The sequence below is a fragment of the Pseudomonas syringae CC1557 genome (assembly GCF_000452705.1).
Taxonomy (GTDB): Bacteria; Pseudomonadota; Gammaproteobacteria; order Pseudomonadales; family Pseudomonadaceae; genus Aquipseudomonas; species Aquipseudomonas syringae_F.
In genome coordinates, this window is the sequence record NZ_CP007014.1 from 4,231,888 (window position 1) to 4,289,558 (window position 57,671).

At 58.9% G+C, this 57,671-nt stretch carries 47 protein-coding genes and 1 pseudogene (2 of these 48 only partly in view); 11 read left to right on the forward strand and 37 right to left on the reverse strand.

From position 1 onward, the window contains the following. On the reverse strand, positions 1–1,739 hold the 5' portion of the coding sequence (ppc, locus tag N018_RS18675; RefSeq protein ID WP_024644363.1) for a phosphoenolpyruvate carboxylase. The gene continues 898 nt to the left of window position 1, outside the view; only the first 1,739 of its 2,637 coding nucleotides appear in the window; its start codon is at positions 1,737–1,739; its stop codon lies beyond the left edge, outside the window. A gap of 377 nt (positions 1,740–2,116) precedes the next feature. Here ppc and N018_RS18680 point away from each other — a divergent pair, with 377 nt between their 5' ends. Both N018_RS18680 and N018_RS18685 read left to right on the forward strand, forming a co-directional pair. Continuing rightward, positions 2,117–2,530: a DUF4398 domain-containing protein gene (locus N018_RS18680; protein ID WP_024644362.1), complete on the forward strand. Its 414-nt coding sequence runs from the start codon at positions 2,117–2,119 to the stop codon at positions 2,528–2,530. A gap of 58 nt (positions 2,531–2,588) precedes the next feature. Next, entirely contained in the window at positions 2,589–3,371 is a 783-nt protein-coding gene (locus tag N018_RS18685; protein WP_024644361.1) for an OmpA family protein, read from the forward strand. Positions 3,372–3,448: 77 nt separating this feature from the next. On the opposite strand, the gene N018_RS18690 is transcribed toward N018_RS18685, so the two are convergent. The 13 genes from N018_RS18690 to N018_RS18750 form a co-directional block, all read right to left on the reverse strand. Beyond that, positions 3,449–3,769 carry a hypothetical protein gene (locus tag N018_RS18690; protein WP_024644360.1) on the reverse strand — a complete coding sequence of 107 codons (321 nt, stop codon included), beginning with the start codon at positions 3,767–3,769 and terminating at the stop codon, positions 3,449–3,451. Then, positions 3,766–4,686: an alpha/beta hydrolase gene (locus N018_RS18695; RefSeq protein ID WP_024644359.1), complete on the reverse strand. Its 921-nt coding sequence runs from the start codon at positions 4,684–4,686 to the stop codon at positions 3,766–3,768. Before N018_RS18695 ends, N018_RS18690 begins: the two co-directional genes overlap by 4 nt. A 345-nt stretch (positions 4,687–5,031) precedes the next feature. Then, positions 5,032–6,309, reverse strand: coding sequence for a flavohemoglobin expression-modulating QEGLA motif protein (locus N018_RS18700; protein ID WP_024644358.1), 1,278 nt, complete (start codon positions 6,307–6,309; stop codon positions 5,032–5,034). Between the two features lie 139 nt (positions 6,310–6,448). After that, positions 6,449–7,174 carry a TetR/AcrR family transcriptional regulator gene (locus tag N018_RS18705; protein ID WP_032632505.1) on the reverse strand — a complete coding sequence of 242 codons (726 nt, stop codon included), beginning with the start codon at positions 7,172–7,174 and terminating at the stop codon, positions 6,449–6,451. Positions 7,175–7,251: 77 nt separating this feature from the next. Next, positions 7,252–8,754: a lysine--tRNA ligase gene (gene lysS / locus N018_RS18710; protein WP_024644357.1), complete on the reverse strand. Its 1,503-nt coding sequence runs from the start codon at positions 8,752–8,754 to the stop codon at positions 7,252–7,254. 69 nt (positions 8,755–8,823) lie between these two features. After that, positions 8,824–9,919 (reverse strand): peptide chain release factor 2 gene (prfB, locus tag N018_RS18715; RefSeq protein ID WP_096059895.1). Its coding sequence is split into 2 segments (ribosomal slippage): positions 8,824–9,846 and positions 9,848–9,919, totalling 1,095 coding nucleotides; the frame shifts between segments, so codons are not numbered across the junction. Positions 9,920–10,035: 116 nt separating this feature from the next. Continuing rightward, positions 10,036–11,040, reverse strand: coding sequence for a response regulator (locus N018_RS18720; protein ID WP_024644356.1), 1,005 nt, complete (start codon positions 11,038–11,040; stop codon positions 10,036–10,038). 45 nt (positions 11,041–11,085) lie between these two features. Then, positions 11,086–12,096, reverse strand: a complete 1,011-nt coding sequence (locus N018_RS18725; protein WP_025390444.1) for a chemotaxis response regulator protein-glutamate methylesterase — start codon at positions 12,094–12,096, stop codon at positions 11,086–11,088. After that, positions 12,093–14,447: a hybrid sensor histidine kinase/response regulator gene (locus tag N018_RS18730; protein WP_025390445.1), complete on the reverse strand. Its 2,355-nt coding sequence runs from the start codon at positions 14,445–14,447 to the stop codon at positions 12,093–12,095. Before N018_RS18730 ends, N018_RS18725 begins: the two co-directional genes overlap by 4 nt. Beyond that, positions 14,444–15,133, reverse strand: a complete 690-nt coding sequence (locus tag N018_RS18735; protein ID WP_025390446.1) for a chemotaxis protein CheW — start codon at positions 15,131–15,133, stop codon at positions 14,444–14,446. The genes N018_RS18730 and N018_RS18735 overlap by 4 nt, the downstream gene beginning before the upstream one ends. Next, the gene (locus N018_RS18740; protein WP_025390447.1) at positions 15,133–16,416 is read right to left on the reverse strand and encodes a CheR family methyltransferase; all 1,284 of its coding nucleotides are present in this window, start codon (positions 16,414–16,416) and stop codon (positions 15,133–15,135) included. The genes N018_RS18735 and N018_RS18740 overlap by 1 nt, the downstream gene beginning before the upstream one ends. Next, positions 16,413–16,949, reverse strand: coding sequence for a chemotaxis protein CheW (locus N018_RS18745; RefSeq protein ID WP_024644351.1), 537 nt, complete (start codon positions 16,947–16,949; stop codon positions 16,413–16,415). Before N018_RS18745 ends, N018_RS18740 begins: the two co-directional genes overlap by 4 nt. Before the next feature lie 9 nt (positions 16,950–16,958). After that, positions 16,959–18,581 carry a methyl-accepting chemotaxis protein gene (locus N018_RS18750; protein WP_024644350.1) on the reverse strand — a complete coding sequence of 541 codons (1,623 nt, stop codon included), beginning with the start codon at positions 18,579–18,581 and terminating at the stop codon, positions 16,959–16,961. Between the two features lie 285 nt (positions 18,582–18,866). Between N018_RS18750 and N018_RS18755 the strand changes: the two genes are divergently transcribed. Continuing rightward, positions 18,867–24,830, forward strand: a complete 5,964-nt coding sequence (locus tag N018_RS18755) for an NEL-type E3 ubiquitin ligase domain-containing protein (RefSeq protein WP_025390448.1) — start codon at positions 18,867–18,869, stop codon at positions 24,828–24,830. Between the two features lie 55 nt (positions 24,831–24,885). Here the strand turns inward: N018_RS18755 and N018_RS18760 are convergent, their stop codons facing one another. Further along, entirely contained in the window at positions 24,886–25,629 is a 744-nt protein-coding gene (locus N018_RS18760) for a tellurite resistance TerB family protein (RefSeq protein ID WP_024644348.1), read from the reverse strand. Between the two features lie 295 nt (positions 25,630–25,924). Here N018_RS18760 and N018_RS18765 point away from each other — a divergent pair, with 295 nt between their 5' ends. Beyond that, complete coding sequence (locus N018_RS18765) at positions 25,925–28,012, forward strand: hybrid sensor histidine kinase/response regulator (protein ID WP_024644347.1); 2,088 nt, start codon at positions 25,925–25,927, stop codon at positions 28,010–28,012. A gap of 60 nt (positions 28,013–28,072) precedes the next feature. On the opposite strand, the gene N018_RS18770 is transcribed toward N018_RS18765, so the two are convergent. The 3 genes from N018_RS18770 to N018_RS18780 form a co-directional block, all read right to left on the reverse strand. Further along, entirely contained in the window at positions 28,073–29,179 is a 1,107-nt protein-coding gene (locus N018_RS18770) for an NADH:flavin oxidoreductase/NADH oxidase (RefSeq protein ID WP_024644346.1), read from the reverse strand. Positions 29,180–29,292: 113 nt separating this feature from the next. After that, entirely contained in the window at positions 29,293–31,008 is a 1,716-nt protein-coding gene (gene recJ / locus N018_RS18775; protein WP_025390449.1) for a single-stranded-DNA-specific exonuclease RecJ, read from the reverse strand. A gap of 63 nt (positions 31,009–31,071) precedes the next feature. Further along, positions 31,072–31,614 (reverse strand): YaeQ family protein, encoded by a 543-nt coding sequence (locus N018_RS18780; protein ID WP_024644344.1) that lies wholly within the window; start codon positions 31,612–31,614, stop codon positions 31,072–31,074. Positions 31,615–31,920: 306 nt separating this feature from the next. Here N018_RS18780 and N018_RS18785 point away from each other — a divergent pair, with 306 nt between their 5' ends. Further along, complete coding sequence (locus N018_RS18785) at positions 31,921–32,799, forward strand: TIGR02285 family protein (RefSeq protein WP_024644343.1); 879 nt, start codon at positions 31,921–31,923, stop codon at positions 32,797–32,799. An 85-nt stretch (positions 32,800–32,884) separates the two neighbouring features. On the opposite strand, the gene N018_RS18790 is transcribed toward N018_RS18785, so the two are convergent. Next, on the reverse strand, positions 32,885–33,181 hold the full coding sequence (locus N018_RS18790; RefSeq protein WP_024644342.1) for a DUF3509 domain-containing protein: 297 nt from the start codon (positions 33,179–33,181) through the stop codon (positions 32,885–32,887). A gap of 301 nt (positions 33,182–33,482) precedes the next feature. Between N018_RS18790 and N018_RS18795 the strand changes: the two genes are divergently transcribed. Next, positions 33,483–34,145, forward strand: a complete 663-nt coding sequence (locus N018_RS18795; RefSeq protein WP_024644341.1) for a response regulator transcription factor — start codon at positions 33,483–33,485, stop codon at positions 34,143–34,145. A gap of 2 nt (positions 34,146–34,147) precedes the next feature. Here N018_RS18795 and N018_RS18800 read toward each other — a convergent pair whose 3' ends face one another. The 11 genes from N018_RS18800 to ffh form a co-directional block, all read right to left on the reverse strand. Continuing rightward, a complete protein-coding gene (locus N018_RS18800) occupies positions 34,148–35,404 on the reverse strand; it encodes an EAL domain-containing response regulator (protein ID WP_032632504.1) in 1,257 nt (418 codons plus the stop codon). A gap of 118 nt (positions 35,405–35,522) precedes the next feature. Continuing rightward, the gene (locus tag N018_RS18805) at positions 35,523–39,098 is read right to left on the reverse strand and encodes an ATP-binding protein (protein WP_025390450.1); all 3,576 of its coding nucleotides are present in this window, start codon (positions 39,096–39,098) and stop codon (positions 35,523–35,525) included. A gap of 173 nt (positions 39,099–39,271) precedes the next feature. Beyond that, positions 39,272–40,681 carry a threonine synthase gene (gene thrC / locus N018_RS18810; protein ID WP_024644339.1) on the reverse strand — a complete coding sequence of 470 codons (1,410 nt, stop codon included), beginning with the start codon at positions 40,679–40,681 and terminating at the stop codon, positions 39,272–39,274. Between the two features lie 133 nt (positions 40,682–40,814). Beyond that, the gene (locus tag N018_RS18815) at positions 40,815–42,119 is read right to left on the reverse strand and encodes a homoserine dehydrogenase (RefSeq protein WP_025390451.1); all 1,305 of its coding nucleotides are present in this window, start codon (positions 42,117–42,119) and stop codon (positions 40,815–40,817) included. A 140-nt stretch (positions 42,120–42,259) separates the two neighbouring features. After that, positions 42,260–43,000, reverse strand: coding sequence for a bifunctional protein-disulfide isomerase/oxidoreductase DsbC (gene dsbC / locus N018_RS18820; RefSeq protein WP_024644337.1), 741 nt, complete (start codon positions 42,998–43,000; stop codon positions 42,260–42,262). A 144-nt stretch (positions 43,001–43,144) separates the two neighbouring features. Beyond that, a complete protein-coding gene (gene xerD, locus N018_RS18825) occupies positions 43,145–44,041 on the reverse strand; it encodes a site-specific tyrosine recombinase XerD (RefSeq protein WP_024644336.1) in 897 nt (298 codons plus the stop codon). A gap of 103 nt (positions 44,042–44,144) precedes the next feature. Continuing rightward, complete coding sequence (gene rplS / locus N018_RS18830; protein WP_002552524.1) at positions 44,145–44,495, reverse strand: 50S ribosomal protein L19; 351 nt, start codon at positions 44,493–44,495, stop codon at positions 44,145–44,147. 44 nt (positions 44,496–44,539) lie between these two features. After that, positions 44,540–45,292, reverse strand: a complete 753-nt coding sequence (trmD, locus tag N018_RS18835; RefSeq protein WP_002552523.1) for a tRNA (guanosine(37)-N1)-methyltransferase TrmD — start codon at positions 45,290–45,292, stop codon at positions 44,540–44,542. A gap of 5 nt (positions 45,293–45,297) precedes the next feature. Beyond that, positions 45,298–45,837, reverse strand: a complete 540-nt coding sequence (gene rimM / locus N018_RS18840) for a ribosome maturation factor RimM (RefSeq protein ID WP_025390452.1) — start codon at positions 45,835–45,837, stop codon at positions 45,298–45,300. 5 nt (positions 45,838–45,842) lie between these two features. Beyond that, on the reverse strand, positions 45,843–46,100 hold the full coding sequence (gene rpsP / locus N018_RS18845) for a 30S ribosomal protein S16 (protein ID WP_002552521.1): 258 nt from the start codon (positions 46,098–46,100) through the stop codon (positions 45,843–45,845). Positions 46,101–46,346: 246 nt separating this feature from the next. Further along, positions 46,347–47,723, reverse strand: a complete 1,377-nt coding sequence (gene ffh / locus N018_RS18850) for a signal recognition particle protein (protein ID WP_024644334.1) — start codon at positions 47,721–47,723, stop codon at positions 46,347–46,349. 213 nt (positions 47,724–47,936) lie between these two features. Here ffh and N018_RS18855 point away from each other — a divergent pair, with 213 nt between their 5' ends. The 3 genes from N018_RS18855 to N018_RS18865 all read left to right on the forward strand — a co-directional run bounded on the left by N018_RS18855 (position 47,937) and on the right by N018_RS18865 (position 51,468). After that, positions 47,937–48,749 (forward strand): cytochrome C assembly family protein, encoded by an 813-nt coding sequence (locus tag N018_RS18855; RefSeq protein ID WP_024644333.1) that lies wholly within the window; start codon positions 47,937–47,939, stop codon positions 48,747–48,749. A gap of 12 nt (positions 48,750–48,761) precedes the next feature. Beyond that, entirely contained in the window at positions 48,762–50,009 is a 1,248-nt protein-coding gene (locus N018_RS18860) for a CNNM domain-containing protein (protein ID WP_025390453.1), read from the forward strand. A gap of 148 nt (positions 50,010–50,157) precedes the next feature. Then, positions 50,158–51,468, forward strand: coding sequence for an MFS transporter (locus N018_RS18865; protein ID WP_025390454.1), 1,311 nt, complete (start codon positions 50,158–50,160; stop codon positions 51,466–51,468). Positions 51,469–51,537: 69 nt separating this feature from the next. Here the strand turns inward: N018_RS18865 and purT are convergent, their stop codons facing one another. The 5 genes from purT to N018_RS18890 all read right to left on the reverse strand — a co-directional run bounded on the left by purT (position 51,538) and on the right by N018_RS18890 (position 54,951). Beyond that, entirely contained in the window at positions 51,538–52,719 is a 1,182-nt protein-coding gene (gene purT / locus N018_RS18870) for a formate-dependent phosphoribosylglycinamide formyltransferase (protein ID WP_024644330.1), read from the reverse strand. A 102-nt stretch (positions 52,720–52,821) separates the two neighbouring features. After that, positions 52,822–53,289 carry a VUT family protein gene (locus N018_RS18875; protein WP_025390455.1) on the reverse strand — a complete coding sequence of 156 codons (468 nt, stop codon included), beginning with the start codon at positions 53,287–53,289 and terminating at the stop codon, positions 52,822–52,824. Between the two features lie 267 nt (positions 53,290–53,556). Then, entirely contained in the window at positions 53,557–53,775 is a 219-nt protein-coding gene (locus tag N018_RS18880) for a DUF1289 domain-containing protein (RefSeq protein ID WP_024644328.1), read from the reverse strand. After that, the gene (locus N018_RS18885) at positions 53,775–54,299 is read right to left on the reverse strand and encodes a gamma carbonic anhydrase family protein (RefSeq protein ID WP_024644327.1); all 525 of its coding nucleotides are present in this window, start codon (positions 54,297–54,299) and stop codon (positions 53,775–53,777) included. The genes N018_RS18880 and N018_RS18885 overlap by 1 nt, the downstream gene beginning before the upstream one ends. Before the next feature lie 55 nt (positions 54,300–54,354). Then, positions 54,355–54,951: a CoA pyrophosphatase gene (locus N018_RS18890; protein ID WP_024644326.1), complete on the reverse strand. Its 597-nt coding sequence runs from the start codon at positions 54,949–54,951 to the stop codon at positions 54,355–54,357. A 151-nt stretch (positions 54,952–55,102) separates the two neighbouring features. Here N018_RS18890 and N018_RS18895 point away from each other — a divergent pair, with 151 nt between their 5' ends. Together N018_RS18895 and N018_RS18900 are read left to right on the forward strand one after the other, a co-directional pair. After that, positions 55,103–55,654: an NUDIX hydrolase gene (locus tag N018_RS18895; protein WP_025390456.1), complete on the forward strand. Its 552-nt coding sequence runs from the start codon at positions 55,103–55,105 to the stop codon at positions 55,652–55,654. A 204-nt stretch (positions 55,655–55,858) separates the two neighbouring features. Continuing rightward, positions 55,859–56,278 (forward strand): annotated as a pseudogene (locus tag N018_RS18900) (L,D-transpeptidase family protein); the annotation flags it as partial. Positions 56,279–56,326: 48 nt separating this feature from the next. Here the strand turns inward: N018_RS18900 and N018_RS18905 are convergent. After that, on the reverse strand, positions 56,327–56,638 hold the full coding sequence (locus tag N018_RS18905; RefSeq protein ID WP_025390458.1) for a Nif3-like dinuclear metal center hexameric protein: 312 nt from the start codon (positions 56,636–56,638) through the stop codon (positions 56,327–56,329). Positions 56,639–56,643: 5 nt separating this feature from the next. Then, positions 56,644–57,671, reverse strand: the 3' portion of a protein-coding gene (gene purL, locus N018_RS18910) for a phosphoribosylformylglycinamidine synthase (protein ID WP_025390459.1). Its footprint extends 2,869 nt past the window's final position; 1,028 of the gene's 3,897 nt are visible here — the last part of the coding sequence; the start codon falls outside the window, past its right edge — the gene reads right to left on this strand; its stop codon occupies positions 56,644–56,646.

Sequence of the window (57,671 nt, forward strand, 5' to 3'; positions counted from 1 at the left end):
CGGCCGTGGAACAACAACAGCTCGACCTGCTGCTCGCGACAGATCTCCACCAGTTTTTCCTGCGCCCGGTATTGCGCCCAGGCTGCCGCCGTCGTGCCGGCGTCCTTGGCTGAGTCGGAGTAACCGATCATGACTTCCTGCGGGCCGTGCAGGCGTGAGCGGTAGCCTGGCAACCCCAGTAGCGTCTCGATCACAGGTCCGGCGTTATCCAGGTCGGCCAGGGTTTCGAACAGCGGCACCACACGCATCGGCCGTTGCAGCCCGGATTCCTTGAGCAGTAACTGCACAGCCAGCACGTCCGACGCCGAACCGGCCATCGAGATAACGTACGAGCCCAGTGAGGCTGCCGGAGCCGCCGCCACTTCCCGACAGGTCGCCAAGACTTCGGCGGTATCGGCAGCCGGTTTGAAATAGGCAGGCAACAACGGCCTGCGGTTATCCAGCTCGCTTAGCAGAAAGTCGATGCGTGTCTGTTCATCCCACTCTTCGTAGCGACCCAGCCCCAGATAGTCAGTGATTTCAGTCATGGCCGCGCAGTGCCGAGTGGAGTCCTGGCGAACGTCCAGACGCACCAGAAACAGACCGAACGTCACAGCACGACGCAGACAATCCAGCAGCGGCCCGTCGGCGATCACGCCCATGCCGCATTCATGCAGCGACTGGAAGCACAGCAGCAGCGGGTCAAGCAGATCGCGGTTGTCATGCAACACGGCTCCAGGCGCAGGTTGCGTCACTGTCAGCGAGGCATTGGCCCAGTTGCGGGTGGCACGCAGGCGCTCGCGCAGACGCTTGAGTTCGGCGCGATAAGGTTCGGCGCTGTCGCCGACACTGGCGCGCAGTGCGTCACTGGCCTGCTGCATCGACAGTTCGGCGGCGAGGTTGTCGACATCCCGCAGGTACAGGTCAGCCGCCATCCAGCGCGCCAGCAGCAGAACCTCACGGGTCACGGCGGCCGTCACATTCGGATTACCGTCACGGTCACCGCCCATCCACGACGCGAAGCGAATGGGCGCGGCCTCCAGCGGCAAATGCAGGCCCGTGGCGGCATGCAGCGCATGATCGGCCTTGCGCAGGTAGTTGGGGATTGCGTGCCAGAGCGAATGTTCTATGACCGCGAAGCCCCATTTGGCCTCGTCGACCGGTGTCGGCCGTATGCGTCGAATCTCTTCGGTGTGCCACGCTTCGGCAATCAGACGCTGCAGACGCGCCGTGATCTGCTCGCGCTCGACGCTGTTCAGGTCACGATGATCCAGTGCTGCAAGTTGCGCCGCGATAGCGTCGTATTTCTGAATCAGCGTGCGGCGCGCGACCTCGGTCGGGTGGGCGGTCAGTACCAGCTCGATTTGCAACTTGCTCAGTTGTCGCGCCAGTGCATCAGGCGCATGACCTTCGGCCTTCAGACGGTCAAGCAGCTCAGGCAGCACCCGCGACTCGAACGGCAACGGCTGGCTATCATCGCGACGGTGCATGAGCTGATACTGCTCGGCAATGTTGGCCAGGTTGAGAAACTGGTTGAACGCCCGAGCCACCGGCAACAGCTCGTCGTCTCCGAGGCTGTCCACGCTGGAGCTGAGTTGCTCTGCGCCTTCTGCAGAGCCGCGTCTGCCCGCCTTGGCACCCTTGCGGATACGTTCGATCTTGTCGAGAAACTCAGCTCCGCGCTGCTCGCGGATGGTGTTGCCCAGCAGCTCACCCAGCAGGTGAACGTCTTCGCGCAGACGCGCATCGATATCGGCCATCGTTCCCTCTCCCGGTTTTTGTTTGGGCTCAGTTGCGTGGTCTTCCTGAGGACGACCACGTGAATTCAAATCCTGGCGCCAACAGTGCACCAAAAGCCGGTGCGGCGACAATTGCCTGGTGAATAAAGCGCCCTTGGTGATGCGTGGTGACTGACAACAGACATCTCTTTATATGTCGATGAGCATTCTTTCATCTTCGTAAAAACGCGGAAAATTCCTGACCTGTCAGAAGAAATTTATCTGAACTATTCAAAAACTGCGCAGGTCGGAGCCATTAACCATTACAGGAAAGCCCGTAAGGCAGCAGGCGGCTTTATGACCTCATGCCCGGACTTGATGCAAAAACTGTCATGGATAACCACGTTCGGAGTCAGACAATGGAGTTGATCACCATGAACACCCTCACTGCCAACAAAAAAACCACAGGCCTGCGCGGCTTGAAGCTCGCTGCACTGGCAATCGGCAGCACCTTCATTCTTGCCGGTTGCGCTGGCAACCCGCCTTCCGAGCAGTACGCAGTTTCTCAATCCGCGGTCAACAGTGCTGTCAGCGCTGGCGGTACCGAGTTCGCAGCGGTGGAAATGAAATCAGCTCAGGACAAGCTCAAGGCAGCTGACCTGGCCATGCAAGACCACAAGTACGATGAAGCCCGCAAACTGGCTGAACAAGCCGAGTGGGATGCTCGTGTGGCAGAACGCAAATCTCAAGCCGCCAAAGCTGCCAAGGCTGTGCAGGATGCTCGTCAGGGCGTCAACGAACTCCGTGAAGAAGGCCTGCGCCAGGTGCAGTGATTGCTCCGCCAACCTTCTGTTTTCATGAATTCGTAACTGATTAAAGGACGACTACATTATGCGTAAACAACTGATGATCCCTGCCCTGCTGGCCATGAGCGTTGCTTTGGCAGCCTGCGCAACCAAGCCAAACCCTAATCTGGAACAGGCGCGCAGCAACTTCACCGCGCTGCAAACCAACCCGGAATCCACCAAAGTAGCGGCGCTTGAAACCAAAGATGCCAGCGAGTGGCTGGATAAGGCTGAAAAAGCGTTCCGTGACGATCAAGACGTCAAGCAAGTCGATCAACTGGCTTACCTGACCAACCAGCGCGTTGAACTGGCCAAGCAGACCATCGCTCTGCGCACTTCCGAAGCCGCTCTGCAGAACGCTTCTGCTGACCGTGCCAAGGCTCGCCTCGACGCGCGTGACGCGCAGATCGCCGCGCTGAAAAACAGCCTGAACGCCAAGCAGACCGAACGCGGTACGCTGGTGACGTTCGGTGACGTGCTGTTCGACTACAACAAGGCTGACCTGAAGCCTACCGCTCAGGGCGACATTGGCAAACTGGCTGCTTTCCTGCAGGAAAACCCGGACCGTAAAGTGATCGTCGAAGGCTACACCGACAGCACCGGTTCGGCTTCCTACAATCAGTCGCTGTCCGAGCGTCGCGCCAATTCGGTTCGCATGGCACTGGTACGCATGGGTGTAGACCCGGCGCGTGTTGTGACCATGGGTTATGGTAAGGAATACCCTGTTGCTGACAACACCAGCAACTCGGGTCGCGCCATGAACCGTCGTGTGGAAGTGACCATTTCCAACGACAACCAGCCTGTTGCACCACGCTCTTCGATGAAATAAGCGACTGAGCTGCTGCACCGAAGCCCCGCCTGCGCATACAGGCGGGGCTTTTTTGTGGGCGAAGGTTTTTCAGCCGTTCATTGCTGTGGTGTCTGTTGGCCAATACAGCGCACCGCCTGCCTATGCGGGTTGATCAGCACTCCGGACAAGCCCTTTTGCGACGTATCAAACAGCACCAGCACGCCATCAATGCATTGCGCGACTTCGGCGGCGGGCGTTGCAGCAATCTTGTAATCCTCGCCCGGCACGCTCTTGAGCATCGTGAACTCACTCAGCAATAGCGCATCTTCCGGCTTCGCGAAGTGCAGGTAGCCGTAGTACCACAGGCAGCCGACCGTGCCGATGACCGCGCCAATGCCGCTCAGGATCATGCCGTTGACGTTACGGTCGCGGCTCATTGCGCTGGCGCTGTTGCAGGGGTTGAGGTTGATGCCGGCGCTTGCTCTGGATAGTTGGGCACTTCTGCCAGGCGACGCAGGCCATTGAAGTGTGTCGGGTCGTCCAGATAGCGCAGCATGACCTGACGCCAGAGCGGGTCGGCGAAGGTCTGCACGTGTTCGCCCCGGGTCAGTTGCAGGACACGCGGTGGAGGCGCGGCCTTGTACAGTTCAATGCCATTGGCGAGCGGCACCAAGGTGTCGTCCATGCTGTGGAAGATCAGCATTGGCGTGCCGGCCAGTTGCGGCAGGCCGTTGACCGCGCTGTCGGCATCCGGGATCAGCCATGACAGCGGAGTTTTCAAAGGCCAGGTCAGCCAGGAGGTGCTCAGCGAGTTACGCGCGACGCTGCGATAACTGGCGGGCACGCTGTCCAGGACCAGCGCCTTCACCCGCGCGCGTTCTTGCGGATGCTGTGACAGGTAATGCACCGCCAACGCGCCACCGATACTTTGCCCCAGAACCACAAGGGGTTTGCCTTGCACCTGCGGTGCAGCTTTCAGCCAGTCGAAAGCGGCCTGTACGTCCTGATAGATGGCCGGTAGGCTGGGCTCGCCCTGCGACTCGCCATAGCCACGATAATCAACCATCAGCACTTGATAACCCTGCTCGGGCAGCCACCAGACTCCGCCAAGATGCCACGCCAGGTTGCCACCGTTGCCATGCAGGTGCAGGACCGTGCCCTTGACCGGCACACCCTCTTTTGCAGGCAGCCACCAGCCACGCAGACGCGTACCGTCGGCGGCGGTGAGGTTCACGTCCTGATACTGCAGGCGCGCCTTGTCCGGCGTGAACGGAACACTCCGTTCAGGATAGAACAGCAGCGAGCTGCAGCCGCTGAGCGCGAGGATAAGGATGAAGATGCCGAGCAGTTTCAAATGGGGCATTCCTTGTGGGTTTGTAATTACCGACTCTCCTGCCACCTCTCGTTCCTCACGCTCCAGCATGGGAATGCCTTTCGTGACGCTCCGCGTCACACAGCAGTTCTGCGATGTCAGTGATGTTTGTTTCCGGCTCAAGGCACCTTTTCGCCCCTCGGCGAGTTACTTTGATGGGGCCAAAGTAACCAAACCCCCTGGCTCCGTTTCCGGCCCGACGTCGTCGGGTTCCTTCGTCCTGACACTGATCCGGGGGTCGTCGCAATTTGCGTCGTCTGTACCACCGTGATCGAAAAGCATTTCTGTGGCAGCGGCCGCGCGTGATGCAGGACCTTTCGCAGCCACCTACAAAATATTCGAGTAATCCGCCTCGATACGGTCCAGGCTCAGGTGGTTGAGGAAGTTGGAGAAGCACATCCAGGCCGACAGGGCGTTCATGTCGCGGAACTGGTCGGGCAGGTATTTGGGGGCGACCACCAGCCCTTCATCCACCAGTTGCCGCATTGTGCGCATGTCTTCCAGCGTGGTTTTGCCGCAGAACAGCAGGGGCACCTGTTCGAGCTTTCCCTTGCGCACCGCAAGCTGGATGTAGTTGTAGACCATGATGAAACCCTTCAGGTATGAAAGGTCTTTAGTGAACGGCAGCCCGTTCGGCACTGAGCCGCGGAACACCCGGCTGGCATTGCCATAGCTTTCCGACATGCCAAAGCCCTGCTCGCGGTAGAACTCGAAAACCTCCAGAAAATCAGCGCCCTGCTCGGCCATGTGAATGGCCCGCGTGCGGTTGGTCAGTTTGCGCAGGCGGCTGGGATAGGACGCGAAGGCGATGACTTCCATGAGGATCGCCAGGCCTTCCTGAGTGACGGTCGAGGACGGCGGCCCCTTGGACAGGAAGGTGCAGATCGGCTGGTTCTGCCCGTTGAGCGTGGTGCCGACATGCACCAGCCCTTCATGCACTTCCAGCGCGCGCACGTCACGCTCGTTGAACATCGCGTCACTGCGGATCTTGATGTAATCGGCGCCCGCAGCGGCGTCGGCAACGATGCCGTCGGACTCGAATACCCGAATGGTCTCTTCGGCCTCACCGAACACCCGGTTCAAGCGCGACTGCAACAAGCCCACTGCGTCTTTGGCCGTGAGGATTTTCGGTTCGTCCTTGAGGTCACCGCGCCCGGCGATGTTGTTCAGGTAATCCGAAAGCATCAGCCCAAGGTCTGCAAGGGTCGGGTCACCGGCATGAAAGGCATCGGACGCTGAACCATAGAGCTCCTGAGAGATCAGCCCGAAATCCGACGTGCCACGCGCTTCGAGCATACGCACCACCATGCGGTACTCCCGGCACATGCGACGCATGATCTGCCCGACCGGATTGAACTGACCCAATTGGCGAGTGACGTCCCGCTCGATGTTCTGAAATTCCTGTTTCAACGCAGCCGAATCGAACCCCAACGGACGGCTCTCGTAATACGCACGATCCACGGCAGGCAATGCCTTGCCATTGGCAGCCAGAAAATCCTTGCGGATGGTGTCGTCCCACTTCACTGCGTCCAGAATGCGAATCGGTGTCTGTGCAACGACAATCCGATCCGATAACGCACGAATAGTCTGTTGATACTCGTCCACCGGGTACTCCTTGACTGACGGGCTGTCGCCCTGATGCGGCCAGCGCACAAAAAAATGCGCTACCTCTGGAAAAATATCGGAATCGGCCGGATCGTCAAGGTAATCAGCGCCTTATCCATGCAAGCGTACAAGCAGCATCCTACTCTCGTAACGGCTGAGGCGTGCCCAGCACCAGGCGCAATTGACGCATGAGAATACAGAGCATTTCCTCGTCCGCCTGACGCTCCGGCCCACGCAGCAGGCCCTGGTACTCCATGCGGCGGATGAGCCCGGTCAACACTTGAGCATCCTGATGCGGCTGCAACGAGCCGATCACCTGGAAAAACTGACAGCTGCCCTGCAACAAAATTTCCTGATGAGCCATTACCAACGGCGTCAGGCGCGGGTTGATCAGCGCCTCGTGGTAGAACGCCTGCTCGGCAATCAGATAATCCCGGCGAGTCAGCAACTGATGCCGAAGGTACTCCATCACCATACGCGCGATGTCATCAGCCAGTCGAAAGCGGTCGGAAGGACTGCCGGAACTGCGGCTCATCATCTCGCGCAGGATCACTTCGGTGTTCTGCCAGAGCATGGACAGGTAATCGGCACTGCGCTGTACATACTGAGCGAACGCATCGGTCAGCAGGTCATTGATGTCCTTGAAATAGTAGGTCGTCGCCGACAGCGGCACACCGGCCTCGGTGGCCACTGCACGGTGGCGCACGGCCCGTACGCCATCACGCACCACAATGCGCATGGCAGCATCCAGAATCACTTGCCTGCGCTGTTCACTGCCCTGGCGGGCGGTTTTGCGCCCTTGGTACTTGATACTTTTGGCTACGGCGCTTGCTACGCTGGCAGCGCCTTCTCTGGCGATGGTCAAAACAGCTTCCTTTTCAATCGTCTTGAAAAAACTGTAAAAAAAAGCCGCCCATCGAAGGCGGCTGTTTTTTGTACCGGTTACGCTTGTGGGCGCATATGCGGGAAGAGGATTACATCCCGGATCGACGGTGAGTCGGTGAGCAGCATCACCAGACGATCAATACCGATCCCCTCACCCGCCGTCGGCGGCATGCCGTACTCCAGCGCACGCACAAAGTCGGCGTCGTAGTGCATGGCTTCGTCATCACCGGCATCCTTGTCGGCCACCTGTGCCTGGAAGCGTTCGGCCTGATCTTCAGCGTCATTGAGCTCGGAGTAAGCGTTGGCGATTTCGCGGCCGCCGATGAACAGCTCGAAACGGTCGGTTACGTTCGGGTTGTCGTCATTGCGACGGGCCAGCGGCGACACTTCGAACGGGTACTGGGTAATGAAGTGCGGCTGCTCCAGTTTGTGCTCGACCAGCTCTTCGAAAATCATCACCTGCAATTTGCCCAGGCCTTCGAAGCCCAGCACTTTCGCACCAGCTTTCCTGGCGATGGCGCGTGCCTTGTCGACATCCTGCAGATCGGCTGCGGTCAGCTCAGGGTTGTACTTGAGGATCGAATCGAACACCGACAGACGTACGAACGGTTCGCCGAAATGGAATACCTTGTCGCCGTAAGGCACGTCGGTACTGCCCAGAACCAGTTGCGCCAGTTCTCGGAACAGTTCCTCGGTAAGGTCCATATTGTCTTCGTAGTCAGCGTAGGCCTGGTAGAACTCGAGCATGGTGAACTCGGGGTTGTGCCGGGTCGAAACGCCTTCGTTACGGAAGTTGCGGTTGATCTCGAACACCTTTTCAAAACCGCCAACCACCAGACGCTTGAGGTACAGCTCAGGCGCGATGCGCAGGAACATCTCCAGGTCCAGCGCGTTGTGGTGGGTTTCGAACGGCTTGGCTGCCGCACCGCCTGGAATGGTCTGCAACATCGGCGTTTCGACTTCGAGGAAGTCACGCTTCATCAGGAAGCTGCGGATGTGGGCGATGACCTGCGAACGAACGCGGAAGGTTTCGCGCACGTCTTCGTTGACGATCAGGTCGACATAGCGCTGGCGATAGCGCTGCTCGGTGTCCGTCAGGCCGTGGTGCTTGTCGGGCAGCGGACGCAGCGACTTGGTCAGCAGGCGCACGCTGGTCATTTCCACGTACAGGTCGCCCTTGCCAGAGCGCGCCAGCGTGCCTTCGGCAGCGATGATGTCGCCCAGGTCCCAGGTTTTCACTTCGGCCAGGGTTTCTTCAGGCAGGGTCTTGCGATTGACGTAGACCTGAATGCGTCCGGTCATGTCCTGAATGACCATGAACGAGCCACGGTTGAGCATGATACGACCGGCAACCTTGACCGGAATCGCTGCCTCTGCCAGTTCTTCCTTGGTCTTGTCGACGTACTGTTTCTGCAAATCGTTGCAGTAGCTGTCGCGGCGGAAGTCATTGGGGAAGGCCTGACCCTTGGCACGGCCGGCAGCAAGCTTTTCCTTGCGCAAGGCGATCAGGGTGTTTTCTTCCTGTTGCAGGGCTTGCGGGTCGAGTTGTTGGTCGCTCATGTCTTTAGATATTCCATCACAGGTTCGCCCTCGCGTAGCGGCGAGGGGCTTGAGGTGTCGGCTGGCGGTTTACAGCCCTTGCTTGAGACTTGCGATCAGGTATTCGTCGATATCGCCGTCCAGCACCTTGTCGCAGTCACTGCGTTCGATGTTGGTTCGCAGGTCCTTGATACGCGAGGCATCCAGTACGTAGGAGCGAATCTGATGACCCCAGCCGATGTCGGACTTGGTGTCTTCAAGCGCCTGGGACGCTGCGTTGCGCTTCTGCACTTCCTGCTCATACAAACGGGCCCGCAGCATTTTCATGGCGGTGTCCTTGTTCGCATGCTGGGAACGCTCGTTCTGGCAACTGACCACCGTGTTGGTCGGAACGTGGGTGATACGTACCGCAGAGTCGGTGGTGTTTACGTGCTGACCACCGGCGCCGGAGGAGCGGTAGGTGTCGATGCGCAGGTCGGACGGGTTGATGTCGATTTCGATGTTGTCATCGATTTCCGGCGAAACGAACACGGCCGAGAACGAGGTGTGACGGCGGTTGCCGGAGTCGAACGGGCTCTTGCGCACCAGACGGTGAACGCCGATCTCGGTGCGCAGCCAGCCAAAGGCGTATTCGCCCTTGATATGCACGGTAGCGCCTTTGATACCGGCGACTTCACCGGCAGACAGTTCCATGATGGTGGCATCGAAGCCGCGCTTGTCAGCCCAGCGCAGGTACATGCGCAGCAGGATGTTGGCCCAGTCCTGCGCTTCGGTGCCGCCGGAACCGGCCTGGATGTCCAGGTAGGCGTTGTTGGGGTCCATCTCGCCACTGAACATGCGACGGAATTCGAGCTTTTCCAGCGACGCGCGCAGGCGCTCGACTTCAGCGGCTACGTCATCGACAGCAGCCTGGTCTTCTTCTTCAGCGGACATCAGCAGCAGGTCTTTGGCATCGACCAGCCCGGAGGACATTTCGTCGAGGGTTTCCACGATCTGCGCCAGCAGGGAACGCTCGCGCCCCAGTTCCTGGGCGTAGGCCGGGTTGTTCCAGACGTTTGGATCTTCCAGCTCGCGGTTTACTTCGGTCAGACGATCATGTTTGTGATCGTAGTCAAAGATACCCCCGAATGGTTTCGGAGCGTTCGGACAAATCCTTGATGCTGTTTAGGATCGGGTTGATTTCCATGATAGGCAGCACTCGCAGGCGAAATTTTCAAAGCCGACGAGTATACCCCAGGCGCGGTAACGAAAGCAGCCCGTCGAGTGGGCCTTGTGCGGCCTATTTTATCGGTACAGCAAGCTTCAGCCGATTGCCACCTGGTTGCGTCCGTTGTTCTTCGCCTGATAAAGCCCCTTGTCGGCGTCCAGAATCAATTGGCGACTGGTCATGTCCAGCTGCGGCGTAACAGTGGCAACGCCGATACTGATCGTCAGACTCGACCCTGGCGTCGGCGCGATGTGCGGAATCTTCATGCCCGCCACGCTTTGGCGCAGCTTCTCTGCCAGCAGGCGTGCGCCGCCGGGCGAGGTATTGGGCAGCACCATCGTGAACTCTTCACCCCCGTAGCGTGCTGGCAGATCAGACGGACGACTGCAACTGTTACGGATCGCCTTGGCCACTTGCCGCAACGCTTCGTCGCCCTCCAGATGGCCGAAGTTATCGTTGTAGGCCTTGAAGTAGTCCACATCGATCATCAGCAGTGATAGCTGGGTCTGATCACGTACCGCCCTTCGCCACTCCAGTTCCAGGTATTCATCGAAATGACGACGGTTCGACAGCCCCGTCAGGCCGTCCGAGTTCATCAGGCGTTGCAGGACCAGATTGGTGTCGAGCAACTGCTGCTGGCTGACGCGCAAGGCGCGGTAGGCTTCATCACGCTGCAGCAGGGTCATGTAGGAGCGCGAGTGGTAACGGATGCGCGCGACCAGTTCGATGTTGTCCGGCAGCTTGACCAGATAGTCGTTCGCACCGGCCGTGAACGCCGCGCTCTTGATCAACGGGTCTTCCTTGGTGGAAAGCACGATGATCGGGATGTCACGGGTCAGCGGGTTACTGCGGTATTCACGCACCAGCGTCAAACCGTCCAGCCCCGGCATGACCAGGTCCTGAAGAATGACGGTCGGTTTGAGCTGCACAGCCTGAGCAACCGCCTGGTGCGGATCGGCACAAAAATGGAAGTCGATCGAATCGTGACCGGCCAGACCGCGCCGAACGGCCTCGCCAATCATGGCCTGATCGTCAACCAGTAGCACCATCGCATTGTTATCGTCCGGGGCTTTGATATCGTCCATTGGCCCATCATGCATGAAGTTTCTCCTGGTCTCCGACTGCCAGATGGATCATCTGGTCAATCATTGAATAAATGCCTCGACCAAGCGAGGTGCAATGGCGGTCAGCGAGTGAATTTCAACGGCGGCATCAATTGCGGCGGCTGCCTTGGGCATGCCATACACCGCAGAGCTGGCCTGATCCTGAGCGATGGTCAAAAAACCCCGCTCGCGCATGGCCTTGAGCCCCTGCGCACCGTCGCGGCCCATGCCGGTCAGTAAAACACCCACGGCATCGCCCCCCCAATAACGGGTCACACTCTCAAAAAACACGTCGATCGAGGGCCTGTATATTTCATTCACCGGTTCTGCGGTATAGGCCAGCGTACCGTCTTTCAACAAACGAATATGGTGATTGGTGCCCGCCAGCAGCACGACGCCTGGCTGCGGGGCTTCACCCTCGCGAGCCAGGCGCACCGGAACGCCGGAGACGGAACACAGCCATTCAGCCATGCCAGCCGCGAACACCTGATCGACATGCTGCACCAGCACGATGGCTGGAGAAAAGTTTGCCGGCAACGCTTTGAACAGGACTTCCAGCGCAGCCGGGCCTCCCGCCGAAGAACCGATGGCCACCAACCGGTCGCGCCTCGCTGATTCACGCATGGGCGAGGCCACAACCTGCTCGCGATTGCTGCGCTGGCCCATCAGCCATTCAATGTTGAGCACTTTGCGCAACAGTGGCATGGCGGCCTCTTTCGGGTTGGGACCGCCTATGGCCGGCGTGTCCACCACATCCAGTGCGCCATGGCCCATGGCCTCGAAGACGCGGCGCATGTTCTGCTCGCGATCAACCGTGACAATGACGATGGCGCAGGGTGTTTCGGCCATTATCCGGCGAGTGGCCTCCACGCCATCCATCACCGGCATGATCAGGTCCATCAGGATCAGGTCAGGGGTCTGCTCCCTGCAACGCTGCACCGCTTCGGCGCCATTGGCTGCCACCCAGACGACCTTGTGTGCGGGTTCAAAAGCCAGCGCTCGACGCAGGGCTTCGATGGCCATGGGCATGTCATTGACGATGGCAATCTTCATCCTTGGGCGTCCCCTATGAGTTCGGAGACAGCGTCGAGCAAGGCGTCGTCATGGAAGCTGGCCTTGGCCAGATAATAGTCGGCTCCGGCGTCCAGGCCGCGACGCCGATCTTCTTCGCGGTCCTTGTAGGAAACCACCATGACCGGCAGCGACTGCAAGCGTGTGTCGCGGCGCAGCAGGGTCACCAGTTCGATGCCGTCCATGCGTGGCATGTCGATGTCAGTGATGAGCAAGTCGAAGTCTTCGGCACGCAAGGCATTCCAGCCATCCATACCGTCCACCGCCACCGTCACCTCATAGCCGCGGCCCACCAGCAACTTGCGTTCCAGTTCGCGCACGGTCAGCGAATCATCGACCACCAGTACTCTTTTGCGCGACACCTGATCGGTCTGACGATTGCGCCGGTCAATGCGTTCCAGGCGTCCGGTGTTCAGCAGTTTCTCCACCGAGCGCAGCATGTCTTCGACGTCGATGATCAGTACCACCGAGCCGTCATCGAGCAGCGCGCCCGCCGAAACGTCCTGAACCTTGCCCAGACGCGCATCCAGTGGCATGACCACCAGCGTGCGCTCACCGATGAAACGCTCGACGGCGACACCATAAACGGCATCGCGCTCGCGGATCACCACGACCTTGAGCGCTTCTGCAACATTCTGGGCAGGCGGCCGGTTCAACAATTGGCTGGCCGAGACCAGGCCAACATGGCGCTCCTCGTCCCAGAAATGCTGACGCCCTTCAAGCTGCACGATTTCATCGGGCTGCAAGTCGCGCATACGTTCGATATGGGCCAGGGGGAAGGCATAGGCTTCGCCGCCCACTTCCACGACCAGACTGCGCACCACCGACAGCGTCAACGGCATTTCAATCCTGAAACGACTGCCCTCGCCCGCCCACTGCTGCAGCTCGACGCTGCCGTGCAACTGGCGAACCATATGCTGTACGGCATCCAGGCCGACGCCACGTCCGGAAATCTGCGTGACCTTGTCACGCATGCTGAAGCCCGGCAGGAACAGAAAGCTCAACAGCTCTTCTTCACTCAGTTGCTCGGCGGTTTCCACAGGCGAGAGCTTGCGCTCAACGATGCTTTGCCGCAGGCGTTCCAGGTCCACGCCGCCGCCGTCGTCGCTCAACTCGACCACCAGCAATCCGGCCTGGTGCGAGGCCTGCAAGCGGATCAAGCCTTCGGGGGCCTTGCCCGCTGCAACTCGCCGCTCGGGAGATTCGATGCCGTGATCCACTGCATTACGCAACAGATGGGTCAACGGCGCTTCGAGTTTTTCCAGCACATCGCGGTCGACCTGAGTCTTTTCGCCTTCGATCTGCAATCGGACCTGTTTGCCCAGTTCGCGGCCCAGATCGCGGACCATGCGTGCCTGACCGGTCAGCACATCGGCAAACGGCCGCATGCGGCAGGCCAGCGCAGTGTCGTACAACAATTGAGCACGTTGCGCCGACTGCCAGCCGAATTCATCCAGCTCGGCCGTCTGCTGCGCCAGCACGTGCTGTGCCTGGGACAGCAGACTGCGAGCGTCTTCCAGGGCTTTCTGTATATCGGCCGAGGGGCCTGCTTCGCCAAAACTGGCACCCAGTACTTCCAGCGCTCGGTCGCTGCTACTCTGCAAACGCTTGAGGCGCTGCATGCCTGCGAGCAGCGGCTTGAGTCGCTGAGTCTCGACCAGCGACTTACTGGACATGTCGAGCAGCCCGTTCAGGCGCTCGGCAGTAACGCGCAGCACCCGCTCGCCACCTTCGACCGCACGACGCTCACGCAGCGGGGAGAAAGGGGCTTCAGGCTCGGGTGCCGAGGCTGTCGGCGAAACGGCTGGCGCCTGCGGCGCAGGATCGGGGAGCGCCGGTACAACGGCGGGTAGCGACCCCAACTGCTGCATCGCGATGGCCAGCAGCGGGTCTATCGACAGCTCCGCGATTGGCGTAGTGAGCGTGCGCGCAGCACCTGCACCGGAAGCCAAGAGTGTATTGAGCCTGTCGACATAAGCGTCGATATCGGCCTGAGTGACGTTGGCGCCACCCGGTGTGGCAATCCGCATCAGCAGATCAGTGCCCGACAGCAGCGCATCGATGTGCTCGGGCTGCAACAGCAACCGCCCTTCCTGAGCGCTGACCAGGCAGTCTTCCATGACATGCGCCACGCTGACGCCGAAATCGACACCGACAATCCGCGCCGCGCCCTTGAGCGAGTGCGCTGCACGCATGCAGGCTTCCAGTTGGTCTGCCTGGGTCGGATTGCGCTCCAACGCCAACAGGCCCGCACTCAGGACCTGAGTCTGCGCATCGGCTTCCAGCGTGAACAGTTCGAACAACGAGGCGTCACGCATCTGATCTGGCGTCATGTTAGGCTCCGGTGAACCGCCGACAACAACTGATCTTCGTCCAGCCAGCGCAGGCTGCGACCCTGCCACTGCAGCACGCCCCTGGTGAAGCGTGCATTGGCATGCGTACCAGAAGCCGACGCGGCTTCCAGTTCACGCTCGTCGATGGCATGAATGCCATCGACCTCATCAACCGGCACCACCACCGGCCCGCCCTCGGCCGCGACAATCAGCATGCGCGGCACAACCCGCGCAGACTGGGAAGGCACCGGATGGGTTTCCAGGCCAAGCAACTCGACCAGCGAGATGCACGCAACCAGCGCGCCGCGAACATTGGCGACACCGAGCAGCGCACGCGAGCGCTGATGGGGCAGCGAGTGGATTGTCTGGTGCAGTGCAACCTCGGACAGGCAACGGGAAACCAGCCCCAGCCACTCGTCACCAAGGCGAAAGACCAGAATCGAACGGGTCTTGATGTCGCGCTGCAACACCGAACCCTGAAACTGCTCGTGATGTTCCTGGGCCAGTGCATATCGATCCAGCAGGCGTGTGGCCGCAGCGGAATAAACCGCACAGTTGCGGCAGTGGATGTGCTCTGCCAGCAACGGGCAGGAGCGGTCGCCATGAATGCCGATACGGTTCCAGCAGTCATCGATATCCCGGGCCTGATTATGGGTGGGAGTGGAAAAACCGGACTGGCCCGCCATTAATGGTTTCCTTGTTTATTCGCGCCACGTGCGGCACGGTCCTGCAAGCGCCGGGCGCCGGCACTGTCGCCCTGCGCGGCCAATAGTGCCGCCAGTTGCGCCAGCGATTCGCGATGCTGCGGTTGCAGGTACAACGCCTTGCGATAGAAACCCTGAGCCTGAGCGACGCTGCCTGCCACTTCACTGAGCAGACCCAGCCAGTAGAACACTTGTGCGACCGGCTCATGCTGTTGCAGATAACGCTCACAGGCAGCTCGCGCCGCACTGCTGTTGCCCTCGTTGGCAAGGTTCGCGATGCTGTCGAGCAGCACTGATGCGTCTCCATTGGCGGCGGCAGCCGGTCTTGCACTGGGTGCAAAGGCAGCCGAGTTTCGATCAGCGGGCCTCGGCGCCACGGCTTTTGCGGGCGCTCTTGGCGTTACGTCGGGCGTCGGGCGTATTGCCTTGGGCGCCACGGGGACGCTGGCGGGTGCCGAGACCGTCTTGTCATGCGGTGCATGCCGGAAAGCGAACGAGTGTGCGATACCTATCGAGCGCATGCCGATGGCTGCCAGCAGATTGCCCTCAGCAGGGCCGATAAACAGCAGGCCGTCTTCCCGGGTCAGTTGCTTGAGCACCTGAAACACCCGCTGCTGGGTCTGCTGATCGAAATAGATCACCAGGTTGCGGCAGAACACGATGTCGTAGGCCACCTGCGTCGCCAGTTGCGGGTCCAGAAGATTGCCGGCCTGGAAATTCACGCAGGCACTGACCCGCTCGGCGATCTGGAAACCGTCTGTGACCGGGTCAAAGTAGCGCTCGCGAAAACCCAGATCGCTGCCTCTGAACGAGTTTTTGCCGTAGATGCCACGCTCGGCCTTGGCAATCGACACCGGACTGATATCGATGGCATCGACCTGGAACTGCCGGGCATCGACACCGGCATCGAACAACGCCATCACCATCGAATAAGGTTCTTCGCCGGTCGAGCATGGCAGGCTGAGAATCCGCAACGGGCGCACACCGCCAAGGCTGGCTACGCGTTCACGGGCCAGCTTGCCCAGCGTCGCGAACGATTCCGGGTAGCGGAAAAACGACGTTTCCGGAACTATCACCGCTTCGATCAGCGCCTGCTGCTCCTGCGGCGAGGTCACCAGCAGTTGCCAATAGGCGTCACTGTCCGGGCAACCAACCTGAGTGGCGCGCTGACGCAGTGCGCGTTCAATGATCGCTTCGCCGACCGACGTTACATCAAGCCCGATACGGTCCTTGAGAAAGCTGAAGAAACGCGCGTCGTTATTCATTGCGCATCCTCAAGCAGATCAAGACTCATCGGCGTCGCCGGAAACAACAATTCCCGGACCGGCTCGCTCAGCAGCTCGTGGACATGAATCCACTGCAGCAAACCCTGCTCATCCTCGCGAACGGGTCCCAGATAAGGGGCCAGACGATTATCCAGTCCGTATTCCTTGAACTCGGCAGCAGAGCAACGCAACGTTTGGGTAGCCTGCTCCAGAATCAGCCCCAACAACGGTGCCTGATGCATGTCGTCGTGCCGATAATGCACCAGCACCATGCGCGTACTGGTGCGTGCACGCGCTTTCTGGCCGGAGTTCAGGGCGCTGATGTCGATGACCGGCACGATTTCGCCACGGTGAGAAAAAATGCCTGCCACCCAATGGGGCGCTCGGGAAAGGGTCTTGAGCTTTACCCGTGGCAGGATCTCTGCAATTTCGGTCGCTTCCAGGGCATAGCGGTCTTCACCGATGCAAAACAGCAGGAAGAGCCTGGTGGCGGGCACTGACGAATCGTTGCGCCTCGGCGATTGCTCCTTCATGGTCGCGACTCAGACCTTGAAGCGCGATACGCCACTGCGCAAACCGACCGCTACCTGACTCAACTCGTCGATGGCGAAACTGGCTTGACGCAGTGAGTCGACGGTCTGGCTGCTGGCGTCGGCCAGTTGCACCAGCGCCTGATTGATCTGCTCGGCACCGGTGGCTTGCGCCTGCATCCCTTCGTTGACCATCAGCACGCGCGGTGCCAGCGCCTGAACCTGATGAATGATCTGCGACAATTGCTCACCGACCTGAGTGACTTCAAACATGCCACGGCGCACTTCTTCGGAAAACTTGTCCATGCCCATAACGCCAGCGGAGACCGCTGACTGGATCTCGCGCACCATCTGCTCGATGTCGTAAGTGGCAACCGCGGTCTGGTCGGCCAGGCGCCGCACCTCGGTAGCCACCACCGCGAAACCGCGGCCGTACTCGCCCGCCTTCTCCGCTTCGATCGCGGCGTTCAACGACAGCAGGTTGGTCTGGTCGGCCACCTTGACGATGGTCACCACCACCTGATTGATGTTGCCGGCCTTCTCATTGAGGATCGCCAGCTTGGCGTTGACCAGATTGGCTGCGCCCATTACCTGATGCATGGTGTCTTCCATGCGCGCCAGCCCCTGCTGACCCGAGCCCGCCAGCGTCGACGCCTGATCAGCCGCCGACGTGACTTCGGTCATGGTGCGCACCAGATCACGCGATGTCGCGGCAATCTCGCGCGACGTTGCACCGATTTCGGTGGTAGTCGCGGCGGTTTCAGTGGCTGTGGCCTGTTGCTGACGCGAGGTAGCAGCGATTTCGGTAACCGAGGTGGTGACCTGCACCGAAGAACGCTGAGCCTGTGCCACCAGCGCGACGAGGTCGGTCATCATGTCATTGAAGCCGGTTTCAACCGTATTGAATTCATCCTTGCGAGCCAGGCTGAGACGTGTGCTCAAATCGCCGGTGCGCATGGTGTCGAGAATACGCACGATGAGCTGCATCGGCGCCATGATCGAGCGCATCAGCAGCAGACCGCAAGCGGCAGCGGCCATGAGAGCGACCAGCAGGGAGAGGATCATGCTGATCTTGGCTGCCAATACGGCATTGACGATATTGTTGGTCGCCTCGTCAGCCAGTTTTTTATTGGCAACAATGAGTTCGTTGAGCTGCTTGCGGCCTGCAAGCCAGACCGGATTGACATCGCCAAAAAGTTCGGCACGTGCGCCCGCATAGTCACCGCGGTCATATTTGGCCAGCACGTCGTCGAGCATGCGGGCGTAGTTTTCGCGGCGTTTTTCAAAGACCTCGAATCTGTCTTTGTCTTCCTTGTCGAAGATGGACGTCTTGTAACCATCCATCTGCGCCTGCAGGTTATCGTCAAACCCCTGGTATTGGTCTTTTTCCTGTTTGGTCAGCGGACGTGCCGCGCCTTCGGAGATCAACTCCAGCGTGCGAATATAGCTTTCACCCCAGGCACTGCGAACCAGCGTACTGTAATAGACGCCTGGCAGCGCATCGAGGCGAACCTGCTCTTCACTGGACTCGATGGACAACAGCCGGGAATAAGACACAACCACCATCAGCAGCATGATGGCGATGATGACGGCAAAGCTCGCCAGAATCCGTTGGCGCAAGGTCCAGTTCTTCACAGTCATCCCTCAAGAGTTCAACGACGGCGTCAGCCGTGTTCAAGATGCAGACCGATAACGGTCCAGGCGGCGTGAGTATAGCCCAGCCTTGAATGGCCAGGCGGGCGAGACGAGAATCAACTCGTCAGGCCAGTCCAATCGCACACTTCTATTGATGTCGGCAACTGTCCGCACTACTTGAGCGTCACGTGTGCCGAATAAGCAGTGTCCATAAATAGTTAGCACTTGCAGGGTGAATCACGCACGTAAGCTTCGTCGCATCTTCATTCACGACAAGGCACTTCGATGCTCGATTCATTACTGTCGGACCACGCTCCGACACCCCCTCACGTGCAACACATAAAAGACAAGATACCCGACTGGCTGCTTCAGGCCGCCCCCCCTGTGCACGCTACCTTGCGCAAGGCCTCCGGGCGTGCGCCGCAATGGCTGACCAACGCTCGCACATCCAGTCCCGAGCAGCTCGAGGAACTGCAACGGCTGTACGCCGAGCACCGTAGCAACGAGCAAAAGGTCCGTCCGACTCTTGATGGTCTCTCTACCCTGCAGGACTTCGCACAACCCTTGCTGACAGCCGCCATCCAGGAGCACTTCGGACTGGACCTGGACGTTGCCAATACCTGGCTGTTTCACGCCAGTCGCGCAAAGATCGATCAGTCGTTCATTACGGCGTCCAAAGACCCGATCGTTCAGGCCAATATCGCCCTCAAAGCCGCCAATCAAACATTGCTCAACGCCGCTCTACAGAACTTCGAAGTCTGGGAAACAGTGCCAGGCGCAATGGACTCGGACGCAGGCATCAACGCCGAAGTGCTTTCATCTTTCACTATCATGGGCAATGCCATTGAGGGCAACTCTTTGCCTGTTTCCCCTACCGGGTTCGCAACGCTGTGCCGCGAACTGGATCTGGGCGGCAAGTATCAGGAGCATATCAAATCCGTCTTCAGTGCATCCTCGACGCCCGAAGAAACTTCAGACGCAGCAGCATTGAGACTACGCAATAACTTCATGCAACTGGAGTCCTCTTCCATAAAGCTCCAGTTGCAGATTGCCGCTCTTCAAGGGTTGGTCAGCGCTCCCTTGAAGGCCGCGCTACTGGAGTTTCTCGATGGCAGACAAAACGTCCTGCTGGATAACACGCGGGTCAACTGCAGCGTGCTGTGCCTGGGGGATGTCGAGCTTAACGGGCTGTTCGTTATCAGCAAGGACAGGACCAGCGCAACCGGTCTGGAAAAAATTGTCGTCTACCTACCTGATGATCCGGTCGCACCGCTGAAAGAATACGACTCGGTCGAGGTGTTCATAAACTCGCTGCGCGAGCGGATGTTCGTCAAAGGGTATCTGAGTTTCTTCAAACGCTTCATACCGGCGCGTCATCGAAATGCAGCGCTTGAGCAACTGTTCGAACGCCTGCATCCCAAGGTCAAGAAAGGCGGCTTTTTCGAAGGCCAGTGGCTGGAGCGTGAAGAGAATCGAAACGCCCGACTGCATCTGAGAGAAACCCCGTTGAACGGTCCTTTGCTGGACGAGCTGTACGATCGCAAGCGGGCCGTACTGCGCGATGATGCCTTGTTTCAGGGGGTGCCTACGGCGGACGAAAACCAGAAGACGTTCGACGAACGGGTGCAGTACTTCAAGAGCAAAGCCCTGGATGTCCTGAACATCGCGAGCTTTGTGGTTCCGGGGTTGGGTGAGCTGATGCTGGCTGTGACCGCCGGGCAACTGATCCATGAAGTGTATGAGGGTGTGGAAAGCTGGGCGAAAGACGAGCAACAGCAAGCGTTCGCTTACCTGTTCGATGTGGTAGAAAACATTGCCTTGATATCAGCGCTCGGCGCTGTGGGGGCCGCAGCCGCTGGTATTCCAGCGCTGCAAGTGCCCGAGTTCGTCAGCGCTCTCAAAAGCGTCGAGTTGCCGGACGGCTCGACACGTCTGTGGAAGCCCGACCTGACCCCGTTCGCCTATGACATCGTGCTGCCAGAAGGCCTGCAGCCAGACGCTGAAGGCCTGTACACATGGCAAGGCAAGCGGTGGCTGCCTCTTGAAGGGCGAACCTATTCCGTCAAACCCGGCAAGACCGGCGATGGCTACAGGATGGAACATCCAAGCCGCCCGGATAGCTATCAGCCAGCCTTGCGGCACAATGGTGCCGGGGCCTGGCTGCATGAACTGGATCAGCCGCTTGAAATGGAAGGCCTGAAGCTGTTTCGCCGACTGGGATATTCCAGCGAGGTGTTTTCCGACGCCTCTGCCGGGCACATATTGACCGCCAGTAACACCTCTGAATCAGTCATGCGTCAGGTACTTGCTGATCAGCAACGCCCGCCTGCCTTGCTCGAAGACACAGCACGCCGGTTTAAACTGGATCAGGAGATCAATCGTTTCATTGAGCAAATGGAAGCGCATGACGCCAATGCCGCACCCGCTCTGCAACTGGAACTGTTGAGCCAGGAGCCAGGCTGGCCGAACAATCGTGCGCTGGCGCTGATAGATGTCGACGACGCCACCCTTCAGACATTCGCTCCAGTGCATCAGACTGCCGCCCAGGAAACCATCACCATTCGCACAGACCAGCCCGATGCCCTGCGCCAAGCGCTGGAAGGTTTGAGCAACAGAGAAATCCAGACTCTGCTCAACGAAGAGTTCGGCGCAGGTCAGCTCGGAATGTCGACGCGACTGGCCACGCTTCGGGCGCAACTGGCGGCCCGTGCCCGCACGTCCAGAGCCTCGCTGTTCGAATCACATTACCGCGCATTGAAGGTTGCCGATGCGGACGGCACCCAAACCATCCAGCATGCGTTTTCCGGCCTTCCGCCGCTGATTACAGAGGAGCTGGCTAGCCACGCATCGTCAGCAGAACGGGAGCAACTGACGATAGAGCATCGTGTACCGTTACGAATTGCCGAAGAAGCCAGCGCGTATCTGCAGCAAGTCCGGCTGGCGCGTGCCTATGAAGGACTTTATCTGACATCAGTGGCCAGTACCGATACGGATCGTCTTGTTCTGCACAGCCTTGAAGCCCTGTCACAATGGCCATCACAGGTCAGGCTGGAGGTCCGTGATCGCTATTTCGGTGGCCCACTGATCGACAGCATCGGGCCGCAGGATGCGCCGATTCGCAAGGTGCTGATAAGAGAGGGCAATGGTTACCAGACCCGTGACGCCAATGATCTGCACCTGCATGGTCTGGACGATCTGTATTCGTCAGTGCTTCACGCGTTGCCCGATGCCGAGCGCAACCAACTGGGCTTTGCCCATCCCGGCCAGGGTGGGGAGCTGGCGATCATGATCCGGCAAAACCCTCTACCCCGCCGCCAGCTTGCTCCATTGCTTAAAATGCACACAGTCAAGCCAGGCTCCAGATCGCCAATGCGTCTGGCAGACGGCCGTCTGGGCTATCCGTTGAGTGGGCGCGGCGCTACCGACTGGCACATGACCGACGAAAGCCTGCTGGACAAGATCCGCCTGCTGGAACTGGAGGATGCGTTTCCTGAGGACATCCTCAGCCGACTGCGTCATGTCGGCCTGGATAACAGGTCAATCGACCAGCGGCTCAACGGCCTGCTGAGTGAGCAACTGGACCTGCGAGCAAGCATCGCTGTCTGGACCGATGAAACCGTCGAATTGCCGCCCATGAGTCAGGCGCACATAAACAGCCGGGAACGCATCAGTGAAGCAATCTGGACTCACTGGCGCCTCAACAATCTGCCCGAGATCGGGCGGGCGTTCGAACCCCTGCGTTTGCAGCATGTGTCTCTGACTGATTTCCCTCGATTTCTGCCCGATTTCTTCTTTACACGCGTGACAGGGCTGCATCTGGACAATATCTCGGTCGAAACAAGAGTGCTATCTGGCGCCGAAGCCTCAGGGTCTGCGGACATGAGTCTGCCGCGGCAGTTGAGCAACACGTTCGAGCTTGGGCGTTTTTTGCAACGCTTCCCGAATATGCGATCACTGAGCATGCTCAGCGAACCGGCTGCCGGGCTGAACCCCGAGTTCTCGGTGTTTCAAAACGTGCTTCGAGAAGTGTCCCGCGTGCAGCCTCGACTCACCGAACTGAGCCTGATCAACCAGGAGATATTTCTGGATCAGCAGCAGATGGACTATTTCCAGACCATGCCTGAACTCAGGTTACTGGACCTGAGCGGCAATCGGCTTGCCAACCTGCTGCCCATGGACCTTGGCTGGCTCCAGCTTGATCGACTGGTACTGGAGCGGTTAGGCATGAGGCACTGGCCTTCATGGCTGAGTGATATGATCCCGAACAATATCCGGGAGTTGTCAGTAGCCCACAACAACCTCACGGAGCTTCCAGACCGGATTCTCGATAATCCGTCCGGCACTGGACATCAGACGCTGATCGACTTGCGCGGCAACAGCCTGTCCCGGCACAGCACGATCCATGCGCGCATCAATGAGTCGCCACCCGGCAGCTCTTTCCGGTTTGTCATGCACACTCCGCCCGCGGTGCAGGCCTACGTGGACACGCAACTGCAGCAAGGCGCTGAGTTGTTCGCGGCGCTTGATCAGTGGACTCACGCATCCAGCTCACTGGCCACTCCGAGTGGACAGGTCATCGAAGCACGCCGCCAGATCGGCAGGGTGCTGATGGATCACTGGCGAGCATTCAGTCTGGGCCAGATTCACGCGCCAATGCGCCTTTCCGGCATCGCCCTGGTCGACTTTCCACGTCAACTGCCGACGTTCTTTTATCGTCAGGTACGCTATCTGCAACTGAGCAGAATCAACGGCACCGCATCTGATCTCGACCAGTTTTTGCGGCGCATGACTGATCTGTGCTCGCTGGAAATAAACGGGCACATTACACCGCTGGCTCAACTGCCACCTGCGCTGCTTGAGCTTCGATCACTTCGTTCGCTGTCGCTGATGGATCAGGGAATGCTGATCCACCAGCAGCATATCGATTTCCTCAGTCGCATTCCCGCGCTTGAACGGCTGGAACTGGACCACAACCGGATCGGAACCATCACCACCCTGTCGGGGTTCAACAACACCGCGCTCAACTGGCTGTCACTGAGCAACGTCGGCCTGGCCGCATGGCCAGTCTGGCTGGATGAACTGGTTCCTGCGCAACTGAGGGGGCTGCTGCTTGAAGGGAATCTGATCACCGAGCTGCCAGAACACATTCTTGCCAACCCGGACAGCGAGCATTCGCACACGGAAATAAGCCTCCTCAACAACCCGCTGTCTGAAGACACCATGCGTCGTGCACATCTTTCAGACCGTTACGGACGCTCATTCAGCTTCGACATGGACCTGCCGCGTGAAATCAGTGCGATGGGCTGGCCAGAAGACGAGAGTTCGGACTCTTCGCTGTCAGATTACATGTCGCCAGACAGCCGCCTATCCACGCCAGAGCCTGCCACTGCCGAGCCTTGGCTGGACGAAAGCAACATGCTGAGTAACGAACGACGCGAATTGTGGGCGCAACTGGAAGCCAGCGAGCATACCCGCAACCTTCTGGACCTGATCGATTCTTTGCGCCACAGCGCTGATTATCGCAACACGGCCAGTCGGCCAGCGCTACAGGAACGCGTCTGGCGTGTACTCGCCACCGTGAATCATGATCCTCAATTGGCGATGACCCTGAACGCTATCGCTGAAGAACCCCTCAGGATATTTCGTGATAACAGTACCTGCCCGGACGGCATCGCTCTGGAGTTTAACCAGATGGAGGTGCTGGTATTCACCCGCCAGACCCTTCAGGAAGTATCACCCGGGCAGCGCGGCGCAATGCTTTATCGGTTGACTACCCGCCTCTATCGCCTCTCAGAGCTGGACGCCGCCGCTCGCGAGCAGGCCGGAACCAGGGACGAAGCCGAAGTCCGTCTGGCCTACCGCACACACTGGTCCAGCGTTCTGGACTTGCCTGTGCCGCCCGAAAGTATGCTTTTCGAAGCCCATGCCTCCATCCGCCCCGGAGAGCTCGATACCGCGCTTCTGCGTGTACAGACCGGAGAACGAGGTGAGCCGTTTCTGCGCTTCGCCGCGCAGCAGGATTACTGGGTCAGCTATCTGCGAGAAACCCATCAGGAACGGTTCGACACACTTGAACGCGCATACCGAGCCGACCTTACCCGGCTGACCGACGAGTTCGAGCTGCGTAACATCAGCCTTGATAGCGCCGAATATGAGGGGCGGATTAGAGAGTTCGAAGCACGTTTCAAGAATCAGGAAGCAACGCTGATCAAAGAACTGACCAACGCTGAGGGCATGGAACACCATTAATCAGCCGGGTCGCCTGATACCGAAGCGTATCACTCGACCCGCTGGCAACAGCGGCTTACTGAGCGTCCCTGACCTGCCCTTCCAGCTCGGCCTTGAGCCCGGGCTCCAGCTTGAGCTGGCGCGCCAGTTCGTCAAGGTAGGCGCGCTCCATGAAGTGCTCCTGATCCACCAGCATCACGCTGGCGATGTACATTTCGGCAGCCATTTCCGGGGTGGTCGCTGTACGCGCCACTTCGGCAGGGTCCAGTGGTTTGTTCAATTCGGCCTGTAGCCAATGCTGCAGGTCCTGATCGGAACTCAGCTTGCTGAACTCGCCCTCGATCAACTCGCGCTCGCGCTCATCGACATGGCCATCCGCTTTTGCTGCGGCGACCAGCGCACGCAGGATGGCCTGGCTGTGCTGCTCGGCTTCGGCCTCGGGCAAACGGTCGATGGTCTGCGGCTCACGCTGGCCGGCAACGCCCTGGCTGGCCTGCCAGTTGTTGTAAGCCTTGTAGGCCAGCACACCCAACGCCGCCAGCCCCCCGTAGGTCAGCACCTTGCTACCCATGCCGCGCGAGCGCTTGCCCTTGAGCAGCCCCATGGCACCGGCGGCCAATGCCCCGCCACCCGCGCCGGACAACAGACTACCCAGCCCACCCTGACCGGTGCCATTACCCTGGCTGCCGCCAAGCAGGCTGCCCAGGCCATTCATCAGGGAATCGCTGCCCGAGGACTTGCCGGACTTACCCTGCGTCTTGTCCTGCAACAGGCTCTGCCCGGACTTGAGCAGTTGATCGAGTAAACCACGCGTATTCACAGGAAACCTCCGATAGCGGTTGTCAGATGATTCATTGACCATCAGCCTGAAGAGAAGTCACCTATTGACACTCAGTGGTGTGCTTCCGGATGTTACGGATGCAGGTGCTCCATTCATCCCCTTGTCCCGATATCGATCGAAACGCTTGCAACCCCAGCCTGTTACGAACGGTCAATAAGACGTGTCCGGAACATAATACGTACGCGTTACCGCACACTTGAATAGATTTTCAATGTAAGAATATTCATATGAATGCCTTGCACCAAAGATGCAGCCCGCGAGGAGCATGTTCCAAGTGATATCCCCTAATGGTTTTCCGGCAAGCGACAGCAAAGCCGCAGAGACTATTCGATCAAAGGACTGGAATCGAACATCGCTCGGGCCGATTGAACATTGGCCGGTGTCACTGAAATGCACCCTCAATCTCATCCTGAACTCGCCGGAGTCGATCTATCTGCTGTGGGGAGCGGATCTGGTGTTTTTTCACAACGACGCCTACACGCCCATTCTCGGTCCGCGCAAGGATGAAGCCATAGGGGCTCTGGTGACTGATCTGTGGGCTGACGTCTGGGATCAGGTGGCGCCGCTGGTCATCGATGCAATGGCTGGCAAGGCCTGTCATTACAAGAATATGCCGCTGAGCATGTCGCGTTACGGTGAGGTCGAGCAGACGTGGTGGTCGTTCTCGTTCTCACCGATAATTGACGAGCATGGCATTACCGTCGGCCTGTTTTGCATTACCAACGAAACCACCCAACAGGTCCTCAATCAACAGGCATTGCAGGAAAACGAGCGTCAACGTCTGGATTTGATCGACAAGCTGGTCAGCCTGGAAAGGCATCAGACTGCCACGCTGGAGCAGCGCACCCTGGAGCTGGACACCTTCTGGGAAATGTCTCCCGATCCGCTGGCGATACTTGATTTCAACGGTATGTTCATGCGCGTCAACCCGGCCTGGACCGCAATCCTCGGGCGCACGCAGCAGGAGTTGCTGGGCAGCTCGATCATGACCCTTCTGCACCCGGATGACGTCGGCAACACCCAGAACGCCCTGAGACACGCGGTCGACCATGTACTGCCGCTGTTCGAAAACCGCTATCAGCATGTCGACGGAACTTATCACTGGTTCGGCTGGACCGCCGCGCCGGGCAACGGAATCATCTTCGCGCTGGGCAAGCACCTGAACCATGAGAAGCAACGCATCGAAGCGCTGCGCGTCGCCGAGGAAACATTGGTCCAGTCACAAAAAATGGAAGCTGTCGGGCAGCTTACCGGCGGCCTGGCCCACGACTTCAATAATCTGCTGATGGGCATTACCGGCAACATGGAACTGCTGCTGTCGCGAATCAGACAGGAACGCTTCACCGAGCTGGAGCGCTACATCAACGCAGCGCTGGAAGGCTCAAGACGTGCGGCATCACTGACGCATCGGCTACTGGCCTTCTCGCGACGCCAGACGCTGGCACCCAAGGCGACCGATATCGATCACCTTGTCGCGGGCATGGATGAGCTGATCAGGCGCACCGTCGGCCCTGCCATCGATATGCAGGTAGTCGCATCGCCTGGCCTGTGGTCGACGCTGGTTGACCCGCACCAACTGGAGAACTCGCTGCTCAACCTGTGCCTCAATGCCAAGGACGCCATGCCGGACGGCGGCCGCCTGCTGATTCAGACCGCCAATCGCAGCTTGAACGCCATCGCAGCGGCAACATTCGGCGTACCTGCGGGGCGTTATGTGGAGTTGTCGGTGAGTGACACGGGCACCGGGATGGATAAAGAGATCATCGGGCGCGCATTCGACCCGTTCTTCACCACTAAACCCACTGGCATGGGCACCGGCCTGGGCTTGTCGATGATTTACGGTTTTGCCCGCCAGTCGGGCGGCGGCGTGAACATCGCATCAAGCGTGGGAGAAGGCTCGAAAATCTGCATTCTGTTGCCGATGCACGAAGGCGATGCAGAAGCCATGGCACTGGACAGCAACGTACTTCAAGTGCCGGCGCAGGGTACAGGCGAGGAGACCATTCTGGTTGTAGACGACGAACCTGCCGTGCGACTGCTGATCGTCGAATTGCTTGAAGACCTGGGCTATGTAGTGTTGCAGGCGGAAAAGGGCAGTGATGCACTGGTTATTCTGCAATCCAAGGCTGCCATCGACCTGCTGATTACCGACGTCGGTTTGCCCGGCGGGATGAATGGTCGACAGGTAGCCGACGCTGCGCGTGATGTTCGCCCTGATCTGAAAATCCTGTTTGTGACCGGCTATGCTGAAAACGCAGTGCTGGCACACGACACGCTTGAACCGGGTATGCACGTACTGCCAAAACCGTTTGCCATAGCCGAGCTGATTAGCCGCGTGACGGAATTGCTGGAAGGCGAGTAAATAAAAACCGAGCGCTTTGCAGCGCTCGGTTCAGGGTTATCCACGCATCGAGATTGACGGTCAGTCGCGCAGATCAGACTCGTGAATCGGCTGATCCCGGTGTGTGGCACGTTGATACTGTGCAGGCCAGGTCGCCAGGCGGCCACCCAGGTCTTCATCGGCACGCAATGGCCAGTAAGGATCACGCAACAGCTCTCGGGCCAGCAGGATAATGTCTGCCTGACCGGTGCGCAGAATATGCTCTGCCTGTGCCGGATCGGTGATCATGCCCACCGTACCGGTAGCGATGTCGGCCTCTTTACGCACCTGCTCGGCAAAACGTGTCTGGTAGCCAGGGCCCACCGGAATTTCCGCTTTCGCTGCGGTGCCGCCCGAGGACACATCGATCAGGTCCGTGCCCAGCGCTTTCAGCCGGCGTGCAAGCTCCACCGTCTCATCGGCATTCCAGCCGTCTTCCACCCAATCGGTGGCCGACACACGAACAAACAGCGGCAACTCTTCCGGCCATACTGCCCGCACCGCTTCGGTCACTTGCAGCGTCAGGCGAATCCGGTTTTCAAACGACCCACCGTACTGGTCGGTGCGCTGATTGCTCAACGGCGATAGAAATTGATGCAACAGGTAACCATGCGCAGCGTGGATTTCGACCACCTTGAAGCCTGCCGTCAATGCACGTCGCGCGGAATCGACGAAGGCTTTGATCAGCTCCTGAATCTGCGTTTCGTTGAGTTGCACGGGCGCGGTGTGCTGCGGATCAAAAGCGATTGCCGAAGGCCCGACCGGGGTCCAGCCGCCTTCAGTAAGGGGCACACTGCCATGCTTGCCCAGCCATGGACGCCAGGTGCTGGCCTTGCGACCGGCATGTGCCAACTGAATGCCGGCCACCGAACCTTGCGCATTGATGAAGCGCGTGATGCGTTGCAGCGGCTCGATCTGTTCGTCGTTCCAGAGGCCAAGGTCTTCGGGCGTGATACGGCCATCCGAAGTCACCGCCATGGCTTCGCTGATGACCAGTCCGGCACCACCGACGGCGCGACTGCCCAGATGCACCAGGTGCCAGTCGTTGGCCAGGCCATCGACACTGGAGTACTGGCACATCGGCGAAACGGCGATGCGATTGCGAAGGGTCAGTTGGCGCAGGGTATAGGGTTCAAGCAGCAGGCTCATGGCAACCTCTCGTAATGACAATTAAGGTGTCCAGGCTCGGTTCATTTGCAGAACAGATTTCAGTGGACCGTGTGTTGTCGACAACCTTTTAGCGAGAGGGGTTCCTGCTGATTTCAGCGCGGCGCGAGGTGGACCACCATCAACTGCACCGTTTCGTTGCCGCGAAACTCGTTCAGGTCCAGCTTGTAAGCCAGCTCGACCCAACGGATATTCGGGTTGGGCCAGACATCGCGGTCGACGCTGAATGCGATGCCATCCAGCTTCACGCTGCCGCATTCCGTCTTGAGCACCATCTTCAAATGGCGCTCGCCCACCACCCGCTGCTCAACCAGTTGAAAGACGCCATGGAACAACGGCTCCGGGAAATGCTGCCCCCAAGGACCGGCGTTGCGCAACGCGCGAGCCAGCTCAAGATGAAATTCTTCGACGGCCAGCGAACCATCCGACAGCAGACGCCCGGTCAGGTCCTGCTCGTCGAGCTGACGCCGTACCTCCAGATCGAATGCGTCGGCAAAGGCCGGATAGTTTTCTTCCGGCAGCGACAGGCCTGCGGCCATGGCGTGACCGCCGAACTTGCTGATCAATTGCGGATGACGTGCCGCCACCGCGTCCAGTGCATCACGTATATGAAACCCGGGCACCGAGCGGGCCGAACCTTTGAGGACGCCCTCCCCGGCGCTGGCAAAGGCGATGGTCGGTCGGTGGTAACGCTCTTTGAGACGCGACGCCAGAATACCGATCACGCCCTGGTGCCATTCGGCATCGAACAGGCACAGGCCGAATGGCATTGACCCCAGCGGCAGGTCCTTGAGCTGCGCCAGCGCCTCGCGCTGCATGCCTTGCTCGATGGATTTGCGGTCTTGATTCAGCTCATCGAGCTGGACGGCCATTTCACGCGCCAGCACAGGGTCATCGCAAAGCAGGCATTCGATACCCAGACTCATGTCATCCAGCCGCCCCGCCGCATTCAGGCGCGGGCCAAGAATGAACCCAAGATCAGTGGAGGTGATGCGCGCAGGTTCGCGCCGAGCGACCTCAAGAATTGCGCGCAAACCCGGACGCGCACGACCGGCACGGATACGCATCAGACCCTGATGCACCAGAATGCGATTGTTGGCGTCCAGCGGCACGACGTCGGCCACGCTGCCGAGCGCGACCAGATCCAGCAGCTCGCCCAAATTGGGCTGGGCACGCAGATTGTTATCGAACCAGCCGATCTCGCGCAGACGCGCGCGCAAGGCCATCAGGACGTAAAAGATAACCCCAACGCCTGCCAGGGACTTGCTCGGAAAGCTGCAACCGGGCTGATTGGGATTGACGATGGCATCCGCTGCCGGAAGCTCTGAACCGGGCAAGTGATGGTCGGTCACCAGCACTTGCAGGCCGGCAGCCTTGGCAGCGGCCACACCCTCGACGCTGGAAATACCGTTGTCCACGGTGATCAGCAACTGCGGTTCGCGTTGCAGCGCCACCTCGACGATTTCCGGCGTCAGGCCATAGCCGTACTCGAACCGATTGGGCACCAGATAATCGACATGCGAGGCGCCCATCAGGCGCAGGCCCAGCACACCTACCGTGCTGGCGGTCGCGCCATCGGCATCGAAGTCACCGACGATCAGCATGCGCTGATCTTCACGCAATGCCGTCACCAGCAGACTCACGGCCGCATCGATACCCTTGAGCTGTTGATACGGGATCAGACGCGCCAGACTCTTGTCCAGTTCTGCCTCACAGGCCACGCCCCTTGAAGCGTACAGACGAGTGAGCAAGGGCGGCAGGTCGCCGAGAAAAGGCAGGGTGTCAGGCAACGGACGGGGTTCAATGCGCATGCGGGTCAGCTGATCTCTTTGCAGTGTCTATTCAGATTCGGGTCAGTCCAGGCCGGACCGGTATCAACCGCGCTCGCCGGCAAGCCATTGCAGTTGCACTTCATGCTGGCCGCGGTCGTCGGTCACGAATATCGTGCCTTCGCTGATCATCACGTCCCACTTGATGACGCGAGGCATGTCCTTGGCCAGCACTTCCAGCACATCCTGCGGCACCGCAGCAATGTTGACGTTTTTCAGGTTCTTGATTGCAGGGATGACCTTCCCTTCCCAGACACGCAGGCTGCCGTAGGCGAGCAGACTGGTGCGCTCGGTACGACGCGAGCACCAGGTCAGACGATCAGCGTCCGGCTGACCCACTTCGATCCAGTGCAAAACACGATCATCCAGACTTTTTTCCCACAACGCCGGCTCGTCCACATCAGACAGACCCCGGCCAAACGCCAGCTGTTCGTTGTACCAGAAGGCATAGGCCAGCAGACGCACGGTCATGCGCTCTTCGGTTTCGGACGGATGCCGGGCAATGGTCTGCTTGACGCTCTCGTAAACCCCGCGATCAAGGTCGGTAAGGTTGAGTTCGAATTTGTAAGTCGTGGACGGCTGGGCCATGAACGGGCTTCTAGAGTCTGGAGGGAAGACCGCAAGTCTAACCGATGCCGGGGCTGTGAACTAACTTGCTGGCGAAGGGATCGGCCAACCGCAGGGTTACGCTGATTTGCGGGATGCGAAAAAATCGATAGTCTGAAACAAAACCTTGATACAGATGATTTTAAAAGACTGCTACGCAGCGCCGCAGGATGTCATTTCCGGATCGCCGTGGGCAGTTGCATGTGACGCAAAAGATGTTGCGCCGCTCAAATACCTGCCACCAATCACTCCTGATTGTGGAATTCTTTTCGAGGATGACAGCCGCGAATGTCCCTTCCTGCCTCGCACTGCGCGTCGATTCGGCTGCTGCTCGCCTTGTCGCTCGTCGGCATCTCCTGTTTCAGCGAAGCCAGAGAGACGCTGACCTGGCTGCTGCGCGACATACCGCCTTCGACCATTTTTTCGGGGAACCTGCGCGGGCAAGGCGCTATCGATCAGCTCATGCCGTTGCTGACGGCACGAATGCCTGAATACAGGCACGTGATGGTACGGGTCAATCGCGCCAGAGGCTTGCAGATGCTCAACGACAGCACCGCGCTCAACTGCGACCCGACCATGCTGTGGACCGCAGAGCGCGCCAAAAACCTTCTCTTCTCCATCCCCATCGTCGCCATATTGAGCAGCGGCCTGATCGTGCGTAAAGAAGACATGGCGCAGTTCGCAGCTTTTATCGAAGACGGGAAAATCGACTTCGCCGCGCTGATGGCGAGCGAAACCATCAAACTCGGCGTGGTTGCCGAACGCAGCTACGGCGCGTTTATCGACGAGACGCTGCAACACGTGGACGACGGATCGCTCATACCGCATTACGGTAACGACGCCGTCGGTAGCCTGTTGCAAATGGAACGTCTGGGCCGCTTGCAAGCTTTTATCAGCTTCTGGCCCGAAGCTCGTTATCAGGCCATGCAACAAGGCATCGCGCCCGAGGAGCTGAGTTTTCTGCCCATCAAGGGCAACCCCACTTACCAGTTCATTTACGTCAGCTGTAGCAAGTCGCCCGCAGGCGAACAGGCAATCGCGAAGATCGATCAGGAAATGCGCGTGCTGCGTGTCGGCAATTTGATGGGCTTTTACGCACAATGGCTGGACCCCTCTCAGCGCGCGAGCTATCTGGAAGACGTCAAGGCAATGTTCGAGAAGGACTAAGAGTGTTATGCAGCAGTCCCCCGGGCAAAGGGGGCCTGCTCTGGGCATTCAAGGTTCCAGCGTCCTTGTCAGCCATCAAACAGCATCAGGAAAACGCGGGTGCCCCAACGAACGCACGGCTGATTGCCGCGTTGCGCATCGCCGCAATGACACAAGGCTCTATTCGCCCTTCTGCCACCATCAGATCACGCCGCAGACCATCGACAACGTCTGTAAGCTGACGCTTGTCGTTCAACTGATCAGCGCCGAATGTACGCTCGATCACACGGGTACCGGCTTTGTCTTTCAGCGTGACCAGGCGCTCGCCCCGGGAACCCGCCTGACCAATACAGGCCTGATAAGGAGCCAGCGCCTCGCTTAGCAGTAAGCTGATATTTTCCATCCGGATCACCACTCAACAGTTTGAATGCAAAGGTGCTTACCAATGACCGTCGAGAACAGTAGAAAGTTCTTTCTACTCCTGGCGGGTCACAGCAGCTGTCTGTGATTTCGAGCATGCCTGTTCAATATGACAGGGAAAAAACCGCAGGCCGATGAGGCGAGGAAACTATCGCGTAGGAAAATTCGGCAAGATCCAGTGACTATTCATACAAGTTGCCTATGGGCCGGCCACCTGTCATGAACAGCACCATCGCTTGCATCATCAGCCACCCCTCCCCTCTGCCCCTTGATGGAGCCGGACCTTGAGCCATTTCAATGCTCGTCCCTTGCGGGTCATCGTGGCGGACGACCACCCGATCTTTCTTATTGGTCTGCGGGTGGTACTGGAGCAGGACGACCTGACCACAGTCGTTGCGCAAGCCTGCACTCCGGACGAACTGCTTGGGGTGCTCGCGCAACATGGCTGTGATGTACTGGTGACAGACTTCATGATGCCGGCAGAACTGCAAAACGACGGGCTGCGCCTGTTGCAGCGCATTCACCGGGACTTTCCGGGGTTGCCGGTGATAGTCGTCACCACGTTGAGCAATGCCGCGCTTTTTCAGTCCATGCTGAACCTCAACGTGCGAGGGCTGTTGAGCAAGGCCAGCCTGGCTGGCGAACTGCCCGACGCGATCAGGTGCGTACAACGTGGGGAACTGTTCCTTGCCGACTCAGTACGCGGCCTCCTCGGCGAGGCACAACAGCACGGGTCTGCCGCACTGATGCCGTTCGAACGTCTGTCGCCTAAAGAACTTGAAGTACTGCGCTTGCTCTCGGCGGGCCATGCGGTCGGCCAGATCGCAGCCCGGCTCAATCGCAGTAAACAGACCGTCAGCGCTCAGAAAGTCTCGGCCATGCGCAAGCTGGGGCTGGCCAACGACGCTGCGCTGTTTATTTATATGCAGGAAAACGGTTTGTCCTGAGATCAGGCCTGCGCCAGAACGTCCTGCAACGGATGGTCGTCACGCTGTGCGATCCATTGCAACAGTTCTGCTGCAGCCATCGGCCGGGCAATAAAATACCCCTGAACGGCAGGGTCGCCCAACGCCAGCAGGTAATGGAAATCCTCGGCCGTCTCCACCCCTTCAACCACTACTGACATGGACAGCCGTTGTGCCATTAGCATCGCCCCGGCCACCACCGCCGATTTGCGCGCATCGTCGGCCATGCCACGCACGAATTCGGTGGGTATTTTCAGCTCACTGAAAGGGAGTTGCAGTAATCGGTCGATGTTCGATGCGCCCATGCCGAAATCATCGATCGACAATTTGCAGCCCTTCATACACAGCCTCAAAAGCCCCTCCAGTTGCCAGGCTTCTGGCCGCGCGGCGTCCTGCTCAAGTATTTCCAGCGTCAGCGCATGGGCCGGCACGCCATGATGCGCAAGAGCCTGCATGATCCGCTCGAAAAAATCGGCCTGTTGCAGCACTTGCGGGTCGACATTGACCGCGACCGACAGCGCCTTGCCCTGCTCGCGCAGGACTTGCGCAGACAACTGCAATGCCTGGTCGAGCACTCGCCAGGTCAGAGGGACTGTCATGCCTTCAGCTTCAATGGTCGCGATGAAGCGGCCGGGGGCCAGCAGGCCATGCACCGGGTGCTGCCAGCGAACCAGCGCCTCGACACCCAGCACCTCGCCGCGCAGGCTGACCTTGGGCTGAAAATGTGCAATCCATTGCTCGGCGACCGACGTGATATCAGCAGGTCTGGTGCCTGTCGGGTGAAAGAGCTCTGCGGCCGAGAGCACTGCAAAGGCGTGATTGCCCGATGACCGCACCGCAGGATCTGGCTGAAGGGAAACGTAAGCCTCAAGCAGCTCGCACAGCGCGGCGGCCGATGCAGGTTTCTGCAAGTACCCCAGCACCTTAAGCCCCTGAGCCCCCGCCAGTTGCGCGACGCCCTCAAGCACACAGGTGGCGGAACTGCTGAGAATGATCAGAGCCTTTGCCAGCGCAGTCTCAGCCAGGAAACGGATCAGTTCGAGGCCGTCCGGTCCGTCCATCTGCAAGTCGCAGATGGCGATATCGACAGCTCCCCGACTGGACAAAGACTGCTTCGCTGCCGCAACGCTGTCAGCCGCCAGCACGTCAAAGACCTGGTTGGCATTGAGCATCTGGTGCAGCGCCATCAATTGGAAAGGATGGTCTTCGAGAATCAGAACCTTGAGTGATTGCACTGTCATGCCTACCGGATCCCGGCCATCTTGGCCAGAGGAACTCCAAGTCTAGTCAATCCAGCGGCAGTGACACATAGGACACGTCCTAAACCTGTCAGCGATTACGGGACGTGTGGGCTGCCCCTCAACCAGTCGGCTCAGCACTGCCGGGTACCTTCAGCAACTGGACCTCAATATCAGCGCGCAGACAGGTGATCGCCTTCTCAAGCGCTGACCAGCATCCGGGCACGCCCGTCTCGCCTTTTTGCCTGACGTTTTGATCCAGCGCAGCACAGGCCTTGGCCAGCGGAACGGCGTCAACCAGGCTGGCCGCTCCCTTGAGACGATGCAGGGAAGCGCTCAGGTTTTTCCAGTCCATCGACGACACTGCGCGCTCAAGCACCGAGTGCTCGTGCAGCAGATTCTTCCATAACTCACTCAGCAACCGCTGCATCTGCTCGGGATTGGCCCGGGTCATGCGGTGCAGTGCGCCCATATCGAACGTCGGCTCACGCACCACATCTCCCAGCTCCTGTGCCAGACGCGTCAGTGACAACGGTTTGATCAGCAGTCCATCCATGCCTGACTGCTCGCAGCGCGCAGCCTCGTCACTCATGGCATTGGCGGTACAGCCGATGACCGGGCATCGCTGGCGCAGCTCTTTAGCCTCGATCTGGCGTATGGCCTCGGTCAATGCGTAACCGCTGATGCCGGGCATGTTGCAATCAGTGATGACGGCATCGAATGGTTCGTCGCGCCAGATCGCCAGCGCCGCTTCACCCCCCTCGACAGACGCGACCCGGTGCCCCAGAAACTCGAGTTGACGGGTCAACACCAGTCGATTGGCCGACATATCATCGACCACCAACACATGCAGGCTGCGCGTATCGACTTCAGGCTGCGAGCGTTCATCAACGGGCAGCACCCGATCGCTGATCCTGACGAGCGGCACGTCGATGGTGACGCATGTGCCCTTGCCGGGCTCACTGTGCAGGCGAATCTCACCCTGCATCAGCTCGACCAATTGCCGGGTTATAGTTAGTCCCAGCCCGCTTCCGCCATACTGCGCAGCCGTGTCACCGCTTGCCTGGGTGAAGGGTTGAAACACCTTTTGCTGGCGCTCGGGCTCGATGCCTGCACCGCTGTCTTCAATGCTGATGCGCACACGCGATGCACCTTCAGGTGCATCGGCCACTTCCACCCTCACGACCACGCCTCCCTCACAGGTAAACTTCAAGGCATTGCCCAGCAGGTTATGCAGTACCTGACGAAGCCTCAACGGGTCCAGCCAGTAGTGACCACTGACCTGCCCGGTCATCTCCAGACGCAGTTGCAGACCTTTTGCCTGTGCCTGAGCCGAGAACAGCTGAATGGCTTCCTCGAAAAACTCGCGAAGTGGCGTCACAGCCAATGACAGCTGCAGGCCGCCTGCTTCGATTCTGGCCAGATCGAGACTCTCGCCGATCAGCGCAACCAGTTGCGTGGCTGAACGGTAAGCCACCTGTAATCCCTGGGACGGTCTGTCGCCCTGACGCACCGCCTGCTCACACTCCAATTCCAGAAGGCCGATGATTGCCCCCATCGGCGTGCGGATTTCATGACTCATGCCAGCCAGAAAAGCGCTTTTTGCCTGATTGGCCTGAGCCGCCTGATGCATGGCGCTCTCAAGTTGCTGCTCCAGCAGCTTGCGCTCGGTGATATCGATCCAGCCGCCCAACAAACCCTGCAATTGACCATCGGCACCGAAGAACGGAGCCGTCCATTGCCAGACCTCCATGCGCTTGCCGGACAGTTGAATAGTGCGGTCACTGAAGGCCGGCTGGTGGTTTTCCAGCAGTTTAAGGTAGTCGGCGTGCATCTGTTCGGCCAGCTGCCGCGGGATGAGATCGACATCGATCAGGCGTCGGCCATTCATGTGCTCGAAACTGATGCCCAGGCTGTGTTCGTAGGCGCGGTTGCAGGAGATCATGCGGCCCTTGAGATCCCGCACATAGATCGGGTTAGGAATGCCATCGAGCAGAGCACGTTTGAAAGCCAATTGATCGTTGAGCAGGCGTTCAGCCTTGAGGCGTTGGAGAATCTGCACCTTGAGACGACCGCTCCAGGCCAGCGACACCAGGCCGGTGAGCAAGGCCAGCGCCACGACCCAGATCACCCACGGCGGAATGCGTCCCCACAGGGAAGGTTGAGGCAGCGACGAGCCCAGCCACTTCAGGCGGATCGAACGTAACTCGGCGACCGGAAATTCTTCCAGTGCCTTATTGAGGATGCCCAGCAACTCGGGCTGGGTCTTGATCACTGAAAAACGGTCAGGCGACCATTTCCCATCGACACTTCGGGCCACTTTCAACTGCCCGGACGGAAACAGGTAGGCGCCTGCCTCATTCTGAATGGTCGCTTTGGCAACACCGTTTTCAACCAATGCGCGGGCCTGATCGTAGGTATCCACCAATCGCAGTTGAATCAGCGGATACTCTCGCCTGATCAGGTCTTCAAGCGCATGCCGGGCAGGAAGCGCAAGGACTTTACCGGCCAGATTGTCGAGGGAGACCTGCGACGAGTCTTCGGAGCGCACCACGAACATCCAGCTGTTGCCCCCGAATGAATAGGTAAAGTCCAGAAACCGACGGCGCGCTGCATTCTCCGCAAGCGTGGTATTCATGTCAGCCAGGCCGGCGCGCAGCACCTCGATGCTCTGCTGAGTGGAAGCCGCTTCCCGGTGTACGAACTGCAGACCGGTCATGCGTGAAATACGCGCCAGCACATCGGCGTTCAGGCCCACCCAGTGGCCATTCTTGTCCTTGTATATGTAGGGCGGATGCTGTGTGGTGGAAATGGTGACGCTGGGGTGTTTGAGCAACCAGCGTCGCTCTGCGCCCGTAAAACGAATCCGTTGTCCTTCTACATCCGCGCCCAGACCCAGCGTCCAGCGGCCCAGCACTTCACGGCTGACCGATGGCGCAATGTTCTCCAGCGCACGGTTGATCAGCGTCAGCAAACGCTGTTCGTCCTGGCGCACTGCAAACGCAAACCCCACGGGCGGCAAGCGGCTTTCGAACTTGATCTGCAGCCCCAGGTACGGGCGCAGGGCCGTGTATGACCGGACGATCACTTCGTTTCCGATAAAGGCGTCCACCTCCCCCTGACTCAAGGCCTCCAGGGCACTGTAAAGGTTCGGCGCGATAATGATCCCGCTGTCCGGGTAGGTGCGGTGCGCAACCTCCGAATCGGCATAACCATCGAGTAACACCACTTTTTTGCCTGCCAGGTTTATGGGCGGGCTGAGGTCGTTGCCACGACCCACCACCACCGAACGGTCAGGCATGTAGTCGGAAGAGAACGCCAGCCCTTTCACGCTTCGTTCGAAGCCGTTGGCACTGGTCAACAGGTCAAGTTTGCCATCGCGCAGCGCCTCGATGGCCTCCTCACGCCTGGCAAACCCTGTGACCTGCATCGGAACGTTCAACTGGTCGCTGACCAGCCCAAGGTAATCGGCGCTGATACCCTGATAACGATTGCGGTCGCTGGTGATATCGATCGGCTCGTAATCGGCGATGGCAATACCGACCCGGATGACTTTGCGCTGATCGAGCCATTGCCGGTCGCGTGACTCAATGACGAGATCGTCAGACGCCACGAAAGGCGCGGTGAGGGTAAACGGCAAGCTTTGTGCGGCGCTGAGGGTCTGAGCGAACAACAGACCCAGCAACACCCATACCATGCGACGCGCGCAGTCCTTTGCGGTTTTACCTGTCTTCCTGACGACGCTCTGCATACGTGCTTGCTTCACTGCGATTGACTCTTTTGTGTGGGCTGAAAACCCTCGAAGTTTGGCACGTAGAAACAGGAAGGCCCGCCAAATGGCGGGCCTTAAGTTGTTACACGACGCTTCTATTAGAGCGGTTTGCCACGGTTGCCATGCTGACTGACAAATGCCTGTATGGCTTTCAGGTCATTGGGTAGCACGGTGCAGCGTTCGTCGCGCTCGAACAAATCAGACAAATGTGCAGGCAGCTCAAGCGCTTTTCCTACGCCTGCCTTCTCCACTGCTTCCGGGAACTTGACCGGGTGCGCCGTTCCCAGGATTACCATGGGCGTATCCAGACTGCGACGACACTCACGCGCGGCCTTCACCCCGATGGCGGTGTGCGGGTCAAGCAACTCGCCGGTCTTCGCAAACACGTCGATGATGGTCTCGCAGGTCTGCTCATCGCTGACCGCCAGCGAGTCGAACAGCTTGCGGGTTTCGGTCCAGCGCTCTTCTTCGACACTGAAACCGCCGCCCTGCCGGAAGGTGCTCATCAGCTCGGCAATGGCCGAACCATTGCGGCCATGCATATCAAACAGCAGACGCTCGAAGTTCGACGAAACCATGATATCCATGGACGGCGACAAGGTAGCGTGCAGGGTTTCCTTGACGTACTGATTGCCGCTCATGAAGCGGTGCAGGATGTCGTTGCGGTTGGTGGCGACGATCAACTGGTTGATCGGCAAGCCCATATTGCGCGCCAGGTAGCCGGCAAAGATGTCGCCGAAATTACCGGTTGGCACCGAGAACGATACTGAACGCGCCGGACCGCCCAGTTGCAGCGCAGCATGGAAGTAGTAAACGATCTGGGCCATGATCCGCGCCCAGTTGATCGAGTTGACAGCTACCAGACGCGTGCCCTTGAGGAAGCTCTGATCGGCAAAGCTGGCCTTGACCATCTCCTGGCAATCGTCAAAATTGCCTTCCACCGCGATGTTATGAATGTTCTCACCGAAGATGGTTGTCATCTGCCGGCGCTGAACATCCGACACACGATTGTTCGGGTGCAGAATGAAGATGTCGACGTTGTCACACCGACGGCAGCCTTCGATGGCCGCAGAACCGGTATCGCCCGAGGTGGCGCCCATGATGACTACCCGCTCGCCACGCTTGGCCAGCACGTAATCCAGCAAACGGCCGAGCAATTGCAGCGCGAAGTCCTTGAACGCCAGAGTAGGACCGTGGAACAGTTCGAGCACCCACTCGTTGCCGTTGAGCTGGCGCAGGGGCGCAATAGCACTGTGGGCAAACACACCGTAGGTTTCTTCCAGAATCTTCTTGAAATCGGCATCAGGAATGCTGCCGGTGACGAACGGGCGCATCACCCGGAAAGCCAGCTCGTGATAAGGCAGGCCTGCCCAGGAAGCAATTTCCTCCTGAGTGAAACGCGGCAGGTTTTCCGGCACATAAAGGCCGCCGTCGCTGGCCAGACCAGTCAACAGCACGTCTTCGAAATTCAATGCAGGCGCTTGCCCGCGAGTACTGATATAGCGCATGGGATCAAACCTGTGGTTTGAGCTGAAAGCCTCGAGCCTCAAGCCTCAAGCCTCAAACCACAAGTTCAAAACGACTGGCGTCTGACTTGTGGCGGGTGGCTTGTGGCTGGCAGCTGACGGCTTGCAGCTGACGTTAATTAAGATGCTCGACGCGAATACGGACTACCGGACCTGCCACATCCTGCAACGCTTCAAGGGCATGAATGGCGTCATTGATGCGCTGCTCCAGTACGCGATGCGTCAGCAGGATCATCGGCACCAGGCCATCGTGTTCTTCGACTTCCTTTTGCATGATCGATTCTATGTTTATACCGCGCTCGGACAGGATGCTTGCTACCTGAGCCAGAACGCCCGGATGATCCTTGGCCTGAATACGCAGATAGTAGGCGCTTTCACAGGCTTCGATCGGCAGGATCGGGTGGGCGGACAGCGAATCAGGCTGGAAGGCCAGATGCGGCACACGGTTTTCCGGATCGGACGTCATGGCACGCACTACGTCCACCAGGTCGGCCACCACCGAAGAGGCGGTAGGCTCCATACCTGCGCCAGCACCGTAGAACAGTGTCGAACCCGATGCGTCGCCATTGACCATGACCGCGTTCATCACGCCATTGACGTTAGCGATCAGACGATCAGCCGGGATCAGCGTCGGGTGCACGCGCAGTTCAATGCCCTGAGCCGTGCTGCGCGCAACACCCAGGTGCTTGATGCGATAGCCCAGCGCCTCGGCGTAGTTCACGTCTGCGGTGGTCAGTTTGGTAATGCCTTCGGTGTAGGCCTTGTCAAACTGCAGCGGGATGCCAAAGGCGATGGAGGCCAGAATCGTCAGTTTGTGCGCCGCGTCGATGCCTTCGACGTCGAACGTCGGATCAGCCTCGGCATAACCCAGCGCCTGGGCTTCAGCCAGAACATCCGGAAACGTACGGCCCTTCTCGCGCATTTCGGTGAGGATGAAGTTGCCAGTGCCGTTGATGATGCCTGCAACCCAGTTGATGCGGTTTGCCGACAGGCCTTCACGAATGGCCTTGATGACCGGAATACCGCCCGCAACCGCTGCTTCGAACGCGACAATGACGCCCTTCTCGCGCGCCTTGGCGAAAATCTCGTTGCCATGCACAGCGATCAGCGCTTTGTTGGCTGTCACAACATGCTTGCCGTTCTCAATGGCTTTGAGGACCAGTTCACGGGCAATGGTGTAGCCGCCGATCAGCTCGACGACGATGTCGATTTCAGGGTTGGTCGCAACGGCAAACACATCACTGGTCGTAGGTGTACCGGCAATCTGGCAGTTGGGGTTTGGTGTACGAACCGCAATCTGCGCAACTTCGATTCCACGCCCTGCACGGCGGGCAATCTCCTCGGCGTTACGCTGAAGCACGTTGAAAGTACCGCCACCGACAGTACCCAGCCCACATATGCCTACTTTGACCGGTTTCACTGATGAACTCCCCCGAAAAACAGCCGAACCTGAATCGACTGTGAAAAACCGCCGCATGTCGCCATACGACTACAAATCCGACGAAGCGCCGAAAAGCGTGCGCCTCACATTCATGAGGCGGTCTTCTTGACGACGCAGAACTATTTGGCGCCCATTGCCAGTTTGGCAACCTGAGCAGCGGGCTGGTAGCCCGGAATTACCTGACCGTCGGCCAGAACGATCGCTGGTGTACCGTTCACGCCGATCGACTGACCGATCTCGTATTGCTTGCTGACCGGATTGTCACATTTGGCAGCCTTGATGTCCTTGCCGTCGACCATACGGTCCATGGCGCTTTTACGGTCCTTGGAGCACCAGACGGCCTGCAACTGCTCGTCGCCAGGAGAACCCAGCCCCTGGCGCGGGAACGCCATGTAACGGACTTCGACACCCATCTTGTTCAACTGGGCCACTTCTTCGTGCAGCTTGTGGCAATACGGGCAGGTGGTGTCGGTGAACACGGTGATGTGCGACTTGGTCTCACCAACTGCCGGGTACACCACCATATCGGAAAGAGGAATGGCATTGATGGTCTTGGAAATGGCCAGACGCTCGGTCTTCTCGGTCAGGTTGACCGGCTTGCCGTTCTGCACTTGAAAAAGGTAGCCCTGCACCACGAACTGACCGTCAGCACTGGCATACAGCACGCGGCCGCCTTTGAGTTTGACCTCGTAAAGACCGGTGAGCGGGCTCGGCGAGATACTCTCGACCGGCAGTTCGAGCTGGAGCGAATCCAGCGTCTTGCGAATGGCCTGATCGGGCGCGGCATCTGCCACGGCAAACATACTGAATGTGCCAGCCAGCATGACAGCGGCGGCAGCGAAAATCTGAGACAAACGCATGAAAACTCCTATGACGGCGGACAGACTGAAGGCTGCGATAAACAGGGGGCCAGCCTTGATCTGCGAAACCGGCAAAGCCTATCACATTAGGACTTAAAGACCGCCCTGCACTGACGTAAGACTTTTCGCGACTCAGACGAGAAATCAGCCGCGCGGATGATGCTTCGCATGAATTTCCTGCAATCGCGCACGTGCAACATGGGTGTAGATCTGGGTGGTCGACAGGTCACTGTGTCCGAGGAGCATCTGCACCACGCGCAAGTCGGCGCCATGATTGAGCAAATGGGTTGCAAAGGCGTGACGCAAGGTGTGCGGCGACAGCGATTTGCCGATACCGGCGACTGTCGCCTGGTGCTTGATACGGTGCCAGAAGGTCTGGCGGGTCATCTGGTCGCCACGGGTGCTGGGGAACAGCACGTCGCTGGGCTTTCCGCCGAGCAGTTCGTCGCGGGCGCCACGCAGGTAGCGTTCGACCCAGACGATGGCCTCTTCGCCCATCGGCACCAGTCGCTCCTTGCTGCCTTTGCCCATCACTCGCAGCACGCCCTGACGCAGATTGACCTGCTCCAGCGTCAGGCTGATCAGTTCCGTCACGCGCAAACCGCAGGCGTACAGCACTTCCAGCATCGCCCGGTCGCGCTGACCAATGGGCTCGCTCAGATCAGGAGCAGCCAACAGCGCTTCGACATCGGCCTCGGACAACGATTTGGGCAGCGGCTTGCCCAACTGAGGCATGTCGATCTGTAAGGTCGGATCAACTGCAATCAGCTTTTCGCGCAGCAGGTAGCGATAAAAGCCCCGTGCGCCGGACAGAAAGCGGGCGGTAGAACGTGGTTTGTAGGCATTGTCCACGCGCCACGCCAGATGATCGAGGATCACTTCGCGCCCGGCACTGGGCAGATCAACGCTCCGCTCCTGCAACCAGCCGTTGAACAGCGCCAGATCGCTGCGGTATGAATCACGGGTATTGTCGGACAGGCCCTTTTCGAGCCAGAGCGCGTCCAGAAACTGATCAATCAGCGGGTGGTCGATGGCAGCCATTTTTACTCATTACGTGTGGGGATACGCCAGGAGCGAATCATCAAACAGCAGACAGCAAAAAGGCAGCCCTGAGGCTGCCTTTTTTATGCATCGAAAAACTGTATCAGGACAGTTTTTCCTTGATGCGCGCTGCTTTACCGGACAGGTCACGCAGGTAGTACAGTTTGGCCTTGCGAACGTCACCGCGACGTTTCACTGCCATGCTGTCGATTTGCGGACTGTAAGTCTGGAAAGTACGCTCAACGCCAACACCGTTGGAGATTTTACGAACAGTGAAAGCACTGTTCACGCCACGGTTACGCTTGGCAATTACAACGCCTTCGAATGCTTGCAGACGAGCGCGGTCGCCTTCCTTCACTTTTACCTGAACGACAATGGTGTCGCCCGGTGCAAAGGTAGGGATCTCTTTGGTCATCTGCTCTGCTTCGAGGGCAAGAATGATTTTGTTAGTCATGCTGGTGCTCCTAAGGTAATCCGTCTGGATCGACCATCGATACGTTAACTATCGTCCCGCTCGCGGATGTATTCCGCCAGCAGCTTCTTCTCTTCTCCAGAAAGCGAGCGGCTTTCCAGAAGATCAGCGCGTCGTTCATAGGTCCGCCCAAGGGACTGCTGTAAACGCCAACGCCGGATGTGCGCGTGATTGCCACTAAGCAACACGTCGGGAACACGCTGATCCGCATACACCTCAGGTCGGGTGTAGTGCGGGCAATCCAGCAGACCATCCGTGAAGGAATCTTCCTCCGCGGAGTCCACATGCCCTAAAGCTCCAGGCAGCAGCCGCGTAACCGCGTCAATCAGGACCATCGCCGGCAGCTCGCCACCGGAAAGAACATAGTCACCAATCGACCACTCTTCATCGACATGAGCATCAATAAAACGCTCGTCAATGCCTTCATAACGACCGGCGATGAGGATAATCGCTTCCTCCTGCGCCAGTTCGCGTACCGCAGACTGATTCAGTTGGCGGCCTTGTGGCGACAGGTAGATCACCTTCGCCGCATCCCCTGCCGCTTGCCTGGCCTGAACCAGAGCATCTTCAAGGGGCTTGATCTTCATCACCATGCCCGGACCACCGCCAAATGGGCGATCATCCACAGTGTGATGGCGATCAGTGGTGTAATCCCGCGGATTCCAACAAGTCAGCTGCAAGAGCCCTTGTTTCACCGCACGGCTGGTTATGCCGTATTCGCTGATGGCGGAAAACATCTCGGGAAACAGACTGATGACTTCTATGCGCAGGCTGGCCATGGCATTCAGAAGTCCGCGTCCCAATCCACCTTCATCTCGCCAGCACCCATGTCGACTGCCAACACGCATTGCTCCGTATAGGGCAACAGACGTTCGCGATCATCAAGGCTGCCCGCGCAGGGCTTTACAACCATTACATCGTTCGAACCGGTTTCGAGCAGGTGATCGATTTTCCCGAGCAATTGCCCAAGTTGATCAATGACCTTGAGGCCTTCAAGCTGGTACCAGTAGTACTCGCCATCGTCCAGATCAGGGAACAGGTTACGCGGCACACAGATGTCGTAACCGGAGAGAAGACGGGCTTCTTCACGATCATCAAGATCTTTGAGCTTTGTGACCAGGAACTTGCTCTGCAAGCGTCCACTGACCAGCTCCACCTGTTTCTCAACGCTGCCTTCGCGCCGAAGCGTCCAGGTTTTGTAGTCCAACAGGTTTCCAATCGGATCAGTAAAGGAATAAACCTTCACTTCGCCGCGAACGCCATGAACCGAGTAAATCTTGCCAATGACGATCAGATCGTCGGCAGATGCAGGCGTCGCGTTCATAAGACTCAGGCCGCGGCCTTGGTCTTGTTGTGCTCTTTGAGCAGCTGTGCAACGCGCTCAGAAGTTTGTGCACCAACGCTCAACCAGTAGTTGACGCGTTCTTCGTTAACGGACAAGCGGATTTCCTGACCACGGGCAACAGGGTTGAAGAAACCAACCTGTTCCTTGTGGGAACCGTCACGAGCATTACGGCTGTCGGTTACGGTCAAGTGGTAAAACGGGCGCTTTTTGGAGCCGCCAAGGGCAAGACGGATGGTTAGCATTGAACATCGTTCCTGTAGTCGGTGCTGCAAATCTAAGATGCACAGCGGGCATAGGTGCCCGAAAGGCCGCATATTCTAAGGAATATCCCGACTTTTGCAAATGTCTTTTTCCGGCGCCTATCGGCATGCCTTCCAGATTTGCCAAGAAGCTGTCTGTGTGACAGCAGGTAAAAGCCCGCATAACGCGGGCTGGCCGGGGGTCACCCCCCGTATGAAAGCGTGCAAAGTCTTTTGCACGCCCCTCAATTACATTTTCGGCATGCCGCCGCCGGGTAGCATTCCACCCATGCCGCGCATCATTTTGGCCATTCCGCCCTTGGCGGAGAATTTCTTCATCATCTTCTGCATCTGTTTGTGCTGCTTGATCAGACGCCCGATATCCTGAACCTGCGTACCCGAACCCATGGCGATACGACGCTTGCGCGAGCCACTGACCAGATCCGGATCGCGGCGCTCGGCCGGGGTCATCGAGTTGATGATGGCTTCCATCTGCTTGAACTGCTTTTCAGCGGCGCCCTGGGCATTGCCCATTTGCGACAGATTGACACCGCCGATGCTCGGCAACTTGTCCATCAGGCCGCCAAGACCGCCCATGTTCTTCATTTGCTGCAATTGATCGCGGAAGTCTTCGAGATCGAAGCCTTTGCCCTTTTTGAGCTTTTTCGCGAGCTTGTCGGCCTTGTCCTTGTCGAGGGTCTGTTCAGCCTGCTCGATCAGGCTGAGCACGTCGCCCATGCCAAGGATTCGCGATGCGATACGGTCCGGGTGGAACGGCTCCAGCGCTTCGCTCTTCTCGCCCATACCAATGAACTTGATCGGCTTGCCGGTAATTGCACGCACCGACAGCGCCGCGCCGCCGCGCGCATCACCATCGACCTTGGTCAGGATCACGCCGGTCAGTGGCAACGCGTCGCCAAAGGCCTTTGCAGTGTTGGCCGCATCCTGGCCGGTCATTGCATCGACCACGAACAGCGTTTCGACCGGCTTGACCGCTGCGTGCAGCGCCTGGATCTCGCCCATCATCTCGACGTCGACGTGCAGGCGACCCGCAGTATCGACGATGACCACGTCGATGAACTTGAGCTTCGCTTCTTTAATAGCAGCCTGAGCGATCTCGACCGGCTTCTGACTGATATCGGAAGCGAAGAAGGTCACACCGATATCATTGGCCAGTGTTTCGAGCTGCTTGATGGCTGCGGGACGATAAACGTCGACCGACACCACCATCACGGTTTTCTTCTTGCGCTCCTTGAGGAAGCGCGCCAGCTTGCCCGCCGTGGTGGTCTTGCCCGCGCCCTGCAGACCCGCCATGAGAATGACAGCCGGAGGCGTGACGTTGAGCACCAGATCTTCGTTGGCGGCGCCCATCAGGCTTTCGAGTTCGGCCTGGACGATCTTCACGAACGCCTGGCCCGGCGTCAGGCTGCGCGACACCTCGGTGCCGACTGCACGTTCCTTGACGCTGTTGACGAAGTCCTTCACCACCGGCAAGGCGACATCGGCTTCAAGCAACGCCATGCGCACTTCGCGCAAGGTATCCTTGATGTTGTCCTCGTTCAGCTTGGCCTTGCCAGTAACGTGGCGCAGCGTCTGCGAGAGGCGGTCAGTCAGATTTTCAAACATGCGCGATCCTTTCAGGCTCTGGTCGAACCCCGGTTGATGCGGCCCGGCCCGTAATGCAGAAATGGTGCTCGGCGAGCCTGCGGCTTGAGCAGGTCGCGGATTATAGCGAAGACTCCGCCGCACGGACACCACGCATACTGCTTCTGTGGTCTTTCGTGATTCGCCGGTTCTATGCCAAACTCAGCGTCTTTCCAGGCCCGTCCTTCAGGATCTATGTTCCCTTTGCCACCCAGCCTGCTCCCCAGCCTCGCCGCCGCCATCATTTATGCCGCTGCGACCGTCTATCAGGGCCTGCGCCTGAGCCAGACCGCCAAGCCCGACAAACGGCTGCTTTGCCTGCTCGGCGCGCTGGCCGTCATGGCTCACGCCATCGGTCTTTATTCCCAGTTGGCGCGCCCTGCCGGCCTCGGCCTGGACTTTTTCAACTCAGCCAGCCTGATCGCCGCGTCGGTGATTGCCGTGACCCTGATCGCCACCTCGCGCATCCCGGTGGAAAACCTGCTGGTCCTGCTGTTCCCGCTCGGCATGGTCACCGTGCTACTGGCGCAGTTCGCCCCTAGCGGGACGGTACAGCCGATTCAGGAAGAGCCGGGCATCCTCAGCCACATTCTCTTGTCGCTGCTGGCTTACGGCATGTTCACCATTGCCGCATTTCAGGCCCTGCTGTTGCTGTTGCAGGATTACCGGCTCAAGCACAAGCACCCTTCCGGACTGATCAAGAACTTCCCGCCATTGCAAACCATGGAGAGCCTGCTGTTCGGCTTCCTCTGGGCGGGCTGGATACTGCTGTCGCTGTCGCTGATCTCCGGCTGGCTGTTCGTTGAAAACCTGTTTGCCCAGCATCTGGCGCACAAGACCCTGCTCGCCTGTCTGGCGTGGGTAGTCTTCAGCGTGTTGCTGTGGGGACGCAATCGTCTCGGCTGGCGCGGGCACAAGGCCATTCGCTGGACGCTGGGCGGTTTCTGCCTGCTGATGCTGGCCTACTTCGGCAGCAAGCTGGTCCGTGAATTCATTCTGCACATCTGACGGGCTCTGATCATGGATAATCTGCCCATTGGCCCACTGCTTGGCGTCCTCGCCCTGCTGATTCTCTGGGCCAGCCTGCTGACCGCTGTCGAGGCCGCCCACCACCAGCTCAAAACGATTCGCGCCGCCAGTCGCCCCGAAAAGGCCGCTGCGCTGCCTGACCTGGCGTTCAACCTGAACAGCCTGATTCTGGTCAATACCCTGATCAATGTGCTGATCACCGTGATCGCCACACTGATCGCTGCCAACTACTGGTTCTATAACGGGCCGACCGTGGCGTGGCTGGGCACTGTGAGCGTCATGCTGGTGTTCGCCGAATATGTCCCGCGCCGACTTGCAAGCCGCCATCCCGTCGCCACGCTGATGCTGGGTAACGGGGTGCTGCGTATCCCGATGAAGATCGTCTGGCCGCTGGCCTTCGTTTTCAATTTGATCGCCAAGACCCTGCTGCGCCCCTTCCTCTCGCGCCATGTACCGCAACAGGATGAAGCCTTCGAAGATGACGCGCAGAAGCCCGTCAGAAAGGAGGTCGTGCAGGAACACAACCCACGCAGCAACGTGCTGTCGGGCATAAGGGCGCTGGACAGCATCACCGTCAATGACATCCTGATCCCGCGTAACGAAGTCGACGGTGTAAATCTTGACGATTCCATTGAGCTGATCATCGAGCGCCTGATCATTTCCCGCCACACTCGCCTGCCGGTCTATCACAACGATATCAATCAGGTGCAAGGCGTTATCAATACCCGGGACATCAGCCATCTGCTGCCCAAGGCGACCCTCACCAAAGAGCAGTTGCTGGCGGTTTGCTACGAGCCTTATTTCGTACCGGAAAGCACTCCACTGCAACTGCAACTGCTGAATTTCCACAAGCAGCAGCGGCGTCTGGGTGTCGTGGTGGACGAATACGGTGAGGTGCTGGGTATCGTTACCCTGGAAGACATTCTCGAAGAAATTGTCGGTGAGTTCGAAAACGAGCAGAAACTCGACAACCCTCATGTCAAACGCCAGGAAGACGGCCGTCTTGAAGTGGAAGGTGCCGCCTCTATTCGCGAGCTGAACAAGAGCCTTGGCTGGCACCTGCCATGCGACGGACCGAAGACCCTCAATGGTCTGGTCACCGAAGCGCTGGAGACCATCCCTGAAGCTGCGGTCTGCCTGAAAATCGGGCCTTATCGGCTGGAGATTCTGGAGACCGAGGAAAACCGCGTCACGCGTGTCGCCATGTGGCACAACACGCTGGTCCAGACGTTTAAATAGTCTCTGACTTCATACCTCTCTGCCCGCGCCACCATTGCCTGTCAGCCCATTCGGGTTACTCTTCTCAGTGCAGCACCACAATCACAATAATGATCGCTCGCCTGTACACGCTTCAGGCTGACAGGCGAAATGACCGTCGGGGAATCCCATGACCAGCACTCCTCTCTCTGCTGTAGACAACGAGGCGCCCGCAAAACCGGCGAACTCGACCACCCGCGTCGCCACCGCCAGTTTTATCGGCACAGCCATCGAGTTCTACGACTTCTACGTCTACGCTACTGCCGCTGCGCTGGTAATCGGCCCGGTCTTTTTCCCGCAGACCTCAGGCACGGCACAAATGCTGTCGTCGTTCCTGACCTTCGGCATTGCCTTTCTCGCCCGCCCGCTGGGTTCGGCGCTGTTCGGCCATTTCGGTGACCGGGTCGGGCGTAAGTCGACGCTTGTGGCTTCGCTGCTGTTGATGGGCGTGTGTACCACGTTGATCGGCGTGCTGCCCGGCTATGCAACGATCGGCGCATGGGCACCGATTCTGCTCTGCGTGCTGCGCTTTGGTCAGGGGCTTGGGCTGGGTGGTGAATGGGGTGGCGCTGCCCTGCTGGCCACCGAGAATGCGCCCAAGGGTAAACGCGGCTGGTACGGTATGTTTCCGCAGCTGGGGCCATCGATCGGTTTTCTGGCGGCCAATGGACTGTTTCTGGCGCTGGCGATGACCCTCGACGACGAACAATTTCGCTCGTGGGGCTGGCGAATCCCGTTCCTGCTCAGCGCGGTGCTGGTCATGGTCGGACTGTACGTGCGCCTGAAACTGGAAGAGACACCAGTGTTCGCCAAGGCCATGGCGCGCCATGAGCGTGTCAGCATGCCGATCGTCGAGACCTTCAGCCAGCACTGGAAGCCCATGCTGCTGGGTGCCGCATCAATGGTGGTCTGTTATGCGCTGTTCTATATCTCGACAGTGTTTTCGCTGAGCTACGGCGTATCCACGCTGGGCTACACCCGCGAGACCTTCCTCGGACTGCTGTGCGTTGCAGTGCTGTTCATGGCGGCCGCCACGCCGATGGCGGCACTGGCAAGCGACCGGTTCGGACGCAAACCCGTGTTGATTGTCGGCGGCGTGCTGGCGATCCTCTCAGGCTTCACCATGGAACCGCTGTTGACCCATGGCAGTACATGGGCGGTGGCGCTGTTCCTGTGCGTTGAGTTGTTTCTGATGGGCATCACCTTTGCCCCCATGGGCGCGCTGCTGCCAGAACTGTTCCCCACACAAGTGCGCTACACCGGCGCTTCAGCAGCCTATAACCTGGGTGGAATCGTTGGCGCTTCGGTGGCCCCCTTCTTCGCCCAGAAACTGGTAGCGATGGGCGGTTTGAGCTGGGTGGGCGGGTATGTCTCGGCAGCAGCGCTGATCAGCGTGCTGGCAGTGTTGAGCCTCAAGGAGACGAGAGGCAAAGAGCTATGAACCGCAAGCGGCAAGAAGAAGCGTGGCGCTCTTTCTTGCCGCTTGCAGCTTGAGGGATGCAGCTAAACCCTACAGCTCGACTTTGACCGCTTGAGCGGCTCGGGTCGCTTTGGCCCGGGCAGCTTCGATGGATTCGTCTCGGGCCAGGGCGACGCCCATGCGGCGCTGGCCGTTGACTTCCGGCTTGCCGAACAGGCGCAGTGCGGTGTCCGGCTCCGCCAGAGCAGCACCGAGGTTGGAAAAAGCGGTCTGAGTGGACTGGCCTTCGACCAGAATCACTGCCGATGCAGACGGGCCGAACTGGCGAATCAGCGGAATCGGCAGGCCCAGAATCGCACGAGCGTGCAAGGCAAACTGCGACAGGTCCTGAGAAATCAGGGTAACCAGGCCGGTGTCATGCGGGCGCGGCGAGACTTCGCTGAACCACACTTGATCGCCTTTGATGAACAGCTCGACACCAAACATACCGCGACCGCCCAGCGCCTCGGTCACTGCTTTGGCGACACGCTCGGACTCGGCCAATGCGACCGGGCTCATGGCTTGTGGCTGCCAGGATTCCTGATAATCACCCTTCTCCTGACGATGGCCAACCGGCGCGCAGAAGGTGGTGCCGCCGATGTGCCGCACGGTCAGCAGGGTGATTTCGTAATCGAAGTCGATGAAGCCCTCGACGATCACTCGGCCCTTGCCGGCGCGACCACCCTCCTGAGCGTAGTCCCAGGCTTTCTGTACGTCGTCGGCGCTCTTGAGCAGGCTCTGCCCTTTGCCCGAAGAACTCATGACCGGTTTCACCACACACGGGAAACCGAGGTCTTCAACGGCTTTGCTGTAGGCCTCGAAGGTGTCGGCAAAATGATACGGCGAGGTCGGCAGCTTCAGCTCTTCCGCAGCAAGACGACGGATGCCTTCACGGTTCATGGTCAACTGTGCGGCGCGCGCGGTCGGAATCACCGTGAAGCCTTCGGCCTCAAGTTCCACCAGCGTCGCAGTGGCAATGGCTTCGATTTCCGGGACGATGAAATGCGGCTTTTCAGCCTCGATCACGGCGCGCAGTGCAGCGCCGTCGAGCATATTGACGACATGACTACGATGGGCGACCTGCATGGCGGGTGCGTTTTCATAACGGTCAACAGCAATCACTTCAACGCCAAGGCGCTGCAGCTCGATCACGACTTCCTTGCCCAATTCGCCGCTGCCGCAGAACAGTACGCGCGTCGCGGTAGGCGACAGTGGAGTTCCGATTTGAGTCATCTCAGGTCCTCGTGAGGCAGATATCAAGCGCCGCTCGCGTCGTGCGAACAACCGCTGTGGAGAAAGGCGCGCAATTTACCACGAACCCCGGTCAAACGGGGCTCAGCCGGGGCAAGCGCTGTTGCGTGCGCGCCAGGCCATGATCATCCAGACAAGGGTGACACCCGCGAGCTTGGAGGCCAGCGCAGTCAGCACAACCGGTGCGGTCAGGGCGTCGATCATGCCGAAGAAGATAAAGGTATCCAGCGGAATGCTCAGCGCCGAACTGATCCACAATCGGTCGCGCAACGGGCGTTTGGTGATGCTGAACACCAGCCAGTCGATACATTCGGATACCGCGAAGGCCGTGGCGCTGGCCAGTGCAATGGTCGGGTCGCTGGTGACATAGGACAGCACCAGCGCCATCAGCATGGCAACGATAGCGCCATGCCCGAAACGGATCTGCACCATATCGCGCAACACAAACACCAACCCACCCCACGCTGACCAGATGACGTCCAGATGCGGCGCACTGGAAAACGCAAAGTTGATCAGCACGACGCTGCCGATGTAAGCGATCAGAAAAAGCATGGAGGGTCTGGGCCTGTGCAAGCGAGCGGCAATGATAGCAAACGCGGACAAGAGCCGCGCCCAAGCGAGAACCAAAGCGTTATTTCTGAAGCAGGAAATGCATCGACTGCACCGCCCCTATTCGCGAACAAATTCGCTCCTACAAAAGCTCGCGGGTAACCTGTAGGAACGAACTTGTTCGCAAAAGCGGTATTCCTGGCGCAGGAAATGCACTGACTGTCACGCTCTCTTCGCGGACACGTCTGCTCCTGCAAGGCCATCGGAATATCAACGTGCCCCGCCCACCGTCCACATCAATCCACTGACCCTCGCACGTTCGTCACAGAGCCCCAGAACGACACGGCGCTCGTTGTTGCTCATCCGGCTCCACTGGGTAATCTCGCTCACGGTGCGTTGACAGCCGGTGCATACGTCCTGCTCGTCCAGCGAGCAGATATTGACGCAAGGCGAGCGGACCGGTTTTTCAGGTGTCGAGTCGGTACTCATCAATCTTCCTGTACGGCCAGCTCGCGGGCGTAGCGCTGGGCGTTGTGTACGTAATGGGCGGCGCTGGCTTCGAGCATTTTCTTTTGTACGTCCGTGAGTTCGCGGACTATCTTGCCCGGCGAACCCATGACCAGTGAGCCGTCGGGGATGACCTTGCCTTCGCCGATCAGCGAATTGGCGCCGATGATGCAGTACTTCCCGATCTTCGCGCCATTGAGAATGACCGCATTGATACCGATCAGGCTGTAATCGTCGACACTGCAACCGTGCAACATGGCGTTGTGCCCGATAGTCACGCCCCTGCCGATTTGCAGCGGCGAGCCCATGTCGGTGTGCATCACCGTGCCGTCCTGGACATTGCTGTTTTCACCAATATGAATCAGTTCATTATCGCCACGCAGCACGGCGTTGAACCAGACACTGGCCCCCGCTTCCAGCCTGACCTTGCCGATCAGCAGCGCATTGGGTGCAACCCAGCTCTGCGGATCGGTCTGGACGCGGGAATCCCCCAGGCGGTATTTCATGCAGGCTCCTCAAGCGGGTCGTGATAATGGACGCGAATGCGTATGGACAGGCGACTCAGGTGGTCGAGCGCTCTGGCGGATGATGCAGGCTGATGTTGGTGCCGTACAGCACGTTGACCAGTTCGACGATCATGATCGCGGTCAATCCCCAGATCTTGTACTCGCCATAACGATAACTGGGCACGTACCAGCTGCGCCCTTCGTAATCAATGCGATGAGTATGTTCACGTGTGTCCTGACGAAAGAACTCCAGCGGAACACTGAACACTGCCGCGATCTCGCCATCATTCGGGCAATATTCGACGAAATCCGGGATAACACCGACATAGGGCGTAACCTTGATGCCGTGCTTGGAGATCAACGGGCTCAGCGGACCGATGATTTCGACCAGCCCCGGCGGCAGGCCGATTTCCTCTTCGGCCTCGCGCAGGGCGGTGAAAATCAGATCCGGGTCACCAGGATCACGCCGACCGCCAGGGAACGCCACTTCACCGCCATGGGTGGACAGGCCGCTGGCACGCAGAGTCAGGATCAACTCGGGTTGCTCGCTGCGCGTGACAGGCACCAGTACGGCGGCCTCGGGAAATTGTCGATCCGAGTCGAGGGTCTCTGGCGTATGACTGACTACACGGCGAAGTAGCTCATCCAGCATGGCGAATCTCGATCTGTTGCCTGTCTGGCATCATGCACCAAAAGCAACGCTGCGCCCAACCCCTTGCAGGACAACTCATACCATCCGAAGGGTTGCCGAGCCGCCGCACGACAGGCCAAGATAGCGCCTGCGTTCGCCATTGAATAAAACCATGAAATTTTGCAGCCAGTGCGGCAACCCGGTTATCCAGCGTATTCCCGAAGGCGACAGTCGGCTGCGGTATGTCTGCGAGCATTGCCATACCATCCATTACCAGAACCCGAACATTGTCGCGGGTTGTCTGGTAACACTTGGCGAAAGGGTTTTGTTGTGTCGCCGGGCCATCGAGCCGCGCCTGGGCTTCTGGACGCTGCCGGCCGGCTTCATGGAAAACGGCGAGACCATCGAACAGGCCGCGCGCCGCGAAACCGTCGAGGAGGCCTGCGCTACGCTCACTGACCTGCACCTGTATACAATGATCGACGTGCCGCACATCAATCAGGTGCATGTGTTCTACAGAGCGGAAATGGCGTCTCCCGAATTCGCCGCGGGTGTCGAGAGCCTCGAAGTACAGCTATTCGACGAGGCCGACATTCCGTGGTCCGACCTTGCCTTCATGACGGTCAGGCGCACGCTGGAGAGCTTTTTTGCTGATCGGCGTCAACAGGCATACCCGGTTCACACCAGCGCCCTGCCCCCGTCAAGGCCGCTGCTGGACACCTGAATTTCAGAGACGCAAACAACATCGGCGCTTTTTATAACAAGGGCCGTCAGGAAAATCGTAATGCGCTGGTTGCTCGCCTTCTTCTGCCTGTCATTCGTACCGCTGTCGCAGGCTGCGTTCACGCAGACCATCGTGCCAAAGGGCAGCGAACAGAAAATCATCAACAATAAAGTCATCAACACTGAAAGCATTGCCAGCAAGAAGATCGACAAGGTATTGGTGCTCAAGTCTGCGCGTCAGTTGCAACTGATCAGTGGCGGCGAAGCGCTCAAGACTTATCGCATCTCGCTGGGTAAAAACCCTAAAGGCACCAAACTGCAGGAAGGCGACCAGCGCACGCCGGAAGGTTTTTACTGGCTTGACTGGCGCAAGCCCAGTAACAATTACAACCTGTCGATGCACATTTCCTACCCGAACATCACAGACTCGGCGCGCTCGCGCAGGGAAGGCGTGAAACCGGGCAGCATGATCATGATTCACGGCACGCCGGTGGACGAGGAATATCCGGAATGGTACTTCCACACGCTGGACTGGACCAACGGCTGCATCGCGATGAAGAACAACGACATGCGGGAAGTCTGGGATCTGGTGAAAGACGGGACAATGATCGAAATTCGGCCTTGATCATTGCAGCGGATCAGCGCGCTGCGGCGCGTAGTCAAGATCGGACCCTCAGAAATCTTCCAGCCGCCACACTTCATAAGCGGGCGTTTGGTAGGGATGGCTCTGTTTGAGAGCCGCCACTACGTGCTGAATAAAGTCATCGGCCACGACCAGCTCGACTTTCCATTCTTCAACCTGCTCAACGACTCCACTCTGCCCGAGAAATGGCTGACTGCCATCCAGCGGGCGGAACTGACCGTGGCCGAGCACTTGCCATGCGCATTGGTCGTAAGCGCCGATTCGCCCTGCTCCAGCAGCAAATACAGCGCTCTTGACCTGGTCCACATGGCTCGGCGGAACAAAGAACGCGAGCTTGTACATGTGCCTTAGTTAACCCAGACCCGCGCGTTGCGGAACATGCGCATCCAGGCAGCGTCTTCGTTCCAGTCTTCAGGACGCCACGAGTTCTGCACAGCGCGGAATACACGCTCAGGGTGCGGCATCATGATGGTCACGCGACCGTCGAGGGTGGTCATGCCGCCAATACCGCGCGGTGAACCGTTCGGGTTGGCCGGGTAACTTTCAGTCACCTTGCCGTGGTTATCCACGAAACGCAGCGCCACAGTGCCGGACACATCCGCTTCAAGCAGCGCATCGTCATTGCGGAACTCGGCATGGCCTTCGCCGTGCGCGATGGCGATTGGCATGCGCGAACCGGCCATGCCTTGCAGGAAGATCGACGCCGACTCCTGAACCTGAACCATTGCCACACGAGCTTCGAACTGCTCGGAACGGTTACGCACGAAATGCGGCCAGAACTCGCTGCCCGGAATCAGTTCGTGCAGGTTGGACAACATCTGGCAACCGTTGCACACGCCCAGCGTGAAACTGTCGGAGCGCTCGAAGAAGCCCTGGAACGCATCGCGGGCACGGCTGTTGAACAAGGCCGACTTGGCCCAACCCTCACCGGCACCCAGCACGTCGCCATACGAGAAACCACCGCAGGCAACCATGCCCTTGAAGTCGTTCAGGTCGACACGACCGGCCAGAATGTCGCTCATGTGTACGTCAATCGCGTTGAAACCGGCGCGATCAAAGGCGGCTGCCATCTCGACCTGACCGTTGACGCCCTGCTCGCGCAGCACGGCAACCTGAGGACGTACGCCGGTCTTGATGTAAGGCGCAGCGATATCGTCATTGACGTCGAAGCCCAGCTTGACGGTCAGACCTGGATTTTCCTCTTCCAGCAAGGCATCGAATTCCTGATCAGCGCATTCGGCGTTATCGCGCAGACGCTGGATCTGGTAACTGGTTTCGGCCCATTGACGCTGGAGCAAACGGCGCTGACCGCTGAATACGGGCTCGCCAAGGAAACTGATCGAGACTTCGTCGTTGTTGATCGGCTGACCGATAA

Coding starts and splice junctions, on each gene's coding strand:
- N018_RS18680 (WP_024644362.1), top strand. CDS start 2,117: ATGGAGTTGATCACCATGAACACCCTCACTGCCAACAAAAAAACCACA.
- N018_RS18685 (WP_024644361.1), top strand. CDS start 2,589: ATGCGTAAACAACTGATGATCCCTGCCCTGCTGGCCATGAGCGTTGCT.
- N018_RS18690 (WP_024644360.1), bottom strand. CDS start 3,769: ATGAGCCGCGACCGTAACGTCAACGGCATGATCCTGAGCGGCATTGGC.
- lysS (WP_024644357.1), bottom strand. CDS start 8,754: ATGAGCGACCAACAACTCGACCCGCAAGCCCTGCAACAGGAAGAAAAC.
- N018_RS18720 (WP_024644356.1), bottom strand. CDS start 11,040: ATGCATGATGGGCCAATGGACGATATCAAAGCCCCGGACGATAACAAT.
- N018_RS18725 (WP_025390444.1), bottom strand. CDS start 12,096: ATGAAGATTGCCATCGTCAATGACATGCCCATGGCCATCGAAGCCCTG.
- N018_RS18730 (WP_025390445.1), bottom strand. CDS start 14,447: ATGACGCCAGATCAGATGCGTGACGCCTCGTTGTTCGAACTGTTCACG.
- N018_RS18735 (WP_025390446.1), bottom strand. CDS start 15,133: ATGGCGGGCCAGTCCGGTTTTTCCACTCCCACCCATAATCAGGCCCGG.
- N018_RS18740 (WP_025390447.1), bottom strand. CDS start 16,416: ATGAATAACGACGCGCGTTTCTTCAGCTTTCTCAAGGACCGTATCGGG.
- N018_RS18745 (WP_024644351.1), bottom strand. CDS start 16,949: ATGAAGGAGCAATCGCCGAGGCGCAACGATTCGTCAGTGCCCGCCACC.
- N018_RS18755 (WP_025390448.1), top strand. CDS start 18,867: ATGCTCGATTCATTACTGTCGGACCACGCTCCGACACCCCCTCACGTG.
- N018_RS18770 (WP_024644346.1), bottom strand. CDS start 29,179: ATGAGCCTGCTGCTTGAACCCTATACCCTGCGCCAACTGACCCTTCGC.
- recJ (WP_025390449.1), bottom strand. CDS start 31,008: ATGCGCATTGAACCCCGTCCGTTGCCTGACACCCTGCCTTTTCTCGGC.
- N018_RS18780 (WP_024644344.1), bottom strand. CDS start 31,614: ATGGCCCAGCCGTCCACGACTTACAAATTCGAACTCAACCTTACCGAC.
- N018_RS18785 (WP_024644343.1), top strand. CDS start 31,921: ATGTCCCTTCCTGCCTCGCACTGCGCGTCGATTCGGCTGCTGCTCGCC.
- N018_RS18790 (WP_024644342.1), bottom strand. CDS start 33,181: ATGGAAAATATCAGCTTACTGCTAAGCGAGGCGCTGGCTCCTTATCAG.
- N018_RS18800 (WP_032632504.1), bottom strand. CDS start 35,404: ATGACAGTGCAATCACTCAAGGTTCTGATTCTCGAAGACCATCCTTTC.
- N018_RS18805 (WP_025390450.1), bottom strand. CDS start 39,098: ATGGTATGGGTGTTGCTGGGTCTGTTGTTCGCTCAGACCCTCAGCGCC.
- thrC (WP_024644339.1), bottom strand. CDS start 40,681: ATGCGCTATATCAGTACTCGCGGGCAAGCGCCTGCATTGAATTTCGAA.
- dsbC (WP_024644337.1), bottom strand. CDS start 43,000: ATGCGTTTGTCTCAGATTTTCGCTGCCGCCGCTGTCATGCTGGCTGGC.
- xerD (WP_024644336.1), bottom strand. CDS start 44,041: ATGGCTGCCATCGACCACCCGCTGATTGATCAGTTTCTGGACGCGCTC.
- rplS (WP_002552524.1), bottom strand. CDS start 44,495: ATGACTAACAAAATCATTCTTGCCCTCGAAGCAGAGCAGATGACCAAA.
- trmD (WP_002552523.1), bottom strand. CDS start 45,292: ATGGCCAGCCTGCGCATAGAAGTCATCAGTCTGTTTCCCGAGATGTTT.
- rimM (WP_025390452.1), bottom strand. CDS start 45,837: ATGAACGCGACGCCTGCATCTGCCGACGATCTGATCGTCATTGGCAAG.
- rpsP (WP_002552521.1), bottom strand. CDS start 46,100: ATGCTAACCATCCGTCTTGCCCTTGGCGGCTCCAAAAAGCGCCCGTTT.
- ffh (WP_024644334.1), bottom strand. CDS start 47,723: ATGTTTGAAAATCTGACTGACCGCCTCTCGCAGACGCTGCGCCACGTT.
- N018_RS18855 (WP_024644333.1), top strand. CDS start 47,937: ATGTTCCCTTTGCCACCCAGCCTGCTCCCCAGCCTCGCCGCCGCCATC.
- N018_RS18860 (WP_025390453.1), top strand. CDS start 48,762: ATGGATAATCTGCCCATTGGCCCACTGCTTGGCGTCCTCGCCCTGCTG.
- N018_RS18865 (WP_025390454.1), top strand. CDS start 50,158: ATGACCAGCACTCCTCTCTCTGCTGTAGACAACGAGGCGCCCGCAAAA.
- purT (WP_024644330.1), bottom strand. CDS start 52,719: ATGACTCAAATCGGAACTCCACTGTCGCCTACCGCGACGCGCGTACTG.
- N018_RS18875 (WP_025390455.1), bottom strand. CDS start 53,289: ATGCTTTTTCTGATCGCTTACATCGGCAGCGTCGTGCTGATCAACTTT.
- N018_RS18880 (WP_024644328.1), bottom strand. CDS start 53,775: ATGAGTACCGACTCGACACCTGAAAAACCGGTCCGCTCGCCTTGCGTC.
- N018_RS18885 (WP_024644327.1), bottom strand. CDS start 54,299: ATGAAATACCGCCTGGGGGATTCCCGCGTCCAGACCGATCCGCAGAGC.
- N018_RS18890 (WP_024644326.1), bottom strand. CDS start 54,951: ATGCTGGATGAGCTACTTCGCCGTGTAGTCAGTCATACGCCAGAGACC.
- N018_RS18895 (WP_025390456.1), top strand. CDS start 55,103: ATGAAATTTTGCAGCCAGTGCGGCAACCCGGTTATCCAGCGTATTCCC.
- N018_RS18905 (WP_025390458.1), bottom strand. CDS start 56,638: ATGTACAAGCTCGCGTTCTTTGTTCCGCCGAGCCATGTGGACCAGGTC.